This is a genomic window from Microbacterium sp., from assembly GCF_044340635.1.
Classification (GTDB): domain Bacteria; phylum Actinomycetota; class Actinomycetes; order Actinomycetales; family Microbacteriaceae; genus Microbacterium.
The window spans coordinates 56,087-112,569 of sequence record NZ_JBIITF010000010.1; the positions used below are offsets into that span (position 1 = coordinate 56,087).

The 56,483-nt window shown below is 68.8% G+C and carries 50 protein-coding genes, 2 tRNA genes and 1 pseudogene (2 of these 53 running past the window's edge); 38 read left to right on the forward strand and 15 right to left on the reverse strand.

The features are described 5' to 3' along the window. From ACIQ0W_RS10235 to serA, 7 genes are all read left to right on the forward strand, one after another. On the forward strand, positions 1 to 175 hold the final stretch of the coding sequence (locus ACIQ0W_RS10235; protein WP_396642708.1) for an acetolactate synthase large subunit. Its footprint begins 1,628 nt before the window's first position; 175 of the gene's 1,803 nt are visible here — the last part of the coding sequence; its start codon lies off the left edge, out of view; it ends in the stop codon at positions 173 to 175. 2 nt (positions 176 to 177) lie between these two features. Beyond that, positions 178 to 687, forward strand: coding sequence for an acetolactate synthase small subunit (ilvN, locus tag ACIQ0W_RS10240; RefSeq protein WP_396642709.1), 510 nt, complete (start codon positions 178 to 180; stop codon positions 685 to 687). A 220-nt stretch (positions 688 to 907) separates the two neighbouring features. After that, the gene (ilvC, locus tag ACIQ0W_RS10245) at positions 908 to 1,933 is read left to right on the forward strand and encodes a ketol-acid reductoisomerase (protein WP_396642710.1); all 1,026 of its coding nucleotides are present in this window, start codon (positions 908 to 910) and stop codon (positions 1,931 to 1,933) included. 341 nt (positions 1,934 to 2,274) lie between these two features. Further along, positions 2,275 to 5,586 (forward strand): lamin tail domain-containing protein, encoded by a 3,312-nt coding sequence (locus ACIQ0W_RS10250; protein ID WP_396642712.1) that lies wholly within the window; start codon positions 2,275 to 2,277, stop codon positions 5,584 to 5,586. 63 nt (positions 5,587 to 5,649) lie between these two features. Beyond that, complete coding sequence (locus ACIQ0W_RS10255; RefSeq protein WP_396642713.1) at positions 5,650 to 6,273, forward strand: DNA polymerase III subunit gamma/tau; 624 nt, start codon at positions 5,650 to 5,652, stop codon at positions 6,271 to 6,273. Continuing rightward, entirely contained in the window at positions 6,270 to 6,605 is a 336-nt protein-coding gene (locus ACIQ0W_RS10260) for a bacitracin resistance protein (RefSeq protein WP_396642714.1), read from the forward strand. The genes ACIQ0W_RS10255 and ACIQ0W_RS10260 overlap by 4 nt, the downstream gene beginning before the upstream one ends. A gap of 223 nt (positions 6,606 to 6,828) precedes the next feature. Further along, complete coding sequence (gene serA, locus ACIQ0W_RS10265; RefSeq protein ID WP_396642715.1) at positions 6,829 to 8,418, forward strand: phosphoglycerate dehydrogenase; 1,590 nt, start codon at positions 6,829 to 6,831, stop codon at positions 8,416 to 8,418. Positions 8,419 to 8,420: 2 nt separating this feature from the next. Here serA and ACIQ0W_RS10270 read toward each other — a convergent pair whose 3' ends face one another. After that, complete coding sequence (locus tag ACIQ0W_RS10270) at positions 8,421 to 8,966, reverse strand: TetR/AcrR family transcriptional regulator (protein ID WP_396642716.1); 546 nt, start codon at positions 8,964 to 8,966, stop codon at positions 8,421 to 8,423. Positions 8,967 to 9,054: 88 nt separating this feature from the next. Here ACIQ0W_RS10270 and ACIQ0W_RS10275 point away from each other — a divergent pair, with 88 nt between their 5' ends. The 7 genes from ACIQ0W_RS10275 to ACIQ0W_RS10305 all read left to right on the forward strand — a co-directional run bounded on the left by ACIQ0W_RS10275 (position 9,055) and on the right by ACIQ0W_RS10305 (position 17,179). Then, a complete protein-coding gene (locus tag ACIQ0W_RS10275) occupies positions 9,055 to 10,674 on the forward strand; it encodes an MFS transporter (protein ID WP_396642718.1) in 1,620 nt (539 codons plus the stop codon). Beyond that, complete coding sequence (locus tag ACIQ0W_RS10280; RefSeq protein WP_396642719.1) at positions 10,637 to 11,683, forward strand: 3-isopropylmalate dehydrogenase; 1,047 nt, start codon at positions 10,637 to 10,639, stop codon at positions 11,681 to 11,683. The genes ACIQ0W_RS10275 and ACIQ0W_RS10280 overlap by 38 nt, the downstream gene beginning before the upstream one ends. A gap of 86 nt (positions 11,684 to 11,769) precedes the next feature. Next, positions 11,770 to 12,891, forward strand: coding sequence for a branched-chain amino acid aminotransferase (locus tag ACIQ0W_RS10285; RefSeq protein WP_051512817.1), 1,122 nt, complete (start codon positions 11,770 to 11,772; stop codon positions 12,889 to 12,891). A 425-nt stretch (positions 12,892 to 13,316) separates the two neighbouring features. Further along, on the forward strand, positions 13,317 to 14,081 hold the full coding sequence (locus ACIQ0W_RS10290) for a fumarylacetoacetate hydrolase family protein (RefSeq protein ID WP_036294138.1): 765 nt from the start codon (positions 13,317 to 13,319) through the stop codon (positions 14,079 to 14,081). 6 nt (positions 14,082 to 14,087) lie between these two features. Beyond that, on the forward strand, positions 14,088 to 15,335 hold the full coding sequence (locus tag ACIQ0W_RS10295) for an MFS transporter (protein WP_036294135.1): 1,248 nt from the start codon (positions 14,088 to 14,090) through the stop codon (positions 15,333 to 15,335). 182 nt (positions 15,336 to 15,517) lie between these two features. After that, the gene (gltX, locus tag ACIQ0W_RS10300; protein ID WP_100813845.1) at positions 15,518 to 17,041 is read left to right on the forward strand and encodes a glutamate--tRNA ligase; all 1,524 of its coding nucleotides are present in this window, start codon (positions 15,518 to 15,520) and stop codon (positions 17,039 to 17,041) included. A gap of 66 nt (positions 17,042 to 17,107) precedes the next feature. Then, a tRNA-Gln gene (locus ACIQ0W_RS10305) sits at positions 17,108 to 17,179 on the forward strand. Positions 17,180 to 17,536: 357 nt separating this feature from the next. On the opposite strand, the gene ACIQ0W_RS10310 is transcribed toward ACIQ0W_RS10305, so the two are convergent. Further along, complete coding sequence (locus ACIQ0W_RS10310) at positions 17,537 to 18,115, reverse strand: TetR/AcrR family transcriptional regulator (protein ID WP_396642720.1); 579 nt, start codon at positions 18,113 to 18,115, stop codon at positions 17,537 to 17,539. Positions 18,116 to 18,223: 108 nt separating this feature from the next. Here ACIQ0W_RS10310 and ACIQ0W_RS10315 point away from each other — a divergent pair, with 108 nt between their 5' ends. Further along, entirely contained in the window at positions 18,224 to 20,740 is a 2,517-nt protein-coding gene (locus ACIQ0W_RS10315) for an MMPL family transporter (protein WP_396642721.1), read from the forward strand. Between the two features lie 162 nt (positions 20,741 to 20,902). Here the strand turns inward: ACIQ0W_RS10315 and ACIQ0W_RS10320 are convergent, their stop codons facing one another. Continuing rightward, positions 20,903 to 22,525 (reverse strand): ABC-F family ATP-binding cassette domain-containing protein, encoded by a 1,623-nt coding sequence (locus tag ACIQ0W_RS10320; RefSeq protein WP_396642722.1) that lies wholly within the window; start codon positions 22,523 to 22,525, stop codon positions 20,903 to 20,905. Positions 22,526 to 22,797: 272 nt separating this feature from the next. On the opposite strand from ACIQ0W_RS10320, the gene ACIQ0W_RS10325 reads away from it, so the two are divergent. Beyond that, positions 22,798 to 22,953 (forward strand): hypothetical protein, encoded by a 156-nt coding sequence (locus ACIQ0W_RS10325; RefSeq protein WP_157811262.1) that lies wholly within the window; start codon positions 22,798 to 22,800, stop codon positions 22,951 to 22,953. A 169-nt stretch (positions 22,954 to 23,122) separates the two neighbouring features. Here ACIQ0W_RS10325 and ACIQ0W_RS10330 read toward each other — a convergent pair whose 3' ends face one another. Further along, positions 23,123 to 25,189: a DUF262 domain-containing protein gene (locus ACIQ0W_RS10330; RefSeq protein ID WP_396642723.1), complete on the reverse strand. Its 2,067-nt coding sequence runs from the start codon at positions 25,187 to 25,189 to the stop codon at positions 23,123 to 23,125. A gap of 191 nt (positions 25,190 to 25,380) precedes the next feature. On the opposite strand from ACIQ0W_RS10330, the gene ACIQ0W_RS10335 reads away from it, so the two are divergent. After that, on the forward strand, positions 25,381 to 26,154 hold the full coding sequence (locus ACIQ0W_RS10335; protein WP_396642724.1) for a hypothetical protein: 774 nt from the start codon (positions 25,381 to 25,383) through the stop codon (positions 26,152 to 26,154). A gap of 170 nt (positions 26,155 to 26,324) precedes the next feature. Here the strand turns inward: ACIQ0W_RS10335 and ACIQ0W_RS10340 are convergent, their stop codons facing one another. Next, entirely contained in the window at positions 26,325 to 27,623 is a 1,299-nt protein-coding gene (locus tag ACIQ0W_RS10340) for an ABC transporter permease (protein WP_396642725.1), read from the reverse strand. Then, positions 27,620 to 28,315, reverse strand: a complete 696-nt coding sequence (locus tag ACIQ0W_RS10345) for an ABC transporter ATP-binding protein (RefSeq protein ID WP_396642726.1) — start codon at positions 28,313 to 28,315, stop codon at positions 27,620 to 27,622. Before ACIQ0W_RS10345 ends, ACIQ0W_RS10340 begins: the two co-directional genes overlap by 4 nt. Positions 28,316 to 28,474: 159 nt before the next feature. On the opposite strand from ACIQ0W_RS10345, the gene ACIQ0W_RS10350 reads away from it, so the two are divergent. The 6 genes from ACIQ0W_RS10350 (at position 28,475) to ACIQ0W_RS10375 (ending at position 35,560) form a co-directional block, all read left to right on the forward strand. Next, positions 28,475 to 29,680, forward strand: coding sequence for a sensor histidine kinase (locus ACIQ0W_RS10350; protein WP_396642727.1), 1,206 nt, complete (start codon positions 28,475 to 28,477; stop codon positions 29,678 to 29,680). After that, on the forward strand, positions 29,677 to 30,348 hold the full coding sequence (locus ACIQ0W_RS10355) for a response regulator (protein WP_396642728.1): 672 nt from the start codon (positions 29,677 to 29,679) through the stop codon (positions 30,346 to 30,348). Before ACIQ0W_RS10350 ends, ACIQ0W_RS10355 begins: the two co-directional genes overlap by 4 nt. Before the next feature lie 206 nt (positions 30,349 to 30,554). Next, a complete protein-coding gene (locus tag ACIQ0W_RS10360; protein ID WP_396642729.1) occupies positions 30,555 to 31,427 on the forward strand; it encodes a hypothetical protein in 873 nt (290 codons plus the stop codon). A 226-nt stretch (positions 31,428 to 31,653) separates the two neighbouring features. Beyond that, entirely contained in the window at positions 31,654 to 32,439 is a 786-nt protein-coding gene (locus ACIQ0W_RS10365) for a DeoR/GlpR family DNA-binding transcription regulator (RefSeq protein WP_396642730.1), read from the forward strand. Then, positions 32,436 to 33,446, forward strand: a complete 1,011-nt coding sequence (locus ACIQ0W_RS10370) for a 1-phosphofructokinase family hexose kinase (RefSeq protein ID WP_396642731.1) — start codon at positions 32,436 to 32,438, stop codon at positions 33,444 to 33,446. Before ACIQ0W_RS10365 ends, ACIQ0W_RS10370 begins: the two co-directional genes overlap by 4 nt. Positions 33,447 to 33,457: 11 nt before the next feature. Beyond that, positions 33,458 to 35,560: a fructose-specific PTS transporter subunit EIIC gene (locus ACIQ0W_RS10375; RefSeq protein ID WP_396642732.1), complete on the forward strand. Its 2,103-nt coding sequence runs from the start codon at positions 33,458 to 33,460 to the stop codon at positions 35,558 to 35,560. A gap of 95 nt (positions 35,561 to 35,655) precedes the next feature. Here ACIQ0W_RS10375 and ACIQ0W_RS10380 read toward each other — a convergent pair whose 3' ends face one another. The 3 genes from ACIQ0W_RS10380 to ACIQ0W_RS10390 all read right to left on the reverse strand — a co-directional run bounded on the left by ACIQ0W_RS10380 (position 35,656) and on the right by ACIQ0W_RS10390 (position 37,465). Then, a complete protein-coding gene (locus tag ACIQ0W_RS10380; RefSeq protein WP_396642733.1) occupies positions 35,656 to 36,285 on the reverse strand; it encodes a TMEM175 family protein in 630 nt (209 codons plus the stop codon). A 118-nt stretch (positions 36,286 to 36,403) separates the two neighbouring features. Next, the gene (locus ACIQ0W_RS10385) at positions 36,404 to 36,817 is read right to left on the reverse strand and encodes a hypothetical protein (RefSeq protein WP_396642734.1); all 414 of its coding nucleotides are present in this window, start codon (positions 36,815 to 36,817) and stop codon (positions 36,404 to 36,406) included. A gap of 9 nt (positions 36,818 to 36,826) precedes the next feature. Further along, on the reverse strand, positions 36,827 to 37,465 hold the full coding sequence (locus ACIQ0W_RS10390; protein ID WP_396642735.1) for an MBL fold metallo-hydrolase: 639 nt from the start codon (positions 37,463 to 37,465) through the stop codon (positions 36,827 to 36,829). Between the two features lie 109 nt (positions 37,466 to 37,574). On the opposite strand from ACIQ0W_RS10390, the gene ACIQ0W_RS10395 reads away from it, so the two are divergent. After that, positions 37,575 to 37,650, forward strand: a tRNA-Glu gene (locus ACIQ0W_RS10395). 61 nt (positions 37,651 to 37,711) lie between these two features. Here the strand turns inward: ACIQ0W_RS10395 and ACIQ0W_RS10400 are convergent. Then, positions 37,712 to 38,839 (reverse strand): site-specific integrase, encoded by a 1,128-nt coding sequence (locus tag ACIQ0W_RS10400; protein ID WP_195691679.1) that lies wholly within the window; start codon positions 38,837 to 38,839, stop codon positions 37,712 to 37,714. Between the two features lie 9 nt (positions 38,840 to 38,848). After that, positions 38,849 to 39,061 (reverse strand): AlpA family transcriptional regulator, encoded by a 213-nt coding sequence (locus tag ACIQ0W_RS10405; RefSeq protein WP_195691678.1) that lies wholly within the window; start codon positions 39,059 to 39,061, stop codon positions 38,849 to 38,851. A gap of 120 nt (positions 39,062 to 39,181) precedes the next feature. Between ACIQ0W_RS10405 and ACIQ0W_RS10410 the strand changes: the two genes are divergently transcribed. After that, a complete protein-coding gene (locus tag ACIQ0W_RS10410) occupies positions 39,182 to 39,883 on the forward strand; it encodes a hypothetical protein (RefSeq protein ID WP_195691677.1) in 702 nt (233 codons plus the stop codon). A gap of 40 nt (positions 39,884 to 39,923) precedes the next feature. Here the strand turns inward: ACIQ0W_RS10410 and mobF are convergent, their stop codons facing one another. Continuing rightward, a complete protein-coding gene (gene mobF / locus ACIQ0W_RS10415) occupies positions 39,924 to 43,343 on the reverse strand; it encodes a MobF family relaxase (RefSeq protein WP_228178104.1) in 3,420 nt (1,139 codons plus the stop codon). Positions 43,344 to 43,644: 301 nt separating this feature from the next. Between mobF and ACIQ0W_RS10420 the strand changes: the two genes are divergently transcribed. Both ACIQ0W_RS10420 and ACIQ0W_RS10425 read left to right on the forward strand, forming a co-directional pair. Then, positions 43,645 to 44,607: an IS481 family transposase gene (locus ACIQ0W_RS10420; protein WP_195691676.1), complete on the forward strand. Its 963-nt coding sequence runs from the start codon at positions 43,645 to 43,647 to the stop codon at positions 44,605 to 44,607. Between the two features lie 10 nt (positions 44,608 to 44,617). Then, positions 44,618 to 44,935 (forward strand): hypothetical protein, encoded by a 318-nt coding sequence (locus tag ACIQ0W_RS10425; protein WP_195691675.1) that lies wholly within the window; start codon positions 44,618 to 44,620, stop codon positions 44,933 to 44,935. On the opposite strand, the pseudogene ACIQ0W_RS10430 reads toward ACIQ0W_RS10425, so the two are convergent. The 3 genes and pseudogenes from ACIQ0W_RS10430 to ACIQ0W_RS10440 form a co-directional block, all read right to left on the reverse strand. Beyond that, a pseudogene (locus ACIQ0W_RS10430) lies at positions 44,932 to 45,093 on the reverse strand (gamma carbonic anhydrase family protein); the annotation flags it as partial. The gene ACIQ0W_RS10425 and the pseudogene ACIQ0W_RS10430 sit on opposite strands and share 4 nt — an antisense overlap. After that, positions 45,026 to 45,547 (reverse strand): histidine phosphatase family protein, encoded by a 522-nt coding sequence (locus ACIQ0W_RS10435; RefSeq protein ID WP_374198017.1) that lies wholly within the window; start codon positions 45,545 to 45,547, stop codon positions 45,026 to 45,028. The gene ACIQ0W_RS10435 and the pseudogene ACIQ0W_RS10430, both read right to left, overlap by 68 nt. Then, on the reverse strand, positions 45,433 to 45,816 hold the full coding sequence (locus ACIQ0W_RS10440) for a histidine phosphatase family protein (protein WP_267189647.1): 384 nt from the start codon (positions 45,814 to 45,816) through the stop codon (positions 45,433 to 45,435). Before ACIQ0W_RS10440 ends, ACIQ0W_RS10435 begins: the two co-directional genes overlap by 115 nt. 114 nt (positions 45,817 to 45,930) lie before the next feature. Between ACIQ0W_RS10440 and ACIQ0W_RS10445 the strand changes: the two genes are divergently transcribed. The 11 genes from ACIQ0W_RS10445 to atzF form a co-directional block, all read left to right on the forward strand. Next, positions 45,931 to 46,977, forward strand: a complete 1,047-nt coding sequence (locus ACIQ0W_RS10445) for an ABC transporter substrate-binding protein (protein WP_195691674.1) — start codon at positions 45,931 to 45,933, stop codon at positions 46,975 to 46,977. Further along, positions 46,974 to 47,756, forward strand: a complete 783-nt coding sequence (locus tag ACIQ0W_RS10450; protein ID WP_195691673.1) for an ABC transporter permease — start codon at positions 46,974 to 46,976, stop codon at positions 47,754 to 47,756. Before ACIQ0W_RS10445 ends, ACIQ0W_RS10450 begins: the two co-directional genes overlap by 4 nt. Next, entirely contained in the window at positions 47,753 to 48,544 is a 792-nt protein-coding gene (locus ACIQ0W_RS10455; RefSeq protein WP_195691672.1) for an ABC transporter permease, read from the forward strand. The genes ACIQ0W_RS10450 and ACIQ0W_RS10455 overlap by 4 nt, the downstream gene beginning before the upstream one ends. Positions 48,545 to 48,546: 2 nt before the next feature. After that, positions 48,547 to 49,575: an adenosine deaminase gene (gene add / locus ACIQ0W_RS10460; RefSeq protein ID WP_228178106.1), complete on the forward strand. Its 1,029-nt coding sequence runs from the start codon at positions 48,547 to 48,549 to the stop codon at positions 49,573 to 49,575. Continuing rightward, positions 49,572 to 50,984 carry an amidohydrolase family protein gene (locus ACIQ0W_RS10465; protein ID WP_195691670.1) on the forward strand — a complete coding sequence of 471 codons (1,413 nt, stop codon included), beginning with the start codon at positions 49,572 to 49,574 and terminating at the stop codon, positions 50,982 to 50,984. Before add ends, ACIQ0W_RS10465 begins: the two co-directional genes overlap by 4 nt. Continuing rightward, the gene (locus tag ACIQ0W_RS10470; protein WP_228178107.1) at positions 50,981 to 51,796 is read left to right on the forward strand and encodes an ABC transporter ATP-binding protein; all 816 of its coding nucleotides are present in this window, start codon (positions 50,981 to 50,983) and stop codon (positions 51,794 to 51,796) included. Before ACIQ0W_RS10465 ends, ACIQ0W_RS10470 begins: the two co-directional genes overlap by 4 nt. Positions 51,797 to 51,845: 49 nt before the next feature. After that, positions 51,846 to 52,487 carry a GntR family transcriptional regulator gene (locus tag ACIQ0W_RS10475; protein ID WP_195691669.1) on the forward strand — a complete coding sequence of 214 codons (642 nt, stop codon included), beginning with the start codon at positions 51,846 to 51,848 and terminating at the stop codon, positions 52,485 to 52,487. Positions 52,488 to 52,566: 79 nt separating this feature from the next. Next, complete coding sequence (locus ACIQ0W_RS10480; protein ID WP_195691668.1) at positions 52,567 to 53,292, forward strand: cysteine hydrolase family protein; 726 nt, start codon at positions 52,567 to 52,569, stop codon at positions 53,290 to 53,292. After that, on the forward strand, positions 53,292 to 54,311 hold the full coding sequence (locus tag ACIQ0W_RS10485) for a ring-opening amidohydrolase (protein WP_195691667.1): 1,020 nt from the start codon (positions 53,292 to 53,294) through the stop codon (positions 54,309 to 54,311). Before ACIQ0W_RS10480 ends, ACIQ0W_RS10485 begins: the two co-directional genes overlap by 1 nt. Then, positions 54,308 to 55,012, forward strand: a complete 705-nt coding sequence (locus tag ACIQ0W_RS10490; protein WP_228178108.1) for a cysteine hydrolase family protein — start codon at positions 54,308 to 54,310, stop codon at positions 55,010 to 55,012. Before ACIQ0W_RS10485 ends, ACIQ0W_RS10490 begins: the two co-directional genes overlap by 4 nt. Next, positions 55,009 to 56,483, forward strand: the 5' portion of a protein-coding gene (gene atzF, locus ACIQ0W_RS10495; RefSeq protein ID WP_286932984.1) for an allophanate hydrolase. 292 nt of this gene lie beyond the right edge of the window; 1,475 of the gene's 1,767 nt are visible here — the first part of the coding sequence; the start codon lies at positions 55,009 to 55,011; its stop codon lies off the right edge, out of view. Before ACIQ0W_RS10490 ends, atzF begins: the two co-directional genes overlap by 4 nt.

Sequence of the window (56,483 nt, forward strand, 5' to 3'; positions counted from 1 at the left end):
AGAAGACGTCGACGCGGCCATCAAGCTGGCGCTCGAGACCAACGACCGCCCCGTCGTGATCGACTTCGTCGTGAGCGCCGATTCCATGGTCTGGCCGATGGTGCCGCAGGGCGTCAGCAACAGCTTCGTCCAGTACGCGCGAGAGCACTCGCCGGCGTTCGGACAGGAGGACTGACCGTGAGCAAGCACGTTCTGAGCCTCCTGGTGGAGGACAAGCCCGGTCTTCTGACACGCGTCGCGGGCCTCTTCGCGCGCCGAGGCTTCAACATCGAGTCCCTCGCCGTGGGTGTCACCGAGGTGCCGGGTCTCTCGCGCATCACGGTCGTCGTCGACGTCGACGAGCTTCCGCTCGAGCAGGTCACCAAGCAGCTCAACAAGCTGATCAACGTGATCAAGATCGTCGAGCTCGACTACTCGACATCCGTGCAGCGCGAGCACATGCTCGTCAAGGTGCGCGCTGACAACGCGACCCGCTCGAACGTGATCGAGGTCGTCAACCTCTTCCGCGCCTCAGTCGTGGACTACGCGACCGACGCGCTCGTGATCGAAGTGACCGGTGACCACGGCAAGATCGACGCGTTCCTGCGCGCCGTCGAGCCGTTCGGCGTGAAGGAGCTGGCGCAGTCAGGCCTGCTCGCGATCGGTCGCGGCGGTAAGAGCATCACCGAGCGCGTCCTGCGCGGCTGACCCACCTTCACGGTCGCTGAGCTTGTCGAAGCGACACGAACCACACGGTCGCTGAGCTCGTCGAAGCGACCAGCACGAGACCATACGGTCGCTGAGCTCGTCGAAGCGACCAGCACCAGACCATACGGTTGCTGAGCTTGTCGAAGCGACCAGCACGAGACCAGGATCCCTTCGACAGGCTCAGGGACCGAGCACCCCAAACAAGGAGAAACACATCACCATGGCCGAGATCTTCTACGACTCCGACGCCGACCTCGCGCTCATCCAGGGCAAGAAGGTCGCGATCGTCGGCTACGGCTCGCAGGGACACGCGCACGCCCAGAACCTGCGCGACTCCGGTGTCGAGGTCGTCATCGCCCTCAAGGAGGGCTCGAAGTCGGCCCCCAAGGCCGAAGAGGACGGCTTCCCCGTCAAGTCCGTCGCCGAGGCCGCCGAGTGGGCCGACCTCATCATGATCCTGGCTCCCGACCAGCACCAGCGTGGCATCTACAAGAACGAGATCGCCCCGCACCTGACCGAGGGCAAGACCCTCGCGTTCGCGCACGGCTTCAACATCCGCTTCGGCTACATCGACGCCCCCGAGGGCGTCGACGTGATCCTCGTCGCGCCGAAGGCGCCGGGTCACACGGTCCGTCGTGAGTTCGTCGCGGGACGCGGCATTCCCGACATCATCGCGGTCGAGCAGGATGCCTCGGGCCAGGCCTGGGACATCGCCAAGTCGTACGCCAAGGCCATCGGCGGCACCCGCGCCGGCGTCATCAAGACGACCTTCACGGAAGAGACCGAGACCGACTTGTTCGGTGAGCAGGCCGTGCTCTGCGGTGGCGTCTCGCAGCTCGTCCAGTACGGTTTCGAGACCCTGACCGAGGCGGGCTACCAGCCGCAGATCGCGTACTTCGAGGTGCTCCACGAGCTCAAGCTCATCGTCGACCTCATGTGGGAGGGTGGCATCGCCAAGCAGCGCTGGTCGGTCTCCGACACCGCCGAGTACGGCGACTACGTCTCGGGCCCCCGCGTCATCGACCCGCACGTCAAGGAGAACATGCAGGCCGTTCTCGGCGACATCCAGTCCGGCGCGTTCGCCGAGCGCTTCATCGGCGACCAGGATGCCGGAGCCCCCGAGTTCCTCGAACTCCGCGAAAAGGGCGCCCAGCACCCGATCGAAGAGGTCGGCCGCGAGCTCCGCGCCCTCTTCGCGTGGAAGCAGCAGGACGCCGACTACACCGAGGGTTCCGCTGCGCGCTGACCTTGGCGCAGAAACCCGCGCCCAATTGTGATCGCTCTCGCGATCACGGAGGGCAGCGCTGCGCGCTGACCCTTCGTTCCAGACCAGTCGTCCCACCAGGCTCGGCTGAGCCCGGCCGTCACGCCCCCGCAACCCGGGGCGGGGCGGCCGGGCCTTTTTGTGTTCACGCAGCGTGGGCACTGCTGGTCGCTTCGACAGGCTCAGCGACCGTGGTGGCCTTCGCTCCCTGAGCCTGTCGAAGGGAGCACCGGAGCCTCGGCAACCGGAACCCGCAACGTGCTGTTCATCCACGAGTACCGGGCCGACGCAACGCGTTCAGTCGGCCCCGCAACGCTCAGGCCGTGCACCGCCTGGCGATACGCCGCTCCGCCCATCTGTCCGCTTTCGCTCTCGCGATCCTGACCGTGACCACGGGGATGGTGGCTCCCGCGGCGTCCGCGGAGGAGGCACCCACCGCCCCGGCATCCGCGTCGTCCGAAGGCCGGATCGTGATCTCGGAGGTCGCAGCGGGTTCGTCGCGTTCCGATGCCGACAGCTTCTTCGAGCTGCAGAACATCGACGACCACGCGGTCGACCTCACCGGATGGCAGGTGTTCCGGTGTTCGGCGCAGGGCCTGCGCGCGAACTTCTCGCGGCCCGAGTCCGAGCTGCGGGGCGTCGTCCTCGAGCCCGGCGAGATCGCGGTCGTCGCGCGCATCGGTGTCGAAACCGGGGGAGTTCAGCCCGACGGTCTGTTCACACAGCAGTACGCCCCGAGCGGGTTCGGGCTGATCCTCGCGGATGCCTCGGGTGCGACCGCCGACGCCATCGGCGTGTACCCGACCCAACCGTGGCCGACCGAGAGCGAATGCAGCGAAAACGGCAACGTCCCCGCATCCCTCGCCTTCGCCCTCGACGAGTCCTGGCAGCGGGTGCGCGACACCGGCGACGCGGCCGTCGACTTCGTCCGAGGCCGCGCCACACCCGGCACGGCGGACCTCGGCCGCGTGACGACCCCGAGCGGCGTCGTGGTGATCGACGAGATCGCGGCGGCCGGACCGGCGGGCCCGAACGACGACCTGATCGAGCTCCGCAACCCCGGTAGCGACACAGTCGATCTGTCCGGCTGGACGCTCTACCGCTGCGCACGCGATGGAACACTCTCGGTCGCGACCGCGCAGGTCACGTTCCCCTCGCGAACCGATCTCGGGGCGGGGGAGCGCCTCGTCGTCGGCAGCGGTGGAAAGGGAATCTCGGCTCCGGACTTCACCTCCGCGACCTCGCTCGCGGACACGGTCTCGGGAGCGTTGCTCGTGGATGCCGCGGGGCGGCGCGTCGACGGCGTCTCGGTCTCGAATCATCCCGACACCGCGTGCCAGACGGGTGACGAGAAGCTCGCGTCGGTGCTGGACTACCGCGGCGGCGAGAGCTGGCAGCGCAGCCCCGAAACGGGGGAGTGGGTGATCGCGGAGCGCACGGCGGGGCGTGCGAACGCGGTCGACGACACGCGCCTCGCGGACGACGCGCTGACGTACCCCTCGCGCCCCGGTGTGGCGATCAGCGAGGTCGCCACGGACCCCGCGATCGACGGCGGGGCGGTGGACGCGGAGCGACACCACTTCGTCGAGATCGGCAATTACGGCGAACGGCCGATCGACATCGGCGGGTGGCGTGTCGTGGCGTGCGGCTCAGACGGCTTTCGCGAACCCGCCGACCTCGCCGTGATCGAACCGGGTACGCGGATCGAACCCGGCGGCACGTGGGTCGCGGCGCTCGAGGACACGGATGCCGCGGCCGCGGCCCAGGCCCGGTTCGACACAGAGCTCGACTTCCGGGGTGCGGGCGTCTGGATCGAGGATGCGTCGGGCGAGCGCGTCGACAGCGTCGGGATCTTCCACGCCAACGAGATGGACCACTCGATCGAGCGGTACAGCCCGTGCACCAAGGGCATGTCGCTGTCGACGTTCGCGGTCGATCGTCTGGCCGGTGAGACGTGGCAGCGAGCCCGCTTCACGGGGACCGACTCCGAGGATTTCGTGCACGCAGGGGCGACGCCCGGCACCCTCGACGAGCGTCGGTGGATCGAGACGGGTGAGCTCACGCCCGCCGCCGCCGGGCGGATCGCCGCGGTGCGGACCGAGGCCCGGATCGAGTCCGCCTCGGCCCGCGCCGCGGACCGCGTCGACCCGAGCTCGCTCACCGGCGACCCGGTGACGATCCTCGAGGCGTTCGCCGGATCGAGTGAGGGCGGCCCGCTGACGCAGCGGAGCGCGCCGAACGAGCAGCGCGTCGCCGACGCGGCACTCGCGGCCGGGCGCGACGACTCCTGGGCCTATCCGTATGTGCGTCTGCGCGTGGCGGTGCCCCAGGCATCCGCCGTCGTCTCATGGGCGGGTTCCGTCACGGGGGCGGCGCCCGTGCGTATGTCGGTGTGGGCGCCGCAGACGGGAGCCTGGCGGAGCGTCGAGGAGGCCGAGGCGGCGCCGGAGGGCGGAACGCACGAGATCGTGCTGTCGGGCGACGTGCGGCCCGGTGAGGTGTCCGCCGGCATCGTCGAACTCCTCGTGCAGGCCGTGCCGGCGCCCGCGGCGGCGGATCGCGTCGGGTTCGCCGATCCGGGCGACTACGACCTGTCCGTCACCCACATCACCGACACGCAGTACCTGTCGGAGTCGTACCCCGAGGTCTACGCGGAGCAGCTCGCGTGGGTTCGCGCATCGCAGGAGGCGCGCAAGATCTCGTTCGTCGCGCACACGGGCGACCTGATCCAGAACTGGGTCGATCCCGACCAGGAGCCCGCGCGGGCTCGGCACGAGTTCGAGGTCGCATCCGAGACGCAGGCGTTGCTGGATGACGCGGGCGTCGCAAACAGCGTGCTGCCCGGCAACCACGACAACAAGCGCGGCGTGACGAACGACTTGTTCAACGAGTACTTCGGACCCGGCCGTTATGCCGGTGCGCCCTGGTACGGCGGATCGATCGCCCCCGACGACAACAGCGCCAACTACACGCTCTTCGAGCGTGCCGGCGCTCGGTTCCTCGTGCTCTCGCTGCCCTACGCCTACGCGGAGCGCGAGCTCGCGTGGGCCGAGGACGTCGTGGCGCAGCATCCGGATCGCAACGTGATCGTGGCGACCCACGAGCACCTGTCGGCGACGGGCGAGTTCAACCCGCCGGCGCGCTCGAGCAGTTCGAGGTGGCTGTCCCGAGCCGACGAACTGTGGGCGCGGGTCGTCGCGCCCCACCGCAACGTCGTGCTCGTGCTCGCGGGGCACTTCCACGGACTCTCCCGCATCGATACGACGGATGCCGGGGGCATCCCGGGCCACGCGGTCACCGAACTCCTCGCCGACTATCAGGAGTTCCGCACGCACACGGGTGAGCGTGCGACGGGGTTCCAACGCCTGCTGCAGATCGACCTGGCGGGCGGAACCGTGCAGGTCGACACCTTCTCGGCCACGCTCGGCGAGCACGCGAGCTTCCCCTACGACTACGAACAGGCCGTGGCCGACAACGGCCACGACACCTCCGGGTCGAACGCCCGACCGTGGCGGATCCTCGACCACGGCCTGCAGGACCGGTACACCGCCGCGGACGACGACTTCTCGGTGCGCCTGTCGTTCCAGTTCGACAAGGCGGTTCAGACCTCGGCGGTGACGACGTCCGCAGGCTGAATCCTCCGGACCTCGTAGCTCCCGATCGCCGGGGGAATGGACTCTGCGGGTTACTCTGGGGGCATGCCGCGATGCGACGAGGATGCCCTGAGCTGGGACGGCGACGACGACCCCACGCTCGACACCGGGACGGCCGCCGCCACGGACGAGTCGGCCTCCGATCCGGCGTCGCTGCCCGACGGGTGGACACCGGTCGGCCGGGGGAGCGCGAGCGTGTCGCACAGCGCGCCAGCCGGCCACACCCCTCCGCCTCTACCGGCACCCGACACGGATGGCGTCGCCACCGGCACGGCGGCACGCACCTCCCAAACGGATACGAGTGCTGCCGAGGAAGCGCCACCCGAGGCCTCCGAAAACCGCACCCCGAGCGGCGATGAGCCGGAACCCGCGGGTCTCGGCACCGCGGCACTCGTCTCGATCGGCGTGCTCGGCGGCGTTTACCTGCTGTTCGCGATCGGCTGGCTCGTCGGCGGACTGCGCCTGCAGGGCCGGTACCAGGTGCTCGTGACCGACTCGATGTACCAGGGCGCGCTCTGGCTCGCCACCGCCGCGCCGCTGATCTGGTTCGCCACGACGCTCTTCGCCACGCGCAAGACGCGCTCGTGGGTGCGCTGGTTGTGGCTCGCGTTCGGCGTGCTGCTCCTCATCCCCTGGCCGTTTCTCATGATCGGAGCAGTGGGACGATGACGGATGTCTCAGCCCGCCCCGCGCGGACGCCTACCTGGATCCTGGTCGCCGTCGGCGGCTTCTTCGCGCTGTTCCACGCGTACGCACTGTGGCAGGCGGTCGGCAACACGATCCAGGCCGCTCAGATCGGGCTCAACGGGCTCGGCTGGTTCATCTGGATCTTCGCGATCCTCTTCCCCGTGATCGCGTTCGCGGTGTCGTTCGCGCTCAGCTACCGGCGCGGGGTCGCAGTGTACGCCCTGGTGCTGCTGAGTGGGCTCGGGCTCGTCGCGGTGTTCTGGCTCAACGTGATCGCCTACACGAGCCTGAACACGTCGGCCGTCGTCGCCTGAGGCATCCGCCTCATCCCACGCTGCCCGTCAACGCGCGTAACGCGCACGAGACGCGCGTCCGGAGCCGATAGGCTTTTTCTCGCCTCGCCCCGTTGTATCGCAGGCGTGCGGCGCGGCCCACAAGACTCCCGCGCGCCGAGCACGGGGTCGCAGAACCGCAATGCGCCGCGCGCAGACAACACCGCGTGCGAGCGCGCTACACAGCGCAACACGAAGGAACACCGTGACGAAGCCCGTCGTCCTGCTCGCCGAAGAACTTTCGCCCGCCACCATCGACGCGCTCGGTCCGGAGTTCGACGTCCGCCGCGTCGACGGCACCGACCGGCCCGCACTGCTCGCCGCCCTCGCCGACGCGAGCGCCGTGCTCATCCGCTCGGCGACGCAGATCGACGCAGAGGCCCTCGCCGCGGCGCCCGTGCTGAAGGTCGTCGCGCGGGCCGGTGTCGGGCTCGACAACGTCGACATCAAGGCCGCTACGACCGCCGGTGTCATGGTCGTCAACGCGCCGACCTCCAACATCGTGTCGGCGGCGGAGCTGACGGTCGGACACATCCTGAGCCTTGCCCGCAACATCCCGGCGGCGCACGCGTCGCTCGCCGAGGGACAGTGGAAGCGCAGCAGCTTCACCGGGACCGAGCTGTATGAGAAGACCGTCGGCATCATCGGTCTCGGTCGCATCGGTGCGCTGATCGCCGCCCGCCTGCAGGCGTTCGACATGCGCGTCGTCGCGTACGACCCGTATGTCACGCCGGCGCGCGCCCAGCAGCTGCACGTCGAGTTGCTGCCGTTCGAAGAGCTGCTGCGCACGAGCGACTTCATCACCATCCACATGCCGAAGACGCCCGAGACGACGGGCATGATCGGCGATGCCGAGCTGGCCCTGATGAAGGACACGGCGTACGTCGTGAACGTCGCCCGCGGAGGCCTGATCGACGAGGACGCCCTGTTCCGGGCGCTCTCGGCGGGCATCATCGCCGGTGCGGGACTCGACGTGTTCGTCGAGGAGCCGCCGAAGAACTCCCCGCTGCTCGCGCTGCCGAACGTCGTCGTTACGCCGCACCTCGGTGCCTCGACCGACGAGGCGCAGGAGAAGGCGGGGGTCTCGGTCGCACGTTCGGTCAAGCTCGCGCTCGAGGGCGACCTGGTTCCGGATGCGGTCAACGTGGCCGGTGGCGTGATCGATCCGTTCGTCCGGCCCGGTATCGCGCTCGTCGAGAAGCTCGGCCAGGTGTTCAGCGGCATGTCGCACGCGGCCCTCACGAACCTCGACATCGAGGTGCGCGGCGAGCTCGCGGCCTACGACGTGAGTGTCTACAAGCTCGCCGCGCTCAAGGGCATCTTCACGAGCATCGTGAGCGAGAACGTCTCGTACGTCAACGCCCCCCTGTTCGCCGAGCAGCGCGGTATCGAGACCCGGCTGATCGTCGACCCGGTCAGCGAGGACTACCGCAACCTCACGACGCTGCGCGGAACGCTCGCGGACGGCACGGTTCTGACGGTCTCAGGCACCCTCTCGGGCACCCGCATGGTCGAGAAGATCGTCGGGTTCAACGAGTACGAGATCGAGGTGCCGATCGCTCAGCACCACATCGTCATGCTGTACACCGATCGGCCGGGGATCGTCGCGATCTACGGTCAGAAGTTCGGGGACGCCGGCATCAACATCGCGGGGCTGCAGGTCGCGCGCAGCCAGCGCGGAGCTCAGCTGTCGGTGCTCACCGTGGACTCACGGGTGCCCGAGGAGCTGCTCGACGAGGTCCGCGAGGCGATCCAGGCGGACCTGCTGGTGCAGCTGGAGATCACGGAGGCCTGAACTCAGGCGCGGGCGGATGCCTCGACCAGAGCGATGAGCGCGTCCATCTCGGCGCCGCGGGGGACCGGGCCGGGGATGTTGCCGCCCTCGAGTGCGTTGTTGAAGTAGAGGCCGTCGCTCACGAGCATCACGAGGTCGAGGGATGCCGCGTCCTTCGTGTGCGGCCGAAGCGCGTCGCCCCACCGCTCGCGGACGGCCCGCAGGGCGGCGCTGGCCGAGGCGTTGCCGCCCTGCGCGAGGCGTGAAGTGGCGAGGATCGCGCGGTCGAGGGGATCGTTCTCCATCACGGACGTCCTGAGGAAGTAGGCGATCGGGCCCTCGTCGGCCGACATCATGGCGGCGATGTCATCCGTGACCAGGGCGTCGAGGCGCTCGATGACTCCGGACTCGAGCGCTTCCTTCGAGGCGAAGTGGTACAGCAGCCCACCCTTCGAGACGCCGGCGGCGCGCGATGTGGCGTCCATCGTCGCGGCCCGTTCGCCATCGTCGATGAGGATCGCCTCGAACGCGTCGAGCACGCTTTCTCGGGCGCGTGGGGGTCGACTCATGCGCTTGATCGTACCCAGTGCTTGCTCAGCGAAAATCCGTGCATCCCTGTTACTATACCGGCTGGACGGTTTACTTATGGAACGGATCATGGCTACACAGATTTCGACGCGGCAGAGTTCAGCGCGGCAGAGTTCGGCGGCGCCGCGGACAGCGAGCGAGAAGGCGGGCCCCCGCGCGTGGGCCGCGCTCGCTGTGCTGATGCTGCCGGTGCTGCTCGTCTCGGTCGACAACACGGTGCTGAGCTTCGCCCTGCCGCAGATCGCGCTCGACCTCGAACCGACGAGCGCGCAGCAGCTGTGGATCGTGGACGCCTACCCGCTCGTCCTCGCCGGGCTGCTCGTCACCATGGGGTCGCTCGGCGATCGCTTCGGGCGTCGACGACTGCTGCTGATCGGTGCGACCGGGTTCGGCCTGCTCTCGATCGCCGCCGCGTTCGCACCCTCGGCTGAACTGCTCATTGCGGCACGCGCCGGTATCGGATTCTTCGGGGCCATGCTCATGCCCGCGACGCTGTCGCTGCTGCGCACGATCTTCCGCGATCGCGAACAGCGTCGCCTCGCGATCGCGGTCTGGGCGTCCGGATTCAGCGCCGGAATGGCTCTCGGCCCGATCGTCGGAGGGTTCCTGCTCGAGCACTTCGCGTGGGGTTCCGTGTTCCTGCTCGCCGTGCCGGTGCTGCTGCCCCTGCTGGTCCTCGCCCCACTTCTCGTGCCCGAGAGCCGGGACCCGAACCCGGGTCGTATCGACATCCTGAGCATCGTGCTCTCGCTCGGTGCCATGGTGCCGTTCGTCGCGGCGATCAAGTCGCTCGCGGTCGAGGGTTTCGCGGGTCCGGCCCTACCCCTCGCCGGCGTCGGCCTGATCCTCGCCGTGATTTTCGTGCGCCGACAGCTGCGGCTCGAGAGCCCCCTGCTCGACATGTCTCTGTTCCGGCGCGGCGGCTTCAGCGGTGCGATCCTCGTCAACCTGCTGAGCGTGATCGGCCTGGTCGGGTTCCTCTACTTCGTCGCGCAGCACCTTCAGCTGGTGCTGGGCCTGAGCCCCATGGATGCGGGCATCGCCCTGCTTCCGGGCCTCGCGGTCATGGTGGTCGCCGGTCTCGGCGTCGTTCCCCTCGCGCGGCGGATGGCGCCGCGGGTGCTGGTTCCCGCCGCCCTCGGCCTTTCCGTCCTGGGCTACCTGATCGTCGCCCTCACCGCGGGCGACGGCTCGCTCGCGATGCTCACCGTGGCGTTCATGTCGCTCGGCGCGGGTATCGGCATGGCCGAGACGGTCTCGAACGAGCTGATCCTCTGGAACGCGCCCCCGGCCAAGGCGGGTGCGGCATCCGCCGTGTCCGAGACGGCCTACGAGCTCGGCGCGGTGCTCGGCACGGCGATCATGGGAGGCATCCTGACCGCGTACTACCGCGCGAACCTGCTGCTGCCCCCGGGCCTTACGCAGGACGCCGCGGATGCCTCGCGCGAGACGCTCGCGGGCGCCATGGCCTCGGCCGAGGGACTGCCCGAGCCGATCGCCGACGGCCTGCGCACCGCGGCCGCGCACGCGTTCGACGGCGGTGTCGTCATCACCTCGCTCATCGGCGCGCTCCTGATCGTGATCGCCGCGGTGATCGCGGCCACTACCCTGGGAGGGTCCCGACCCACCGCACCCCAGGAGCATTTGAGCAATGACGCGCGTCGTGAAGCTGGCACTCATACCCGGTGACGGGATCGGACCCGAGGTCGTCGGCGAGGCCGAGAAGGTCCTCGACGCGGCCGTCGCGGGAACGGACGTCTCGTTCGAGAAGACGCATTTCTCGCTGGGCGCCGCGCGGTTCCTCGAGACCGGCGACACCCTGACCGACGACGACCTGGGCAGCATCGCGGCGCACGACGCGATCCTGTTGGGCGCCGTCGGGGGAGTGCCCGGCGACCCGCGCCTGAAGAACGCCAACATCGAGCGCGGGTTGTTGCTCAAGCTCCGGTTCGAGCTCGACCACTACGTCAACCTGCGTCCGTCGAAGTTCTACCCGAGCGTTCCCGGACCGCTGGCGGATGCCGGTGGGATCGACTTCGTCGTCGTGCGCGAGGGTACCGAGGGGCCCTACGTCGGCAACGGTGGGTCGCTGCGCACCGGAACGCCGCACGAGGTCGCGACCGAGGTATCCGTCAACACGGCGTTCGGCATCGAGCGGGTGGTGCGGTACGCGTTCGATCTGGCCGAGAAGCGGTCGAAGAAGGTCACCTGGGTGCACAAGACGAATGTGCTCGTTTATGCCGGGTCGATCTGGCAGCGGGTCGTCGCGGCGGTTGCGGCGGAGCATCCGGATGTCGCCGTAGACTACCTGCACGTCGACGCGGCAACGATCTTTCTGGTCACAAACCCGTCCCGCTTCGATGTGATCGTCACCGACAACCTCTTCGGCGACATTCTGACCGACCTGGCCGGTGCGATCACCGGAGGGATTGGTCTCGCCGCCTCCGGGAACATCAACCCGGATGGCGCGTTCCCGTCGATGTTCGAGCCCGTCCACGGATCGGCGCCCGACATCGCGGGGCAGCAGAAGGCCGACCCGACGGCGGCGATCCTCTCGGTGGCCCTGCTGCTCGAACACCTCGGACTCTCCGAGGCGGCCGACCGCGTGACCCGCGCGGTCGAGGCCGACATCGCGGACCGCGACGGCGGACCCCGCACCACGAGCGCCATCGGCGACGCGATCGCAGCTCGCCTGTAGCCTGAGAGCTTCGGGATACCCGGCCCGCTCTCGCGATCTTCTCTCGGTGATCACGCGCCGCCCCATCTTCGATCGGCAGGACTGACATGACCCTTATCGACAACCCCGGCACGGGCGCCGACCGCGACGCCGGACTCGCGCCCCTGCAGTTCTTGGTTCAGCGGAACCTCCAGGCCAAGAACGACGCCCAGCGCGCGCAGATTCTCGAGAACCCCGGCTTCGGTACGCACTTCACCGACCACATGGTCGACGTGTGCTGGTCGGTCGGCGGAGGCTGGCACCGCCCGCGCGTCCAGCCCTACGGCCCGATCAGCCTCGACCCGGCAGCCGCCGTGCTGCACTACGGGCAAGAGATCTTCGAGGGCATCAAGGCATACCGGCACGCGGATGGCTCGATCCACACGTTCCGACCCGACCAGAACGGTCGGCGGCTGCAGCGGTCGGCGCGCCGCCTCGCTCTGCCCGAGCTGCCTGTCTCGTACTTCATCCAGTCGCTGCAGGAGCTGATCAAGGTCGACGGTGCGTGGGTTCCGGATGCCGCAGACCAGAGCCTGTATCTCCGGCCCTTCATGTTCGCGAAAGAGGCGTTCCTCGGCGTTCGCCCCGCCAACAAGGTCAACTACTACGTCATCGCCTCGCCGGCGGGCGCGTACTTCTCGGGCGGTGTGAAGCCGGTCACGATCTGGCTGTCGGAGGACTACGCGCGCGCGGGCAAGGGCGGTACGGGCGCGGCCAAGACCGGTGGCAACTACGCCGCGAGCCTGCTGCCGCAGGCCGAGGCGTACGAGAACGGCTGCGACCAGGTCGTGTTCCTCGACCAAGACGGCAACGTCGAAGAGCTCGGGGGCATGAACGTCGTCTTCGTCTACAAGGACGGCACGGTCGTGACGCCCATGTCGGACTCGATCCTCGAGGGCATCACGCGCGACTCGATCCTGCAGCTCGCGGAAGACCGGGGCCACAAGGTTCAGGGTCGTGCGGTGTCGCTCGCCGAGTGGCGTGAGGGCGTGGCATCCGGCGACATCGTCGAGGTGTTCGCCTGCGGCACGGCCGCCGTCGTCACCCCGATCGGTGGGCTCAAGGGTCGCACCTTCTTCGACGAGCAGCCGACCGGATCGCTCGCGCTGTCGCTGCGCGAAGAGCTCACCGACATCCAGTACGGCCGTCGCGAGGACAAGCACGGCTGGATGCTGCGCCTCGACGCCTGACCCGTCGGTCGGGTTCGTTCGAATACAGGAGAACGTGCGGAGACAGGACGGTTCGTCGCGGATTCTCCTGTTCTCGCGCGTTTTCCTGTTTTGGCGCGTTCAGGGGACGGTCACTGCGTCTGCCGGTTGTTGAGCCTGTCGAAACGACCTGCGTGTGCCGGTCGTTGAGCTTGTCGAAACGACCTGCGTGTGCCGGTCGTTGAGCTTGTCGAAACGACTTGCGTGTTCCGGTCGTTGAGCTTGTCGAAACGACCTGCGCATGGCGGTCGTTGAGCTTGTCGAAACGACCTGCGTGTTCCGGTCGTTGAGCTTGTCGAAACGACCTGTGCGTGGCTGCTCCCTTCGACAGGCTCAGGGAGCGCGGGCGGGGGCTCAGGGAGCGGCGGAGCGGACGGCGATGAATCGGTCGACAGTAGGCTGAACCGGTGAAGATCGTACGGTTCAGCCACGAAGAGTCCATCCGCTACGGCATCGTCGACGGGACCGATCTGGTCGTGCTCGAGGGCGACCCCATGTTCGCCGGCTTCGGCACGACGGGGGAGCGCGTACCGCTCGGCGAGGTGTCACTGCTCGCGCCGGTGATTCCGCGGTCCAAGGTCGTGTGCGTCGGCAAGAACTACCATGACCACGCCGCCGAGATGGGCGGCGAGGCTCCGGCCGAACCCCTGCTTTTCCTGAAGCCCAACACCGCCGTGGTCGGACCGGGCGACGCCATCGTGCGCCCGCCGCAGTCGACCCGAACGGACTTCGAGGGTGAACTCGCCGTCGTGATCGGGCGTATCGCGAAGAATGTGCCCGCGGCATCCGCTCTCGACTACGTCTTCGGGTACACGCTCGGCAACGACGTGACCGCCCGCGACCTCCAGAAGAGCGACGGGCAGTGGACACGCGCCAAGGGTTTCGACACGTTCTGCCCGCTCGGCCCCGCGATCGAGACGGACTTCGACGCGGCCGCCGCCACGCTGCAGACGCGCGTGAACGGCGAGATCAAGCAGTCGGCGCCCCTGACCGACATGATCCACTCGGTGCCGGACATCATCGCCTACGCCTCTGCCGTGTTCACTCTGCTTCCGGGTGACGTCATCCTCACGGGCACGCCCGCCGGCATCGGCCCGGTCGTCGCGGGTGATGTCGTCGAGGTCGAGATCTCGGGGCTCGGCGTGCTGCGCAACCCCGTGCGCGACGCGTAGGTCGACATGACAGCCGCGGCCGCGCTTCCCACCGACATCGGGGCGGTTCAGCGCCGCACCGTGCTGGTGCTGGCGTCGGGACAGGTGCTCGGCGGCCTCGCCCTCGGCGCGACGATCTCGCTCGGGGCGCTACTCGCTGCGGACATCTCGGGCGATGACTCGCTCTCGGGTCTCGCGACCGCGTCGCTGACGCTCGGGTCCGCCGCCCTCGCCGTGCCCATGGCGGCTCTCGCGCGGCGTCGCGGCCGTCGCATCTCGCTGTCGGCGGGCATGCTCATCGCGCTGGCAGGCGTTGCGGTCGTCATCACCGCGGCGGGACTTCGGATGTTTCCGCTGCTGCTGGTCGGATTCGTGCTGGTGGGTTCGGGAACCGCGGCGAACCTCCAGTCGCGGTTCGCGGCCGCCGACCTCGCCACGGACGCCACGCGTGGCCGCGACCTGTCGCTCGTGGTGTGGGCGACGACGATCGGTGCGGTGCTCGGGCCGAACCTCGTCGGGCCCGGAGAGTCGATCGGGGCAGCGCTCGGCATGCCGCCGCTGACCGGGCCCTACGTCTTCACGATCGGGGCACAGCTGCTCGCGATCGCGCTGTATCTGCTGGCCCTCCGGCCGGACCCGCTCCTCCTCGCCGCACGGCTCCGGGATGCCCTGACCGGCGATGCGCGCACCCGGGCCGTGATGCATCCGGATCGTCCTGTGCTGGCGCGCTTCGCGATCTTCGCGGTTGCGGCGAGTCACGGCGTGATGGTCGCGGTCATGGCGATGACTCCCGTGCACCTGCTGCACCACGGCGCGACGCTGACGGTGATCGGTCTGACGATCAGCCTGCACATTGCGGGGATGTATGCGTTGAGCCCGGTATTCGGCATCCTCGCCGACAGGCTCGGACGCCTGCCGACGATCGCGATCGGGCAGGCGCTGCTCTTGGCATCGCTGCTCACGGCGTGGCTCTGGTCCGAGGTTTCCGTCGCGGTAACAGTGTCGCTGATCCTGCTCGGCCTCGGCTGGAGTGCCTCGACCGTCTCCGGCTCGGCGCTGCTGACCGAGGCGACCGCCGAGCCCCTGCGCACGCGCCGGCAGGGCCGGAGCGACCTGGCGATGAACCTCGTCGGGGCTGCGGGCGCCGTCGGTGCGGGTGTCGTGCTCGGCTGGATCGGCTACAGCGGGCTCGCACTCGTCGCCATCGTCGCGGTCGCGGCCGTCGTGGTCGGGCTTGTTCTGGTGTGGCGGGAGCCGCGGCGCCACCCGGCCTGAGGCATCCGCGCGTTCGTAATTCAGTCTTTTGGGTCGTCTGGCTCGAGATTTTCCGCGGAAATTTGGGCGACGGGCCTTGAGCGCAGCGCGCAGAGACTGAATACCGAACACAAGACGGCGCCGAGTCGGAGGCGCTTGACCGGGAGGGGCTACGGCCGCCCCCCGAGTAGGCTGGGGTCGCCATGTCTGACGCCACCGCTTCCGCCCTGTATCCCACCACGACCGCTACGGGAGCAGACGTGCGCGTGCGCTTCTGCCCCTCACCGACGGGCCTGCCGCACGTCGGTCTGGTCCGCACCGCGCTGTTCAACTGGGGCTACGCGCGCCACCACGGCGGCAAGATGATCTTCCGCATCGAAGACACGGATGCCGCGCGCGACAGCGAAGAGAGCTACGCACAGCTGCTCGACGCGCTGCGGTGGCTGAAGATCGACTGGGACGAGGGCGTCGAGGTCGGGGGACCGCACGCGCCCTACCGTCAGTCGCAGCGGCACGAGCTCTACCGCGAGGTGCTCGACAAGCTGATCGCTGCGGGCGCCGTGTACGAAAGTTTCTCGAACGCCGAAGAGATCGACGCGCGGAATGAGGCCAACGGCCGCGCCAAGCAACTCGGCTACGACAACTACGACCGGAACCTCACGGACGAGCAGAAGGCCGCGTTCCGTGCCGAGGGTCGCGAGCCCGCCTGGCGCCTGCGCGTGCCCGACGCGGACGTCACCTACGAGGACCTGATCCGCGGCGAGGTCACCTTCCCGGCCGGGTCGTTCCCGGACTTCGTGATCGTCCGTGCCGGAGGCATCCCGCTCTACACGTTCGTAAACCCGGTCGACGACGCACTCATGGGCATCACGCACGTGCTGCGCGGCGAAGACCTGATGCCCTCGACGGCGCGTCAGCTCTCGCTCTACCGTGCGCTGATCGATGCCGGCGTGACGACGTTCATCCCGCGCTTCGGGCACATGCCGCTCGTGCTGGGCGACGGCAACAAGAAGCTCTCCAAGCGCGACCCCCGCGCCGACCTGTTCCTGCAGCGCGAGAAGGGGTTCATCCCCGAGGGACTTCTGAACTACCTGGCGCTCCTCGGTTGGTCGATCGCCCACGATCGCGACATCTTCTCGCTCGACGAGTTCGTCGCCGCGTTCGACATCGTGAACGTCAACCCGAACCCGGCCCGGTTCGATCAGAAGAAGGCCGAGTCGATCAACGGCGACCACATCCGGATGCTCGAGCCCGCCGATTTCGCGGAGCGCATCCTGCCCTACCTGGCGTCGGCGGGACTCATCTCGACGCCACCCACGGCCCGCGAGCAGGAGCTGATCGAGGCATCCGCTCCTCTCGTGCAGGAGCGGATCCCGCTGCTCGGCGACGTGCCCGGGATGCTCGGGTTCCTGTTCGTCGACGAGGTCGCGTACGACGACGATGCGCTCGCGGGTCTGCCCGAGAACGCGAACGAGGTGCTGGTCGCGTCGGTCGGGGCTCTGGAGCTCGTGCCGGAATCGGAGTTCCGGGCCGCCGCCATCCAGGAGGCACTCAATTCCGCTCTCGTCGAGGGACTCGGCCTCAAGCCGCGCGTCGCCTTCGGCCCGCCCCGTGTGGCTCTGACGGGGCGTCGCGTGTCGCCGCCGCTGTTCGAATCGATGGAGATGCTCGGCAAGGCCGAGTCGATCCGCCGCCTCGGCGGGCTCGTGGAGCACCGCACGAGCTAGGGCGGTTTGGAAGGGCCCTCGCGGTCGTCTAGACTGGATCGTCGGCACGGTTTCGATCGTGACCGGTGGGGTATGGTGTAATTGGCAACACGGCGGTTTCTGGTTCCGTTGTTCTTGGTTCGAGTCCAGGTACCCCAGCAAGTAAGACCCTCGATTTTCGGGGGTCTTTTTTGTTGCCGCCATGCGGTCGCTGAGCTCGTCGAAGCGACCCGGGCGATGTCTCGTGTTCCGGTGCTCCCTTCGACAGGCTCAGGGAGCGGGCGCGGGCCCGGCGGAGCCGCGAACGGTCGCGACATGCCGTGTCGAGGAGTGACGGACGGCGTGTCGCGACCTTTCGCGGAGGTCGGTCGGCCACCGAGCTCGCTGGGGCGAGGCGCAGGCCCGGAGCGAGGCGTAGACCCGGAGCGAGGCAGACCCCGGAGCGAGCCCCAGCCCCGGAGCGAGGCGCAGACCCGGAGCAAGCCCCAGACCCGGAGCGAGAGTCCCGCCCGCGCGTCAGCGCGCCGTACCGAGCACCGCGTCGAGCAGGCGCTCCGCATCGCCCGGCTCGATCGGGGCGCGGCTCAGGGCCCGCAGCAGCACGGCGCCGATCAGGGTCTCGGCGAGTTGCTCGACGGGAGCGCCCTCGGGCAGGTTGGGAACGGTGCCGATGGCGCGTGACAGGCGACCCGAGAGTGACTCGGACCCCGAGAGACTGTCACGCAGTCGGCGCCCGATCTCTGCGTGTTCCGCCGCCGCCGCGATCAGGGAGCGCAGGATGCTCTCGCCCTGGGGCGTCTCGAGCAACGCGAAGATCTCGCTGAGCCACGCGGTCAGATCGCGGCGGATGTCTCCGGTGTCGGGCAGCTGCAGCCGACCATCCAGCAGCTTGCCCTCCAAGAGGCACTCCGCAACCACCGCGCCCTTCGAGGGCCACCAGCGATAGATGGTCTGTTTGCCGACGCCTGCATTGGCGGCGATGCCTTCCATCGTGAGGTGGTCGTATCCGCGCTCGGCCAGGAGCCCGGCGGCCGCGTCGAGGATCGCGAGGCGCGCGGCTTCGCTGCGGACAGGTCCGCTGCGGGGAAGCGTCATGTTCGATCCTCAGATTAGACGAGACGGTCCGTGTTATCTTAGCCGTGCTGATCGATGTGGAGCCGGCCTCATCGATGGGGCACGTCTTCGCCAATCTGAGGGAGAGTCGTGGCCGAACTGCTGCACCGTCTGGGATCGTTTGCCGCACGCCGGGCCTGGACCGTGATCGTGAGCTGGTTCGTCATCCTCGGCATCGCCGTCGGCGGCTTCCTCGTCGGGTTCGCGGGGCTGAGTTCCAGCTTCGACATCCCCGGAACGGCGTCGGGCGACGTCATCGCCGAGCTCGAGGAACAGCTGCCTGCTTTCAGCGGCGCCTCGGGCATCGTCGTCTTCCACACCGAGGACGGCGCCGCATTCACCGACGAGCAGCGCGCCGACATCGCGGAGCTCGCGGAATCGGGCCGCGACCTCCCCGACGTGTCGGACGTGATCGACCCCTTCGCGACCGATCAGCAGCTCGCCGACCAGCGCCAGCAGGTCGAGGACGGCCGGACGCAGCTCACGGATGCGCGAGAGCAGGCGGAAGCGGGTCAGGAACAGCTCGAAGCCGGTCAGACGCAGCTCGACGCGGGACAGACGCAGCTCGATGCAGCGCGGGCTCAACTCGAGGACGCGGGATTGCCGACGACCGCGCTCGACGCTCAGCAGGCCGAACTGGACGCGCAGCAGAGCATCATCGATGACCAGCGTCAGAAGCTGACGGACGGCCTGGCCACGATCGATGAGAACGAGGCCGAGCTCGAACGCGGTGCCGAACTGCTCTCGTTCGCCGACGGCATCCGCGTCGTCTCGGAAGACGGAGCCACCGCGATTGTCAACGTGCAGTTCTCCGAGCCGCGGCTCGAACTCGCACAGGAGTCGAAGGATGCCGTGATCGAGCACTTCGAGTCCGAGCCGATCGAGGGTGTCGAGGTGGCCTTCTCGACCGACATCTCGCAGGGTGTGCCCGAGATCCTGGGTGTGGGCGAAGTCGTCGGCGTCGCCGTTGCCGCGATCGTCCTGGTCGTGGTGCTCGGATCACTCCTCGCCGCCGCATTCCCGATCGTGACCGCGCTGGTCGGCGTGGCGATCGGTGCCATGGCAACGCTGGCATTCTCAGGCGTCGTGCAGATGGCATCCGTGACCCCGATCCTCGGCGTGATGCTCGGGCTTGCGGTGGGCATCGACTACTCGCTCTTCATCATCTATCGACACAGGCGGCAGCTGCTCGAGGGCGCAGACGTCCACGAGTCGATCGGACTGGCCAACGGCACCGCCGGCAACGCCGTCGTGTTCGCGGGGGCGACCGTCATCGTCGCGCTGCTGGCGCTCAACATCACGGGTGTTCCTTTCCTCGGTGTCATGGGAACCGCGGGCGCCGTGAGCGTCGCGGTGGCCGTGCTCATCGCGGTGTCGCTGACCCCTGCGCTGTTGGGGCTCGCGAAGTACCGGATCCTGAGCAAGCGGGCTGTGGCGCGTGCGCGCGCGGCGAATCCGGATGCTGTGGCCGAACGATCCCGGTCCGTCCGGCCCATGTCGACGCTGCGTGCCGTGCTCACCGTCGTCGTCGCGACCATCGCTCTGCTCGTCGTTGCGATTCCGGCGCTGTCGATGCGTCTCGGCCTGCCCGACGGTGGGTCGGAGGCGGCGGACTCGTCGGCCTACCGCGCCTTCACGCTCACCGACGAAGCTTTCGGGGCCGGTGCCAACGGTCCGTTGCTGGTCACGGCATCCCTCCCGGCCGGGCTCGACGATGCCGGGGCCCTCGATGCGCAGTTGCTCGTGGCCCGCGAACTCGCCGCGCAAGAGGACGTCGTTTCGGTCGCGCCCGTCGCGCTGTCGGACGACAACCGCCTCACCGCCTTCCAGGTCATTCCCGCCGAGGGGCCGAGCAGCGTCTCGACCGAGACGCTCGTGCGTGAGTTGCGCGACCTCCCCACGATCGACGGCGACATCACTCTCGGCGTCGCCGGGCAGGCCGCGATCAACATCGACATCTCGGAGGGCCTGGCGGACGTCCTTCCGCTCTACCTGCTCGTGGTGGTCGGCCTCTCGTTCCTGATCATGATGATGGTGTTCCGCTCGCTCCTCGTGCCGCTGATCGCGACCGCTGGATTCGTGCTGTCCCTCTTCGCCACGTATGGCGCCGTGACCGCGGTCTTCCAATGGGGATGGCTCGGCGAGCTTCTCGGGGTTCATAACCCGGGACCCATCCTGAGCTTCCTCCCCGTGATCCTCGTCGGCATCCTGTTCGGCCTCGCGATGGACTATCAGCTCTTCCTCGCATCCGGCATGCGCGAGGCCTGGGCGCACGGGGCCCCCGCGCGGCTCGCGGTGGCACAGGGGTTCCGCGCCGGGCGGACGGTCGTGACGGCGGCGGCCCTCATCATGGTCGCGGTGTTCTCGGGCTTCATCACCTCGGAGTCGGTCATCATCAAATCGATGGGCCTGGGGCTTGCCCTCGGCGTGCTGTTCGACGCGTTCATCGTGCGGATGCTGCTGATGCCCGCGCTCATGCACCTGCTCGGTCAGTCGGCCTGGTGGTTGCCGCGCTGGCTCGATCGCATCGTGCCGAACGTCGATGTGGAGGGCTCGGCCCTCGAGCGCAGGCATCCGGTGCATCACGCGGCTGACGCCGGTCACTGAGCCCTCGGCCGCTGGGCCCACCCGGCCGCTGGGCCCACCCGGCCGCTGAGCCCGGTCGGTCGCGACCTGTTGTGCCAACGCGAGCGGACGCAACACGCCGTGTGTCGTCGAATGGTGCGGCGTGTTGCGTCCGTTCGCGGGCATCAAGCCGTCGAGCCGCCGCTAACGCAGGACTCCGTCCGCATCCAGCCGCAGCTTGGCCGTCAGGTCGAGGCCCTCGAGGAACGCGCGGTCGTGGCTCACCACGATCAGCGCCCCGCGATAGGCGGACAGCGCCTGCGTCAGCTGACCGACGCTCGGGATGTCGAGGTTGTTGGTCGGCTCGTCGAGCACCAGCAGCTGCGGGGGAGGCGTGGTGAGCAGGACTGTCGCGAGTGCCGCGCGGAACCGCTCGCCGCCCGAGAGTGAGCCGACGGGGCGGTCGGCCGCTGGCCCTCGCAGGAGCAGTCGGGCGAGCTGGTTGCGCAGCTCGCCGGCGGGCACACCGGGGGCGGCGGTCTGGACGTTCTCGAGCGCGCTCCGAGCATCGTCCAACCCGTCGAGGCGTTGGGAGAGGTACCCGACGCGTTCAACGAGCGCCTCGGCACGCGCCCGCGCGACGTGAGAGGGAGCGTGTGCGGACGGATGGCCCGAAGCATCCGTTCCGCGCAACAGGCCCCGCAGCAGCGTGGTCTTACCGACGCCGTTCGGGCCCGTCAGGGCGATGCGCTCGGGGCCTTGCACGAGCACCTCACGCCCGTCGCCGCCGACGAGACGGGCGATGCGCCGCGTGCGCGGCACGCCGGGGTCGGGCAGCTGGATCGAGATGCGGTCGTCCTCGCGTACCCGCGAGCCCGCCGCATCGACCGCCTCGCGCGCGCTCTGAATCTTGTAATCGAGGATGCCGCGCCGGTTGCCCTGCGCCTTCTCGGCGGAGTTGCGGCGGTCGTTCACGACTGCCTTAACATACTTGCGGTTCGAGGCATCCTTCCGGCCCTGCCGCTCGCTGTGCGCGATCTTCTCCTCGGCTTGCACGCGCTGCCGCTTCTCGGTCTTGAGGGTCTGCTCGGCCGCTCGGAGGGCGCGCTCGGCCGCCTCCTGCTCGGCCTCGACGTGCTCCCGATAGGCGCTGTAGGGGCCCCCGTAGACCGAGAGGGACCCGGCGCGCAGTTCGGCCGTGCTGTCCATGAGCTCGAGCAGGGCTGTGTCGTGGCTCACGACGATGAGGGTGCCGCGCCATCCGCTGACCAGCTCGTACGCGCGCTCGCGCGCTTCGCCGTCGAGATTGTTGGTCGGCTCGTCGAGCAGGGCGATGTCGGCGCGGCGCAGTGAGACGTCGACGAGCGCAGTCAGCATCGTCTCTCCGCCCGACAGTGTGTTGGCGGCACGGTCGAGGTCTTCGACGTTGATCCCCGCGGCAGCGAGTGCCGCGATCGATCGTGCCTCGACATCCCAATCGTCGCCGACCAGATCGAACAGGTGCTGCTCGATCGTGCCGCCCTCGATCGCGCGGATAGCATCGCGGGTGTCTCGCACACCCAGCAGGTCGGCGACGGTGTTGTGCGGTCTGAGTGTCAGGTTCTGCGGCAGATAGTCGACGACGCCGTTGGCGGTGACGCTACCGCCCGTCGGCGAGAGGTCTCCCGCGATGATGCGCAGGAGCGTGGACTTGCCGACACCGTTCAGGCCGACGAGGCCCGTGCGGCCGCGGTCGAAGGCGCCCGAGACGTGATCGATGGCGGGGGAACCATCGGGCCAGGCGAAGGTGAGGTCGTGAAGCACGACGGAAGGACGAAAAGCGGGCATGCGGATCTCCGGGTTGTGTCAGGGGTGCTGACACGAGAGACGCAAGGGTGCGCGAGTCGGTCAGCGATGTACGCCGGAACCGATACCCGCCATGACCCGTCCTTCGATTCGCTCCTTCTCACACGCGGCCGGAGTGCCGCAGGAGCGCGGCAGCCAGTCTGCCACACCTCGTCGCGGTCCGGACGCGGGCAACGGATGCCGCAGGTCCCACCCGCGATACCGTCGCCGTCAAGCCCCTCGCGTGAGGGCACGGTCAGAGCGAAGGTGAACACATGAACACTCAGGATGACAAGTTCGACGGACCCGCCGGTAAGCCGAGCCAGGCCGAGGGCGCTGATCCCGACCGGCCCGAAGGGTCGCAAGCATCGGAGCCGCTGCCGGCCGAGGGGCATCCCTCTCCCGCAGACGGCGGCGAACTCGACGAATAAGGTCGGGGTTCCGGCCCGCGCCGACGCTCGAACGGACGCAACACGCCGTGCCGCTCCGCGCGAGACGGCGTGTTGCGTCCGTTCGAGGCGAGGGGAAACCGGATGTGCGGCGTTGCGTCGAGGTGAGGGGAAACCGGATGCGCGGCGCTGCGTCGGGGGTGGACCCCGGCTACATCGCGGCGCCGGTGTAGGAGTACTTCACGAAGACCTCCGACGCGATGCCGGCTTCGTCGAGCACGCCCTGTACGGCCGTCAGCATGTACCTCGAGTCCCACCCCATGTACAAGAACGTCGACTGGTCGAGCGCATCCCACTGCCCGTTCCACGCCTGCTCGGGATAGAGCGGGCCACCGCGTCGGGCGCTGAAGGCAACGACGTGCTCGCGACCGTCGGCCCAGAGGCGCTTGAAGATGCGGTTGAAGAGGTACTTGATGTCGTAGACCTCCCAGTGCTCGCCGCGGTACTCGACGTACTCGAACTCGCGCTCCCACCCGCGCGGCCAGCCGCGGCGGCGCACCGCGTCGAGGATCGGCGTGAGCCCGTCATCGTCGATAGCGATCACCTGCGGTCGCGCCCAGATGTCGACGAACGCCTCGGTCAGCGCCGCGGTGCGGGCGGTGATCGCGGCGGTACCCCACGCGGGTGTGTCCGCGATCGCCGTCGTGAGCGCCAGACGGCTCTTCGGATAGAGCACGTCGCGCTTTTCGGGGAAGGATGCGTCGAACCCGCGCTCGGCGAGGCCCGTCTCGATCAGCGTCAGGTTGCCGAGGGTCGGGGCGAGGGCGCGGTGGCTGTTCTGCTCGTCCTCGGTGTAGTCGGCCCAGGCGCGCTCGCCGTCGCCCGTCCAGGTATCGGCGGGGGCGAGAGGGAAGACATGCTCGATCTCCAGCCCGTCGCCGTCGAGCCCACCCGCGCTCTCGACACCCGCCAGTCGCCCGAGGACGTAGGCGGCGTGGGGGAGAGCGCCGTACTTGAGTTCAACACGAACGCGCTCGTTCGACGGCATGATGCGCGCGATGGCCCGGACCAGGGCATCCGGTCCATCCTCACGCGCACGGCAGAGGCGGGCGACCAGTCGGTCGTTCGACAGACCCGAGATCGTCCGCCGCAGCAGCAGCGACTGGATGCTCTCGAGTGTCGCGATCAGTTCGGCGCGGTCGGTCACGCCGAGCGCGTAGTCGCGGTACGCGCGCATGACGAGCGGATACATGCCGCGCCCGAAGGTGTTGACATATCCCAGCTGGCGGCCGATTTCGGCATCCGGTTCCTGCGACGGATCGAGCAGGATGCGATAGATGTCGGAGTAGTCGCGCCACTCTGCGGCATCCGTCCGGAGTGTGTCGAGGTCCATGCGGGGGAAGCGTTGACGGAAGGCGTCGTACACGCTCCGCTCGCCCGCGACGGCGACCTCTCGGCCCGTCGTCATGACGAGCAAGTGGCGCCAGAAGCTCGCGATCGCCTCACCCGTGTTGCGCTCGATCGGGACCCAGTAGGCATCCTCGATCTCGCTCTGTTGGGCGTGTGAGAGGCCCATGAGCACGTAGTTGTGGATCAGCTCGTGGTCGCGCAGCGGCTCGCCCGTGGAGTTCAGGCTCTCGAAGATCTGCTGCGCGTTCGCGCCCGACCCGAGCGTGATGGCGACGTGCTCGAGCTTTTGGAGTCCGCGCCAGATGCGGGGAACCTCGTCGCGGCGGACCTGGCTGCGGAAGAACGCGTAGTTGTCGTCGAATCGCGACTCGCGGTACGCGTCCTCGGTCTCGGGATGCTCGGTTCCGCCACGGTCGAGAACGACGCTCTCGAACACGCGGGCCCACGCGCTGTGCGGACGCAGCTTGGTGCGGGTGGGCTGGGTGTGGTCGGGGTCATCCGCCCGCACGAGCACGCGCTCGAGCTCGGCCGCGAGGGCGGGGTCGTCGTCCTTGACGGTGTGGTGCAGGGCCGCGACGAGCAGCATGAGCGTCGTGATGCGCTGCTGTCCGTCGATCAGCACGAGCTCGCCCGCGGTGCCGGAGGCATCAGGATCCGCGGCTGCGGTCGAGAGGATGGAGCCGATGAAGTGCATGCTGCGGTCGTCGAGGTCGGCGACGGCACGGATGTCGCCGAGCAGCTGCTCGCACCCGCCGATGTCCCAGCGGTACCGGCGCTGGTAGACGGGGACGACGATCGTGGTGTCGGGCGCCGACAGCCAGGCGACCGTGTTGACCGCGACCGCGTCGACGTTGGTGGCACTGCCCATGTCTTGCTTCGCCCCCTGATGCCTCGGAACCGCGGGGGCGAACCACCCGCGCGGTCCAGTCTAGGCATCCGTTCCACCCGCTCCGTTATTCACGGCCGGGGCTCCGGAGCGCGTTCAGGAGCCGGAGGTAGGCTTGCCTAAGTTGGGCCTGTTAAAACGTGCTGGCCCTCTGACGAAAGGCATGTCACCTTATGGGTTACATCAAATCCGCAGCGCTCGAAGAGACCGGCTATGTGGTGCTCGATTCCTACAACCAGGAGCTCGACCCCAAAGAGTGGCTCGACATCGAGTACAACGACTGGAAGTCCTCGGGCGACACGCGCTTCGCGCCCCTGGCCAGCGCCTTCGGCGACATCGAGTGCAACGGCTTCTGGAACCACAAGCCGCCGCGCACCGACAAGGACGGCGTCTGGATCGACTCGCAGACCAAGAAGGCGCCCAACCTCACGCGTCGCGCCATGGAGCCGGGCGCGAACGTCGGCCGCTGCCGCGTGATCGAGCTGCAGCCGAACACCTACGCCGACTGCCTCTACAACCTGCACCAGGACGACAACAACCGTCTGAACCCGGATGGCACGGGCTGGGTCGTCCGCGGATTCTTCAACCTCACCGACGACAAGACGAGCTACTTCGTGCTGCGCGACAACCGCACCGACCCCGAGGGTGAGGTGCGCATCGCCCTGCCTGCCGGCGCTCAGCTGATCGTCGACACGCAGCGTCTGTGGCACGCCGCCACCCACCCGGGCACTGAGCCGCGCTACTGCCTGATCACCTCGTGGACGTCGGGCCCCGAGCTCGACGCCTACATCGAGAAGTACAACGGCAAGCCGCACGTGCCGAACTTCGAGGTTCCGCAGGACGAGCTCGACGCCGGCCAGGCCGAGCAGACCCGCCGCCTCGCGGCGCGCGCCGCGTTCTACGCCGCGAAGGGTCAGGCCGAGAAGGTCGCGATGAGCGAGGCCTGAGCTCCGCGCATCCGTTCTGCCGCGCCGAAACACCCCACGCGCGACGAAACACCCCTCGGCATCGGGTTTCTCGATGCACGAGGGGTGTTTCGCTGTGCGGGACCGGACCGGGCCGGGCCGGACCGGGGCGGCGGGTTGCGGCGGACGGGACCGGATGCCCGAGCCCGGGCCTACTCGTAGCGGAGGGACTCGACCGGGTCGGCGCTCGCGGCGCGAGCCGCGGGCAGGGTGCCGGCCAAGAACGCGATGCCCATCACGATCAGGATGACCGTCGCGATCGAGATCGGGTCGAACGCCAAGAGCGTCAGGCCCGGCAGATCGGCGAGGAGCGTGTCGGCCAGAGCCGAACTCAGCGCCGTGCCGACGATGATCGCGACGGCGGCTCCGATCGCGCTTCCCAGGAAGCCCAGGAACACGGCTTCGAGGCTGAACAGGCTGAACACGCGGCCCGACCCCATGCCCATGGCCTTCATGAGTCCGATCTCGCGCGTGCGTTCCTGCACCGACATGTAGAGCGTGTTGACGATGCCGAAGCTCGCCGCGAGCAGCGCGATGATCGCGAACGCGTTCAGCACCAGCACGATGCCGTCGATGATCGCGGTGAAGGTGCCGAGCTGGTCCGCGACGGTCGTGCCCGTGTAGCCCTCATCCGCGAGACGATCTTTCAGCGCGTCGATCTCTTCGATCGTGGCGTTCGGGTCGAAGAAGACGCTGGCCTGCGCGAAGCGCTCCTGCTCGGCGGCGGGCACCCCGATGTTCTGGAACTCGACGAGCGCGTCCGTGAGCGCCTGGTTGGGGGTCACGGTCGTGGTCGGACCCGCGAACGCCTGTTCGGAAACTCCCGTGACGGTGGCTTCGACCGTGTGCGACCGGCGTTCGGCATCCGTGATCCCGAACGTCACGGTCTGCCCGATCGCCGACTCGGCATCGTGGAACCCGAGCGGCTCGACCAGCGACAGGGGGAGGGTGACCTCGGGGGTGCCCGAGGAGTCATCCGGTTCCGATCCGGCGGCCAGCTGGATGGTCTGGCCCGCCACCAAGCGACCGACGCCCGTCACGTACGGCGTGCCGTCGTCGAACTGCACGTAATCGGCATTCACCGAGATGGTCGGTTCGACGCGCAGAACGCCGTCGATCGCGGCCAGCGCGTCGAGGTCGGTCTGGTCGAGGGCGACGACGGTGCTGCCGGGCGGGGCGGTGGGGCCTGCGGCGATCGCGTCGGGGTTGTATTCGATCGGCCCGCCGCCGGCTGCCACACCCGCCCCCGAGGGTTGCGTGACCGTCATCACATCCGTCGCGCCGATCGAGCTGACGGTGTCGTCGATGTAGCGGTTGATGCCGGTGCCGAGCCCGTTCGTCAGCACGAGGGTGAACGCTCCGACGAAGATCGCGAGGATCGTGAGGGTCGTCCGGACCTTCGATCGGAAGGTCTGCGAGATGGCCGTGGTGATGAGGTCCGAGGTGTTCATGCCGCCACCGCCTCGTCCGCGACGATCAGGCCGTCTCGGATCAGGATGCGCCGGTCACAGCGCGCCGCCAGGTCTTCGTCGTGGGTGACGACGATCAGCGTGATGCCGTGCTCGCGGTTGAGCCCGAACAGGATGTCTTCGACGACCGCGCCGGTGGCGGTGTCGAGGTTTCCGGTCGGTTCGTCGGCGAAGATGACGCGCGGGTTGTTGACGAGAGCGCGCGCGATGACGGTGCGCTGCTTCTGGCCACCCGAGAGGTCGAGGGCCTTGTTGCGGGCCTTGTCGTCGAGCTCCAGCTGAGCGAGGGCGGCGAGCCCCCGGCGCTTGCGCTCGCGACGGCCGACCCCGGCGATCTTCATCGGCAGCATGACGTTGTCGAGCACGGTCGTGCCGGACGTGAGGAAGAACTGCTGGAACACGAACCCGAACGTGCGGTTGCGGGTGCGGTTGAGGGCCCGTCCCCGGAGGGTCCGGGTGTCGGTGCCCTCGAGGTCGATGCGTCCGCTCGTCGGCTGGTCGAGGAGCGCGAGCAGGTGCATGAGGGTCGATTTGCCCGACCCGCTCTTGCCGACGATCGCGACGCTCTCGCCCGCACGAATGTCGAGGCTGACACCGCGGAGGGCATCGAAGCGGTTGGCGCCGCGTCCGTAGGACTTGTGGACGTCGGTGACCGAAATCAGTGGGGCGGTCATGTGTGTGCCCTTCGGGTGTGGGGAGTCATATACCCAGAGTCATCGGCGGCCGTCGCTTGCGCGTCCTCCGAGCGGATGCATCCGTCTACCGCGTTCGCGGTACGGGACCTGCCACGAGGGGACGACGCGTGCGGCCCATGCGCGCGGCACACTGGTGTGATGAGACCCATGGAGTACGACGGGGCGTGGGCGATGCCGCATCACCACCCACCCGCGTGGGTTGGCGATCTCATCGCGGCCGCATTGATCGTGGTGGCTGCGCTCGTGCCGTTTCCTGCTCACGAGTTCCGCGCCGACAGCCCGCTCGTGGTGGTCGTCGCGCTGCTCCCCGCGGTGCTGCTGCCGCTGCGGCGGCGTTGGCCGTTGTCGATCCTCGCCGCCTGCCTGGGGTGCTTCGGCATCGCGGCGCTGCTCGGCACCATCGGTCCGGGTCTCGTACTCGCCGCCGCGATCGCCATGTTCGGCGTCGCGAACCGCTCGACCCGGCGGCGGACGCTCATCACGATGGCGGTTGCGGTCCCCGGCATCGTTCTGCTGAGCGCACTCGCCGCGATCGGCGACGTTTTCGACCCCCGCACCGTCCAGTTCGCTTTCGTGGTGGCGTTCGCGGCCGCGGCGGGGGATGCGACCCGCTCGCGGCGCGAGTACATCAGCGAGATGACGGAGCGGGCTCTGCGCGCCGAGAAGACGCGTGAGGTCGAGGCGCAGCGTCAGATCACCGAGGAGCGCTTGCGCATCGCGCGCGACCTGCACGATGCCGTTGCGCATCAGATCTCGGTCATCAGCCTGAACGCGGGCGTGGCATCGACATCGCTCGAGACACGTCCCGAGAAGACGCGCGAGGCGCTCGCCAGCATCCGACGCGCCTCACGCGCGGTCTTGGCAGAGATCGGCGATCTGCTCGAGATGCTGCGGGCCGATGAAGGCGGCGAGGACGGGACATCCGTTCGTCCTCCTCAACCGGGACTCGAGCGGCTGGACGACCTGGTCGCGCGGTTTCAGGACACCGGCCTCGAGGTGGGGGTGCGCCGAGAGGGCGACCTGACGGCCGTGCCGGTGCCGCTCCAGCGGATCGCATACCGCGTTGTGCAGGAAGGGCTGACGAATGCTCATAAGCACGGGGCTCTGCACCGCGCCCACGTCCTGCTCGAGGCGGGGCCCGACGCGTTGCTGGTCGTCGTGACGAACCCCGTCCGGGATGACCAGGCCGCGGATCCCGAATCACGGGCCGGCCATGGGCTCACCGGTCTGCGCGAGCGCGTGGCGGCGGTCCGCGGTTCTGTCCGGGCGGGCTCGACCCCCGGCGGGTACCGACTTGCGGCAAGCCTGCCCCTGACGAAACCCGCGGAGAACGGCGCGACATGACAAGGGTTTTGATCGTGGACGACCAGTCCCTCATCCGTTCGGCGGTGCGCGACCTGCTCGAGAACGCCGACGACATGATCGTCCTCGGCGAGGCCGCCGACGGCGCCGTGGCCATCACGATGTCTACCGAGCTGAAGCCTGACGTGGTGTTGATGGACATTCGGATGCCTCAGGTCGATGGCATCGCGGCCACCGAGGCGATCTGCTCCGACCCGACGCTCGCCGAGACCCGCGTGCTCATCCTCACGACGTTCGAGGAGGACGAATACCTCGTCGCGGCGTTGCGAGCGGGGGCGAGCGGGTTCATCGGCAAGGGTGCCGAGCCCGAAGAGATCGTGCGGGCCGTCCGCGCCGTGCACGCGGGGGATGCCCTGCTCTCGCCGACCGCGACCCGAGCCCTGATCACCCGCTACGTGCTGCCCTCGCGTCAGCCCGCGGCGGTGGGCGTCGTGCCGCCCGAGCTGGCGCACCTGACCGAGCGGGAGCGCGAGGTTCTGCTGCTGGTCGCGCGGGGTCGCTCGAATCAGGACATTGCGGACGAGCTGTTCATATCGCCACACACCGCGAAGACGCACGTCAACCGCATCATGACCAAGCTCTACGCCCACGACCGAGCGCAACTCGTGATCGTGGCCTACGAGAGCGGGCTGCTCGCCCCGGGAGCGTGAGGCCGTCCCCCTCAGCGAAACACCCCTCGCGCGTCGAAACACCCTGTGGCATGTGGTGTCTCGACGCACGAGAGGTGTCTCGCTGTACGGGTGGGGCGGGGCGGGATGGAGCGGGGCGGGATAGGGCGGGACGGGCGGGGCGGGATCGGGAGGGACGGATAGGGCGAGACGGGCCCGTCCGCCGCGGGGGCGCCGATAATGGAGACATGACGCCCAGGGCGCCGGGCGGCGACGATGCCGACCCCGACGAGCGCGATGCCGACCTCAGCGCCCGCGATGCGGAGCTGCGGGAGTTGCGACTGCGGGCCTACGGTCCCGACGCCGACATCGACTCGGATCCCGTCGCGGTCGCGCGGCTGCGTGAACTCGAGGGCATGCGTCGCCAAGCGCCCTCGCCATCCTCCGTGGGTTGGATCGCCGTGCCACCCGTTCCGCCACGCCCGCCGCTGCCGGTGCCGCGATTCGCGGACGGCGACGCTGCACCGAGTGCTAGCGATCCCCATAAGCCGGATGCTTCGGCCCCCGCATCCGCCGCCCCCGCATCCACCGCGCCCGCCGCACCGCCCGCACGGTCGTGGGCACGGCGCCTCGGGCGGTGGTCGCGCAACCCGCGCGCCCTCGCCATCGCCGCCGTCGGGCTCGTCGTGGTGCTCGTCCTCGCGATCGTGCCGGGCCTGTTCACCGATCGCGCGGATGCATCTCTGCGGGTCGATCCTCAGTACGCCGATGAGCAGCTCAGCACCGACTACCGCCTCTTCCTGCGTCAGATCGGCGCCGACATGGAGGACTTCACCCGGTTCGAGGACTTCGCGGGGCTGCAGGTGTGGGGTACCACGGACGCACCGGTGCGGTGCGTTCTGGTGTCGGACGGCCCCCAAGACGTCCGCGCGCTCAGCTGCGTTCCGAGGGGACTCGATCCGGTCGCCGACATGATGGTCTACCCCGGATCGCCCGTCCCCGGCGACGTGGAGGAGCGCTACCCGGACGCGGGTGACGGCACAGCGGTGCGCTTCACCCTGCGTGGGGACAGCGTCGAGGTCCGTGTGGTTCTGGCCGACTCGGAGTTCGAACTCTCCTAGGTCCATCGCGGACGCACCCGCGCGTGGATTCGGGGGGTCTTCGGGCGCGACCCGTGGACAACACTCCGGAGGGATCGCCGCGCCGGGCCCGATTTACGTCGCCAGAGGCACCCCGGGCAACATTCGACCGGAGTTGTGTCCAGTCGGCCGCGACCCCGTTGCGAATCACTCTTGTTTTATGTTGTTTTGAGTTGTATTGTGTGGGAAACGCCAACGGGGGTTAGTTATGTACGCAACGGAGCGCCAGATCGCGATTGAGCGCCGGCTCTCGTCTGAAGGCCGTGTTTCCGTCGTCGACCTCGCCCGCACGTTCGACGTCACCACCGAGACCGTTCGGCGCGACCTCGACGCCCTCGAACGCGCCGGAGCTCTCCGGCGCGTGCACGGGGGAGCGGTGGCGCTGGATCGTTCGAGCACGGTGGAGATCGCCGTCGCCGAGCGCGGTCTGCAGCGCGGCGACGAGAAGGCTGACATCGCCACGCGCGCCCTCGCCGCCATACCCACCGGGTTTCGCGGTTCGGTGTTCGTCGACGCCGGCACGACGACCGCGGCTTTCGCCCGCGCGCTCGGCGATCACCTGCGTGCTGTCGGCGCGACGGCCGAGGTCGTCACGCACTCCGTCCCCATCGCGGCCGAACTCGGTGCGCGCGGAGACCTCGCGCTCTCCGTCATCGGCGGACGCGTCCGCGGGCTGACCGCCGCGGCAGTCGGTTCGTCGACCGTCCGCGCGATCGAGTCCCTGCGCCCCGACGTCGCGATCATCGGCACCAACGGGCTCGCGGCGCCGTTCGGCCTCAGCACACCCGACCCCGAAGAAGCCGCGGTCAAGCAGGCCATCGTCGAATCGGCCCGCCGGGTGATCGTGCTCGCCGACTCGAGCAAGGCCGGACAGGAGTACCTCGTGCGTTTCGCCCGACTGGACGACATCGATGTGGTCGTGACAGATGCCCCGCTGCCGGCCGACCTCGCCGACGCCCTGGCTGTTGCGGGCGCGGAGGTGTGGCTGCCGTGATCGTCACCCTGACCGCCCACCCCGCCCTCGACCGTTCGATTGCCCTCGAGGCCGCGCTCCGGCCGGGCGATGTGCAGCCCGGAACACCAGGGCGTGAGGATGCCGGGGGCAAGGGCATCAACGTCGCCCGGGCCATAAAGGCCGCCGGTCACGAGGCACTGGCCGTGCTGCCGCTCGCGTCCGAAGACCCGTATGCGGCGATCCTCGCGGCCACCGGCACCTGCGCGTATGTCGTGCCGATCGAGGGTCACGCCCGCGTCAACCTCACTCTGACCGACCCGACGGGTGAGACGACGAAGATCAATATGCCGGGCGCCGTGCTCTCACCCGCCGAGGCTGCGCAGATGGTCCAGACCGTCGCCGCCGCGTGCGACGGGGCCGAGTGGCTCGTGCTGGCGGGCTCGCTTCCGCCGGGTGTGGAGGATGACTTCTACGTCGACGTGATCGACGCCGTCCGGGAGCGCTGGGGTGCGCATGCTCCGCGCATCGCGGTCGACACGTCCGGCCCGGCCCTCGCGGCGGTGGTCGAGCGGGGCCACCCCGACCTGATCAAGCCGAACGAGGACGAACTCGCCGAGCTCGCCGCCGTGACGCTCGAGACCACAGCCGACTCATCCGACCTGATTCACCGCGTCGTCGAGCTGGCGCGCTCGTTCGTGCCGGATCGAGTCGGGTCCGCTTTGGTCACGCTCGGTGGTGATGGCGCGGTGCTGATCGACGCCGACGGCGCCTGGGCGGGCACCCCGCCTCCCATCACGCTCGTCAGCACGGTCGGCGCGGGCGACAGCTCGCTCGCCGGGTTCGTGCTGGGCGACGTCGACGGGCTCGATGCGCCGGGGCGGTTGCGCCGGGCGATCCAGTACGGAGCGGCCGCGGCATCCCTTCCCGGCTCTCAAGCCCCCACACCCGCAGATCTTCCCCCGGGACACGTCGACATTGCTCGAATCAATGTCGTCGCGTGGTGTCCGGATCCCCCTGAACAGCACTCTTCGTACTACCGGCCATAGGAGGTCACGCAATGTCAGAAGCAGGCACACCACAGCCAGCGACCATCACCCCCGAGCTCGTCAGCCTCGACGTCGCTCTCGGGCTCGACAAGGCCGCGGTCATCCGCGCCCTGGCCGAGCGCGTCGCCGCGCAGGGCCGCGCGACCGACGCAGGCGCGTTGTTCGACGCCGCCTGGGCGCGCGAGCAGACCGACGAGACCGGCCTGCCGGGCGGGATCGCGATCCCGCACGCCAAGACCGCGGCCGTCACCGTCCCCTCGCTCGCCTTCGCGCGGTTGACGCCCGGCGTCGACTTCGGGGCCGAGGACGGACCCGCCGACCTCGTCTTTCTGATCGCCGCTCCCGCGGACGCCGCCGAGGCACACCTCGCGGTGCTCTCGAAGCTCGCGCGCAACCTCATGCAGGACGACTTCACGTCGGCGCTGCGCGCGGCGAAGTCCGACGCCGAGGTCGTTTCGATCGTCCGCGTCGCGATCGGCGAAGAGGATGTCCCGGCCCCGGCTGTTGCGCCCGCTGCAACCGATGCGGCCCCGATCGCCGAGCCCGCGGTCGTCGCTCCCGTCACGCCCGAGCACGGTTCCCGCCCGCGCATCGTCGCGGTCACGGCCTGTGCGACCGGCATCGCCCACACCTACATGGCCGCCGACGCCCTCGCGGCCGCGGGTCAGAAGGCCGATGTCGACGTGATCGTCGAGCCTCAGGGCTCGAGCGGCTACAAGGCCATCGACCCGGCGATCATCGCCTCGGCCGACGCCGTGATCTTCGCGGTGGACGTCGACGTGCGCGAGCCCCAGCGGTTCGCCGGCAAGCCGGTCATCCGCACGACGGTCAAGCGCGGAATCGACCACGCCGACGCGCTCGTCGCCGAGGCGGTGGCCGCGGCATCCGATCCGACCGCCGACCGTGTGCCGGCCTCGAACGCCGACGGCTCGGCCGCGACGGCGAGCACCAACACCGCGAACGAGTCGGTCGGGGCGCGCATCAAGCGCTGGCTGCTCACCGGTGTCAGCTACATGATCCCGTTCGTCGCGGGTGGCGGTCTGCTCATCGCGCTCGGTTTCCTGCTCGCCGGGTACGAGGTCACCGACTTCGCGGCGACCGTCATCATCGACAACTCGCTCGTCGATCTGCCCGAGGGTGGGCTGGGGCAGTACCTCGGCTCGGTCGCCTTCATGATCGGTGCGACATCGATGGGCTTCCTCGTGCCGGTGCTCGCGGGCTTCATCGCCTTCGCGATCGCCGACCGGCCGGGTATCGCACCCGGTTTCGTCGCGGGGGCCGTGGCCGGCCTCATGGGAGCCGGCTTCATCGGCGGCATGGTCGGTGGCGTGCTCGCCGGATTCATCGCCTGGTGGATCGGACGCATCCCCGCCCCGCGGTGGCTGCGCGGCCTGATGCCCGTCGTCATCATCCCGCTGGTCGGGTCGATCTTCGCCTCGGGCCTCATGGTGCTGCTGCTCGGTCGCCCGATCGCCCAGCTCGTGATCTGGCTCTCGGACTGGCTGAACAGCCTCACCGGTGCCTCGGCGATCGGCCTCGGCATCATCCTGGGACTCATGATGTGCTTCGACCTGGGTGGCCCGGTCAACAAGGTCGCGTACACGTTCGCGACCGCAGGGCTCGCCGCGGCATCGACCAGCGACATCTACTCGGCTCCGTACCTCATCATGGGTGCCGTCATGTGCGCCGGCATGGTGCCCCCGCTCGCGATGGCGCTCGCCTCGACCGTGCTCGCCCGTCGCCGGTTCTCGCAGGTCGAGCGTGAGAACGGCAAGGCGGCCTGGCTGCTCGGTGCCGCGTTCATCTCGGAAGGTGCGATCCCGTTCGCCGCGGTCGACCCGCTGCGCGTCATCCCGGCCTCGATGCTCGGTGGCGCGGTCACGGGTGCGCTGAGCATGGCGTTTGGCGTCTCGTCGCTCGCCCCGCACGGTGGCATCTTCGTCTTCTTCGCCATCAACCCGATCTGGGGCTTCCTCATCGCCCTGATCGCCGGTGCGGTCGTCGCCGCGTTCGCGGTCGTCGGTCTGAAGACGTGGGTCCGCAAGCGCGAGCCGGTGGCCGAGGTCGCCCCGGCCGGCGCGGTTCCCGTCGCCGCCTTCCAGCCCGCCGCCTGACGCGGCCAGCCGCCCGGACCCGCCCCGTTGCGTCCCACCTTTTCACCCTTCCGCCCGTCGGTTGTGTGAAGGGGTGGGACGCGGCGAGGGCGGGTTCAGTCGTGGTCGCGGCGGTGCACGAGCGAGCTGATCGGCTGCGCGAGGATGAGCAGCAGGAGCGGGTACAGGCTCGTGGCGGGGAAGACGATCGCGATGACGAGCGCGAGTACCCCGAGCGGAACCGACAACCAGTCGGTCCACGAGGTGCGTACGGGGGGAGCATCCGGCCCCCGAAGGCCCCGGCGCACGATGATCTCTTTCTGCAGGCGGATGGCGACGATCGTCGCGAGGATCGTGGCGATGTAGATCGCGGAGCCGAGCGCGGTGTTGTCGGCGGTCTCGACGACCATCACTGTCGGTAGCGGGAGGAATGCGATGGCGGCGACCCAGAGCAGGTTCGCGTTGATGAGAGCGGGCGTGGTGGCGATCACGTCGATGTAGACGCGGTGGTGCATCTTCCAGAACGATGCGATCAGCACGAAGCTGAGCGCGGCCGCGAGCAGGCTCAGGGCGTTGTCGTGGAAGAACGCGGCCGCGGTCTTGGTGTGGTACTCCTGTGCCGCGTCGATGAGCGGCAGGACGATCAGGGTGATGGCGATCGCCACGACGGCGTCGGTGAAGGTGACGAGGCGTTCGACGCCGCGCTCGCGTGATCGGGCGGTCTTCGTGGCGCTGGGCGTATCCATGCCCACATTCTTGCGGCTCCCGCGCCCCAGCCCCGTGCACCACGGGCGCGAGACTTCGCCTCTGTTTCGTTTTCGGGTCGGATACGTGAGAGCGGTGAAGTCTCGCGGATGGCGGGGGTCAGTCCTCGAACGTGACGTCGACCGTGTAGCCGGCCAGGTCTTGGTCGACCGGCAGCTCGAAGGTGGTCGGGCCGAGGTCGGCCGTGCAGGGGCCCTCGGTCTCGCTCGAGATCGACAGCGACACCGTGTCGTCCGTGATGTCGTCGATCTCGGGGATGTTCGGGCAGCTGCCCGAGCCGAGGGTCGTCACGACGAGGTATCCGTCGGTCGCCCAGGCTCGCACCGCGGGTCCCATCCCATCCGTTGACTCTTCGATGCCGGTGACGACGAGTGCCTGGCCGGTGAGGGTGGGTTCGCCACGCACGCCGCCGTGGTCGGGCTCGGACGGTCCGCACGCGCTGAGCGCGAGTGCCGCGACCGCGAGTCCGACCGCGACCAGGGTCGTCCGTCGGATGCGTGCGTGGCGAGGCATCCGATTGCCTTAGATATCGATCGATTCGCCGGGTTCGATGAGCAGGAATTCGCCGTCGTTCTGGGCGGTGGCCCACTGCAGGCGGGCGCGGTGCATGTCGCGTCCGACGACCGAGAGGGTCATGTCGTGGGTGCCGAAGGCGCGGCGGGGCTTGACGGCGAGGACGAAGTCGATGGCGTCGGAGATCTTGAGCCAGGGGGCGCCGAGGGGTGCGGCGAGCACCTTGACGTCGACGCCTTCGGGTACGGCGTAGGAGTCGCCCGGGTAGTAGAGGGCGTCGTTGACGAGTACGCCGACGTTCTGGATCTGGGGGATGGAGCTGTGGATGATCTCGTGTGCGCCGCCGAAGAAGCGGAGGGTGAAGGGTTCGATGACGACGGTGTCGCCGGGTCCGATGACGGTGATGTCGTAGTCGGATGCTGCGGCCGCGACGCCTTCGGGTCCGTAGATGGGGACGCCGGGGGAGGCCTTGCGGATGCGGTCGAGTTGTTCGGGCGTCCAGTGGTCGGGGTGTTCGTGGGTGAGGACGACAGCGACGACTCCCGTGAGGTCCGTGAAGGGGGTGCTGAGCGAGCCCGGGTCGATGATGAGCGAGCGCCCGGCTTCTTCGAGGAGGAGGGCGGCGTGTTCGTTCTTGGTGAGGCGCATCCTTGAAGTCAACCGCTATTGCGAGGCCCTGGGCAAGCGTCGCGCCCCGGCGCGCTCCTGATTTGTCGCCCTCGTTCTGCCGTGGCATACTTGTACGGTTGTCTTGTGAGGCCCCATCGTATAGCGGCCTAGTACGCCGCCCTCTCACGGCGGTAACGCGGGTTCGAATCCCGCTGGGGTCACCAACAAGAAGACCCCCGGTCAGCCGGGGGTTTTCTTGTTCCTGCCGAAAGGCTCGAACGGGCGCTATGCCGCTTTTGGCAACAGATTGGCAACATCTGATTGCATGGCCGCGAGGTTCAGCGCCGTGGCAACACCGTCCAGGTCGTCATCGAACAGGTCGGCGTACACGTCGAGGGTCACCGCGGCCGAGGCGTGCCCGAGCATCCGCTGGACGGCCTTCACGTTCGCGCCGGCGCTGACGGCGAGCGAGGCAGCGGTGTGCCGCAGCTCGTGCGGGGTGAGGCCCTTGATCCCGACCGCCTCGGCCGCGGTGTCGAACCAGCCGACCCGGTAGACGTGGTTGCGAAGCCAGGTGCCGGTGCGGATGCCGTAGAACACCGGGGCGTAGGCCGGGCGCCCGGCGATCTGCGCGCGGAGCAGCCCGACGAGGAACGCCGGGATCGGGATACTGCGGTGCTCGTAGTCCTTCGGCGGCTCGATGCGCTGGTAGCCCTTGTCGGCCACGACGGTCTGCTCGACGGTGAGGCGCGGGTGCTTCGCGTCGAGGTCGAGGTCACGGATGCGGAGCCCGGACAGCTCGCCCCAGCGCAGGCCGCAGTAGGCGAGCACGAGGACGACGAGGCCGTAGCCGTACTCGCGCCCATCCTTCATCTCGTCAATGGCCTGGGCGAGCGCGGCGACCTGATTGTGGGACAGATACCGCTTGCGGGACTTGGTGGGCTTGGGGAGTTTGAGCCGGGCGGCGGGGTTGGACGGCAGGCGCTCGTCCTCGACCGCGAATCGGAGCGAACCGGAGAGGACGTTGACGATCTTGCGGACGGTCGCCGGGGCACCGGGGAGGGCCGAGGCCCACTCCTGCACCCGCAGGCGGGTGAGGTCGCCGATCGGGATCTTCCCCAACTCGGGGACGATGTGCTTGGCGATGATGTTCTCGACCCGGCTGCGGGTCGTCGCCCGGAGGTCGCCGCGGGCGGCGATCCAGGTCTGGAGCCATTCGGCCACGGTCACCCGCGCACGCGACGGGTCGAGGTAGCGGCCCTGGGCGATGTCGACCTCCGTGGTCGCCAGGAACAGCTCGGCGGCCTTCTTGGTGGTGAAGCCGCGCTTCTGCGTCTGCTTCTTGTCCGGGCGTCGGTAGAGCGCCCGGTAGCGACGGCCCTTGGCCGTGTCGTAGGACTCGATGCTTCCCATGACTGGCTCCTACTGCTCCAGCCCCGCGAGGCGCTGCACGTCGATGCGGCGGTAGACGCGCTTGTGCCGGGTGAGCCGAATCGGCTCCACCGGGGCCTGGCCCTCCAGGGCGAGGGTGCGCAGGGTCGTGCGGTGGATGCCGAGCAGCGCCGCTGTCTCCTCCTCGGAGTAGAACAGGCGCTCGGGCTCCCGAGCGTCGAGGGGCGATGCGCTCTGACCCATCACGGCCTCCTTCGCATCTACGATCACAGCCGCGATTGCTGCTGTCGTCTTAGATTAGACCACAACACGCCAATCACAGCAAGAGTTTTAGTTGCTCGTGTCGCTCGGTACACTCGGGATGTGACCGCAGCCCCGCGCAGACCCGGCGATCAGTCCTATGACGGCCTGATCGTCTCGGCCGACCTGCCGGACGGCTGGCATCTGCCGAGCCGGTTCCCCGGCGAGCGCGACGACGACGCCAGCGCGCAGATCGACGCGATCCTGGGCTACAACGATCAGGTGACGACCGAGGCCGACCGGCAGGCGCAGCTCGACTCGGAGCAGAACGAGACGATCGACGGCCGCTGGCGCTACATCGAGCACACAGCCACGGCGACCCGCGTGTTCATCCGGCTCCAGCGCCAGCAGTTCGCCGTGCCCGAGGAGGTGCGCATCACCGGCGTCGTCTACCTCCCGTGGCGGCCGGGCGATCCCGTGTCCAGCCAAGACCTCCGCACCCTGCCGACCGCGCGCATCGAGGCGGCGATCAACGAGCGCCTGTTCGCCATGAAGCGCACGGTGACCATCACCGGCGGGAAGATCGTGCTGCCCTCCGGCCGGAAGATCAGCGAGCGGGATCTGCTCAAGCCGCTCGGGAACCCGAAGCGCACGCCCGACTTCTACGAGCTGGTCGCCCTCCAGTACGGCAAGCTCTCGGCGCAGGGGGACGCGGCGCCTGCTGTCACGATGGCGAAGATCAACGGCGTCGCCCACGCCACCGCGCAGGGCTGGCTCGTGCGCACCCGCTCGCGCGGACTGCTCCCGCCGGGCCGCCGCGGGTAGTCGTCGGGGGAGCGGCGCGCACTTGCCCCCGAGCGCGTCGCTACAGGCTCGGCCCGAAGTCGGGTCCGCTGCTCGGGCTCGGACGGTGCTGGTCGCGGGTGAAGTCGTGCAGCTCTGCGGCACGCCGCGCCAGGGCCTCGGCTGCGACGCGCTCGGCCTCGGCTCGGGCCTCGACCTGGGCTGCGGCCTCGGCGACCGGCAGGGCTTCCAGCTCCGCGAGCTGGCGTCGCAGCGCCTCGGCCTGCTGCTGGGCGCTCTCGGCCTGGCGGCGCGGGCTGCCGGTGCTGTACGGCTTGCTGAACAGCCGCGTGTGCAGCATGGCCCGCTGCCGCTCCTGCCGGTCCCCGGCACGGCGCTGCTCCTGCCGGGCCTGCGCGTGCGTGCGCATGGCGTCGGCCAGCCGCGGGTCGGCCTCGGCCTGTTGCTCGGCCGCCGCCTGCGCCCACGCCGGCGCCTGCTCCGGCGTACGCGGGATCGAGCCCCACCGCTGCCGGGTCAGGTGCTCGGCCTCGTGGCGCTGGCGCTCGGCCTCGGTCAGCGCCCGGTCGGCGCTCCGACGCCTCAGCGCCCCGGCACGGCTCCTGGCGGCGATCGCCGTCTCGTGGCGCTCCCTGACCGCGAGGACCGCGGCGGCGTCCGTGCCGGCCTGCTCGACCAGCGGCGGGACGGCCTCGGCCCGTGCCGCCTCGACCTGCTGGGCGGCGGCCTCGACCTCGGCCAGCAGCGCCTCGGCCTCGACGCGGTGCGCGGCCGACTGGCGCTCCATCGCCTCGGCCGCCTCCGCCCACCGTGCCGCCTGGCGCTCGGCCTGCTCGATGCTCTGCCGCAGTCGGGTGCGCTCGGCGTTCACGACGCGCACCGGCCCGTCCGCGACGATGCCCGCGACGGCGGCCTGCGCCCGCTCGGTGGCCTCGCGCAGTCCGCGGTCGGCGCGGTCCCGCTCGAGCGCGGCCTGGAACTGCTCGCGCGCGTCCCCGAGGTCCGCGGCGACGACGTGCAGCCTGTTCTCCTCCTGCCCGCGGGTGAGGCCGACGTAGACGCCGGCCGCGTCGAGCGCGTCCGACAGGACGGTGTGCGACGCGGGGGCAGTCATGCCCTGGACGCCGTAGGCGGTCGCGGCGTAGGCCAGGTGCGCGTGCTCGGCGACGTACTCGGCGGGCAGATGCACGGTGCGCTGCTGCTTCCGCTGGCTCGCGGCGTCCCGCACCCACAGGCTGCCGTCGCCGCTGACGTGCTGGACGATCCAGGTCTGCCGGTTCGCCACGCCCATCTCCGAGTCGTTGCGGCGGGTCTGGATGAGGTCGCCGGCGCCGATGCTCAGGCCGTCCGCGCCGTCGATGGTGCGGGCGTCGTCGACCGCGCCCGCGCGCACCCGGTCCTCTCGGATCAGAGTGTTCAGTTCGCGCGCCTCGTCGTTGGTCGCCGCGGTGATCGCGGCTCCGTCGATCCGCTCGGCGGCGACCGCGGCGCGCAGCGCCTCGGTGTCCTCGTGGAGCCGCACGAGTCCGAGCGCGTGGAGCCGGTCGAACAACTCGGCCGGGTCGCGGCCGGTCCGCAGGGCGAGGGTGAGCTGCGCGTAGTCGGGGTCCGCGAAGCGGTGCAGGCTCGTCAGCGAGTAGACGCGGGGGACGAGCGCGGCCGCGATGTCGAGCACCCCGCCGCGCCCCACGGCGGGGAGCTGCGCCCGGTCCCCGACGAGTGCGAGCGTCGCGCCGGCCTCGTCCGCGACGGTCAGCAGGGCGAGGGCGGTGTCCTGGTCGAGCATCCCCGCCTCGTCCACCACAACCCGCTCGGCGGCGGCCAGTCGGTTCTCCTTCGCCGGGCCGCGGTAGGTCGCGCCCGTCACCGGGTCCGTGTCGCCCACGGCCAGCCGGGTCCAGACACCATCGGCGTTCCACCGGAACCCGTGGTCGTAGACGAGTGCCGCTACCGAGTCGGTCGGCACGCCCAGCTCGGCGGCGGCGACGTCGGCGGCCTTCTTCGTCGGGGTCACCACCCGCACCGAACGACCCTCCTGTCCGGCGGCGCGGATCGCAGCACCGAGCATGGTCGTCTTGCCCGCGCCCGCCGCGCCCTCGACCACGACGAGCGGCCGGGTGGAGGCGAGCGCGGCGGCGGCGCGCGCCTGGTCCGCATCCAGCCCCGGCTCCTGCACGCGCGGGGTTGCGCCGTGCACCGGCCGGGTGGCGCGTGCAGCCAGTCGGTCGCGCAGCTCCGTCTCGACGGCCACTACGTGCAGCGTCGTGAGGTGCGCAACATGCTCCAGCCGTGGCGCATCCGGCGGCAGGATCGAGAGGCAGTCGTCCGCCGCGAGCCGGGTCGTGATGGTGATGAACTCGCGCAGCTCCTCGCGGGTGGCGCGCACACCGGCCTCGGTGACGATGTGCGCCACCTGCTCCTGCACGTCATGCACGGTCCATGCGGATGCAGCAGCCGCGCAGCGGTCGAGCGCACGGGAGGCGACCTGTTGCACGGCCAGCTCGTCCAGCGTGCGCAGGGGTTGCACGGTGGCGCGCGGCAGGTCCGGGGTGTAGCCAGCCTCCTGCAACTCGCGCAACCAGCCGGCCTCGGAGCCGAGCACGCTGGGCTTCTTGCTCGGCCGCTCATGATCCCACGCCTTCGCGTGCAACCTGGCGCGCACCACCGGCCCCGTCTCCTGGCCGGGATGCGCGGCCTCCCACTCGGCCTCGAACTTGGCGAGGTTGCGCGCCACCTGCTGCCCGCGCTTGGACATGACCGCTTTCCACGGCACCAGCTCCGCGACCTCCCCGGTCACCGGGTCAAGGGTGAGACCGTGCGCGTCGAGCACCGCGGCGAGCTGCGGGTGCGCGGCGATGACCGCCGTGCCGAGGGCGCGGATCGCGCCCTGCTGCCGGAACAGCGCCGCGGTGTAGAGCCCGCGCCAGCGACCGGCCGCCCACACGCGCGTCCCGATCTGGAAGTGGATATGCCGGTGCGGGTCGCCCGCACGGGAGGTCTTGTGCGACACGGCCACGGTTTCGAGCTGCTCGATCGGCACGACCTCCTGCTTCCCGCGCGCGCCGACGCGGGTGACCGAGTGCTGGCCGAGCCAGGACCGGATCTCCGCAACCGCGTCCCGCTGGGCGGCGTCCAGGGCCTCGGACACCTCCGGGTGCAGGCCGGCGGCGACCGACAGGGACTTCGGGACGTTCACGACCATCTCCATGAACCGGGGCGACCCCCGGCCACCCTCGCCCCGCAGCCGGGGTCGGCCCATCGACTCCCCGGTGAGCGGGTTGATCCAGCCAACCCACTGGCGGTACTCCTCGGCGGTCAGCCCGAGCTCGCCGATCACTCGGCCCTCGGCGTCGACCGCCGTGAACTCGGCCAGGGCGGTCCCCGCCTCCAGGTAATACTCGTCCGCCCGCGCGCGGTCGGACTCCAGATAGCGCAGGGCATCCGAGCCTGTGCCCCGGAACGGGATCACGCCACCTTTCATGCCTTCGCCTCCTACCTAAGATAACAGCTACCATATCAGGTAGGATACGTCCATTCTTGTGAAGAAGTCAGAAATGAGCGAGTCCGGGGTCCGGTTGGCGGATCAGCGAACGTCAGAGGGTCAAGAGTTGGGGAGAGTGGACAGTGGTGAGGATCTCAGAGAGATGTGCCTGCATGCGGTGATAACTGCTGGGCCGCGACCTAGGTGTAGCGACCCGGGACGTTGTGTGCGTCGCGGGTAGGTGAAGACCTCCGGGACGATGTGGGTATCTGACAACTCGCATCGGTGACCGGAGGTCTTCGTGGTTCACGCTAATGCTCATTTGACGCCGAGGGGGCGGCTTCGGCTTGCTCGTGCGGTCGTTGTCGGCGGCTGGTCGCTCGCCCGGGCTGGGGAACGGTTCCAGTGTTCGCAGGCGACGGCGAAGAAGTGGGCCGATCGATACCGGGCGGGTCAGCCGATGACTGATCGCAGTTCCCGTCCGTATCGATCGCCGACCCAGCTTGACCGTCGCACGGAGCGGCGGATCGTCGCGATCCGCTTCAACCGGCGGTGGGGTGCTCGGCGGATCGCCTGGCATCTGGGGTTGAACCCGGCGACCGTGGGTCGGGTGCTTGCCCGCTATCGGATGCCGCGGCTGTCGCATCTGGACCGCAACACCGGGCTGCCCGTTCGGAAGCCGAAACCGATCCGGTACGAGGCGGCCGCGCCGGGCGATATCGTGCATGTCGATATCAAGAAACTGGGTCGGATCCCTGACGGTGGCGGCCACCGGATGCTCGGCCGTCACGCCGGACGCCGCAACCGCCGCGCCGGGACCGGCTACTCGTTCCTGCACCACGCGGTCGATGACTGCACCCGCCTGGCCTACTCCGAAGAGCTCGACGACGAACAGAAGGACACCGCCGCCGGGTTCTGGATCCGCGCCCGCGCTCACTTCGCCGAAGCCGGCCTCACCGTCAAAGCCGTCATGACCGACAACGGCTCCTGCTACCGCTCCCACGACTTCGCCGCGGCCCTCGGCGAGGGAGTCCGGCACATCCGCACCCGCCCCTACCGGCCACAGACGAACGGGAAAGTGGAGAGATTCAACCGCACCCTCGCCGCCGAGTGGGCCTACGCATCGACCTACCTCTCGAACGCGGCAAGATCAGCCACCTACGCCGACTGGCTCGAGGAATACAATCACCGACGACCCCACACCGCCCTCGGAGGCCACACCCCCACCTGCCGCCTTCACAACCTCACGGGTCGCTACACCTAGGGTGGTCGCCATGAGTGACAGCGACGTCTACGTCAGCCCCACCCGCGTCCCTGCCGGCATCGCCCTCCTGCTCGCCGTGCTTGGCACCGCCGCCATGTACGCCGGCTTCGTGCTCGGGGTTCCCGCCGCCCTCGACGGCAGCGGCAGCGGAGCGGGTGGATTCATCGTGCTGTTCCTCGCCGGAGCCGCGCTCGTGCTGGCGGCGCTGGTGATCTCGATCGTCTGCCTCGTGCGCGGTCTCGCGCGCGGCATCGCGATCCTGGCGCTGGTCGTCGCGCTGGTGCCGGTCGTCGGCGTCGTGATCCTGCGGATCGCGGCGGTGTCCTAACCCGCGGCGTCCTGACCCTCCGCCGCCTTGTACACCTTCGACCGCGGCACATAGCGCGCGGAGTTGCCGAGCAACCCCGCGACCTCCTCGTCAGTGAGCTCGCGGCGCACCTTGCCCGGGATGCCCGCGACGAGCGACTGCGGCGGCACGATCGTGCCCCTCGAGCACCACCACCTCGCGTGCCGTGGCAGACCACGAGCACCGCCTTGCCGGGAAGTCGGTGGCGATGCGGGTCAGGGCCACGACCCCGTGCACAGCGACGGAGTCGAGCGACGCTGCGCCCGGATACTCCCGGTCGGGCCAGCGCGCGATCGCGGCGGCGGCCGAGGTGCCCTCCAGCTCGCCGTAGTCGCGTTCGGCGAGCTTCGGATACGCGGTGCCGAACGGGGTGTTCAGCCCTTCCGCGATGATGCGGGCCGTCTCGCGGGCGCGCAGGAGCGGGAAGTTCACGACCGCATCCACGGCAGTGAGCGCAGGGTCATCGGGGTATCCGCCACCTATCGGTGTCCGGTGTTGTTGAGCCGGATGTCGCTCGATCCCTGGATGAGTCCCTCGGCGTTCCAGTCGGCCTGACAATGCCGGATGAACGCGACGATCATGACGTGAAGGCACCGATCACGCCGACCACGGGTCCAGACCGCCCCGGAGCCCACGACGACGAGCCTCACGGGCGCCACCAGCAGGAGGAACCGCGCCCGGTGGGCGAGGCGCCACGGCAGCACGCCCAGGTATCGCCGCGCGAATTCCCGGATCGCGGGGGTCGTCGATCGTCGGCGTTGTGATCCTGAGGATCGCAGCGACCGCCTGACTTCGGGGTGCTCGCCGAACGCTTCAGTGCCGGGAACGGCGCCGGTGACCCGCCCCTGCGGGCGGCGCAGCATCTTTTACACGCTGGAAATGTTCAGGCCATGCCCGCGCAACGACAGCCAGCGAGCATGGATCGTATACAAAACGCGAGAGATCGCGTCATGATTGCCGCGAGAATTGAGAGGCTTATGAAGACTTCAAGCCACCGCGATAGGCGTCTCGCCTGGGCGGGTGCGACCATGGTGGGGATGCTGACGATCGCCGGTTGTGCGGCGGAGCCATCGACCGAGGAAGAGTCCCTTCCGGTCGTGGCGACACAGCTGAACTGGGTCACCAACGTGGAGTTCGCCGGAATGTGGATCGCCGAGAGCGAGGGCTACTACGCGGAGGAGGGCATCGTCGCCGAATGGCTGCCGGGCGGCCCCAACGTCTCCAACACCGTTCAGATCGTCGCATCCGGTGACGCACCGATCGGACTCGATACGAACTTCACCTCGTTCATCGACGCCGTGTCGGAGGGAGCCGACGTGGTGCTCGTCGGTGCTGTCTACCAGGAGAGCCCATTGGCAATCCTGTCGCTCTCCGAGAACCCGATCAACTCGGTCGAGGACATGATCGGCAAGCGCATCGGAAGCCCCCAGGGGCAGCAGCGTGAACTGGATGCCATCTTCACCATCAACGGGCTAGAGCCGGATTACGAGTTCGTGCCGATCGGCTACGACGTGCAAGCGCTCGTGAACGGAGACGTCGACGGGATCACCGCCTTCGCCACCAACCAGGGACTCATCCTCGAAGAGCAGGGTGTGGACTACACCAGCGTGTCGTGGCAGGACCTGGGTCTGGATGTCTACTCCAACATGATCTTCGTCGACCGCACCTACCTGGAAGAGAACCGCGACCTGGTTGTCGCCTGGTTGCGGGCTACCGTGAAGGGCTGGGAGAAGAACGCCGACGACCCCGAAGTGGCCGCGCAGCTCGCGGTCGACGTGTGGGGAGCCGACCTGGGACTCTCGCTGAGCCAGCAGATCAAGGAGAACATCAATCAGATCCCGATGACGACGAGCGATCTCACCGCGGAGTCGGGTCTGTTGCGGATCTCGGCGGAGGACATCGAGCAGAAGATGTACCCGATCCTGCGGGCTGCGGGCATGACCGATCTTCCTGATGTCGCGACTTACGTTGACGAATCGCTGCTCGACGAGGTCTTCGGCGGATCGGCAACCCTGCTCCGATGACTGTGCAGGACCTCGGTCCGGTCGGCACGGCGACGCGGTCCCGAAAGACCATCGAGATCGTGATCGGCGTGCTCCTCTTCGCCTCGGCGTGGGAGATCATCGGCCGGACCGGGGTCCTCTCCACCTCCTGGCCACCCCTCACCGACGTGTTGTGGGTGATCGTCGATCCCGCGCGTGCGCCGAGGTTGTGGGGGGCGCTCGGGGTGACCGTCCAGGAGGGGCTTCTCGGCGGCGTGATCGGAATCAGCGCCGCGGTGGCGACCGCGGTGCTCTCCCGCCTGATGCCGGTCACGCGTCGCCCGGCGGAGCGCTTCGCGGTTCTCGTCGAGGCGGTTCCGGTCGTCGCCCTCGGCCCGCTGCTCATGGTCCTTCTGCCCCGCGCCGTCGTGCCCGCGGCGCTGGCGGCGACAGCGGCCTACTTCGCTGCCTTTGTCGTCATCTGCTCCGCGCTGTGGACCCGACGGGCGGCGCAGGAGGACCTGTTTGCCGTACTGGGTGCCCGGCGGATCGCGGTGCTCGCGCAGCTGGAAGCGCCCGCGGCGCTCCCAGCGGTGTTCGCGGCTCTTCAGCTGGCGATTCCCGCGGCCCTGTTGGGGGCGGTGATCGGCGAGTGGTTCGGCTCCGCCCGGGGCATCGGGCCCCTGCTGATCAACTCGATGCAGAACTACGACATCCCGTTGCTGTGGGCGGCGGGGGTCCTGACCGCAGTGCCCGCCAGCATCGTCTACGGCGGCGCTGCGTCACTCGCCCGGCGGAGCGCGGCGAGGTTCGGGCTGTGAACGCGCGCGTGACGGCTATCGGGCGAGCGGTCGCCCGGTTCGCCTGGGACAACGTGGCGGTCGTGGCGATCGTCGCCGCGTGGGCGCTGTGGGTCGTGATCGGGCAGGTCAACCGGGTCGTCATGCCCTCCCCGGCGAGTGTTCTCGCCGACCTGGTCGGACATCCGGATGCGTATCTTCCCGACCTCACGGTGAGCGCCGGGCTGGCCGCGACGGGTCTCGTCCTGGGACAACTGCTTGGCATCGGACTCGCCATCGCGGCCCATCTCTCAGGAGTCGTGCGTGCGGCGGTGCGGCCCGCGGTGCTGATCGTCCGCGCTGTTCCCATGGTGGCGATGGTTCCGATCTTCGCGCGGATTGTCGGTTACGGAACGCCGACCGTGCTGGTCGTCGCCACACTGGTCGCGTATTTTCCAGCGTTCGTCCTGGTGTCGCGCGGTCTGGCCTCCGCCTCGCGCAGCAAGCAGGACCTGCTGACGGTGCTGGGAGCCTCGAGATGGACGAGGTTCCGGCGGCTCGATCTCCCGGCCGCGGTCCCTTCGCTCTTGGAGGCGTTCCGGCTCTCTGCGGTCGGGTCGGTGGTCGGGGTGCTGCTCGCCGAGTTCGTCGTCGGGTCGTCGGGTCTCGGGCAGCTCTTCGTGGTGTCGCGGGTCTCCTACGACATGTCGCGATCCTGGGGTGCCGCCATCGTCGCCACAGTGCTCTCTCTCGCATTCTTCGGGCTGGCTTCGGCCGTGACGCGGTGGCTCGAAGCGGCTTATCACGACGGCAGTAATGGGAAGGGATGATCGTGAACGACAACATCGACGAGGCTTGGGTACGGACGGTACCCAAAGCCGAGGTCCACGTGCACCTGGACGGATGCATCGACCGGGAGGAGCTGATGCGACTGGCCGGCAAGTACGGGGTGCCCCTTCGCCGACCGGCCGAGCAGCTCTTCGATTTCGACGGACTCACCGAATTTCTCCAGTTCCTCGACTGGGGTGCGTCGCTGGTCAGGACCGCCGACGACGCGGCATCCGTCGCCTATCGGTTCGCCCAGAGGCAGGCGGCCAGCGGCATCCGCTACACCGACGTGATCATCAACCCGACCCACTGGGAGGCCTGGCGCGGAAATATCGCGGGACTCGTCGACGCCCTCGACGCCGGATGGCGAGAGGCGGAACAGGACGGACTCCCGTCGACTGGCCTGTGCCTGAGCTTGTTGCGCCAGCAATCCGCCGCTGAGGCCGATGAACTGCTGGATTGGATGCTGGAGCGGGACCATCCGCGGGTGGTCGCCCTGTCGATCGACGGCGACGAAGCGGTTGCCGGGCGTGTGTCCGCAAGGTTCGCCGACACTTTCCGCCGCGCGGCATCCCGTGGCATTTACCGGACCGTTCACGCAGGGGAGTCCAGTGGTCCCGAGGGTGTCCGCGATGCGATCGACCTCCTGATGGCCGATCGTATCGATCACGGCTTCCGCGCGATCGAGGAACCGGCGCTGGTCGCCGAGATCGCCGACCGAGGCATCCCGCTCGGCATCTGCCCGGGGTCGAACGTCGCTCTTGGATTTACCGAGAGCCGGGCCGCGCATCCAGTCGAGGAGTTGCGGCAAGCCGGGGTGCGGATCAGCCTCAACACCGACGACGGCACTGCCCTGGGATCGATTCTCGACCAGGAGTACGCCGCGACCGCGCGGGCGTTCGGCTGGCAGCGCGATGACCTTCTCGCCATCGCGCGAACATCGATCGAGTCGGCCTTCTGCGACGATGACCGTCGTAGCGCGCTGCTCGCGGAGCTCGATGCGGTGGCAGCCGGCGAGGAGGCGCGGGCATGAGCGCGGTGGCGATCGTTGACGCGCGAGTGCTGACGATGGACGATGAGCGCCGCGACCTCGAGCGGGCGACCGTGTTGGTCGAGGACGGCGAGATCGTCGCAGTGGGATCGAACGTCGAGATTCCCGTCGGCTCGCGGGTGATCGAGGCGGCGGGGCGCGCGGTGATCCCGGGACTCGTGAACGCGCACACCCATGTGCCGCAGATCCTGCTTCGCGGCGGCTACTCCCACGATCGGCCACTCTACGAGTGGCTCTACAACGTGCTGTACCCGGGCCTGAGCGTGTACGAGAACGACGACATCCGGTGCGCGACCTTGCTGTTCGCGACGGAGGCGTTGATGAACGGTGTGACGACGATCGTTGACAACGAGGATGCTGGAACGCGTTCCATGGTCTCCACCGCGGCGAGCACTGTCGAGGCCCTCGTCGAGAGCGGCATCCGCGCTGTATACGCTCGCATGTTCGCCGACCAGCCTGCGCCGGGTTTCGAGGATTATCTCGGCGCGGTCCGTGCGAAGGCCCCGGACGTTCCGGACAGCGACATCTTCGTCGACACCGATCGCGTCTTGGCCGACCTCGATGAGATCGTGCGGAGGTACGACAGGGCCGGTGAGGGTCGGATCCGAGTGTGGCCGTCGCCGGCGATCCCCGGAATCGTCTCCCGACGCGCCCTGCAGCGGAGCCGACAGATCGCGCGCGAGCGCGGAACCATGTGGACGATGCACGTCGCCGAGGACGAGCGGGAGCGCGTGCAGCACATGATGGGCGCGGTCGAGTATCTCGACAGCGTCGGTGCGCTCGATGAGAGGTTGCTCGCGGCGCACTGCATCGACGTCTCCGATCGTGAGATCCGGTTGCTCGCAGAATCGGGCACCCGGGTATCGACGCAGCCGGCGAGCAACGCCTTTCTAGGCGCCGGGGTCGCGCCGGTTCCGCGAATGCTCCGGGCGGGCATCCCGATGGGGATCGGCACGGACGATGCGAACTGCTCGGATGCGGTCGATCTCTTCGGTTCGATGAAGCTCCTGGCGCTCCTGCACCGCGCGGTGAGTCGTGACCCGGGGGCGATCAGTCCGCAGCGGGTCGTGGAAATGGCAACGATCGAGGGAGCGCGGGTTCTGGGTATGGATGACCTGATCGGATCGATCGAGGTCGGCAAGCGCGCCGACCTCGTCATCCTTGATCTGGAGGAGCCGCGGATGACGCCCGCGGCCGACTTGTACGCGGCGCTCGTATTCTTGCAACCCACGGTCGCGGTACGTACCGTGATAGTCGACGGTCGGGTCGTCGTCGAACGCGGCGTTCCTACCTTCCTTGGCGCTGACGGCGACCTCGCGGCCCTGGTGCGGGAGGCCTCGGAGCGTTCCCGCGGCATCGCGGACCGCGCACGACTCCAGGTGGGCCGATGAACGCCGGCGCGCCTCTCGGGCGCAGCGTGCGGGTCGAGGCGGTCTCGAAGTCGTTCCGGCTGAAGCGCGGAGCGTCGGTCCAGGCGATCAAGCGGGTAGACCTGGAGATCGCCGAGGGGGAGTTCGTCGCGCTCATCGGCCCGTCGGGCTCGGGGAAGTCGACGATCTTGCGGATGATTGCCGGACTTGACGAGCCGACTTCGGGGTCCGTGACGATCGCCGGTGAGCATCCGCGAGTCCTCGCGCGCGATCATCGCCTGGGTGTCGCGTTCCAGGACCACGCACTGCTGCCGTGGTTGACGGTGCGCAAGAACATTGAGCTCCCTTTCCGAGTCGCGGGCCGTGACGTCGATCGGCACCAGGTAGATGATCTGATCGACTTGGTCGGACTCCGGGGCTTCGCCGATGCGCGCCCGTCCCAGCTTTCCGGCGGGATGCGTCAACGAGTCTCGATCGCGCGGGCTCTGGCTCTGGATCCCTCCGTTCTGCTTCTGGACGAGCCGTTCGGAGCGCTCGACGCGGTGACGCGACGACGACTCAATGTGGAGCTGCAGGCGGTGTGGACGCGGTTGCGCATCACGACGCTCCTCGTCACGCACAGCGTCGAGGAGGCGGTGTTCCTCGCCGACCGAGTCGTCGTGCTGAGCGCCAGACCGGCGCAGGTCGCCGATGTCGTCGAAGTGGGGTTCGAGCGACCCCGTGAGCCGGATCTGCTGCGGGATGATCGCTTGCATCGCATCGTCGACGGGCTGAACGCGCGACTGGACGCGACGGAGGCGGAATCGTCCGCAAGCGGGGGAGCATCCAGCTGAGGCGACCGGAACTCGGCATCTGGCGGGGTTGGTCCCTAGAGTGAGGAGCATGGCTTCTCGTGCTGGGCTTCCCCTGCGCGACGTGATTGCCGCCGCGATCCGGGGACGGATCATCGATGGCTCGTACGTTCCCGGCAGCCGGCTTCGCGAGGAGGAGATTGCTTCCGATTTCGACGTCTCCCGAGTACCCGTGCGCGAGGCCTTTCAGGTGCTGGAGCAGCAGCGCTTTCTCGAGTTGCGCAAATACAAGGGTGCAATAGTCGCCCAGCCCGAGTCATCGGGCACCCGCGAGCTCATCGCGATCCGCGCCGAACTCGAGGCGATGGCGGCGCGGCTTGCCGCGGCTGCCCACGGAGGGGCGATGGCACGCGAACTTCGATCTCTTACAGAAGAGGGCAGCACCCTCGACCCGGTGACCGAACCCGAGCGCCATTCGGAGCTGGTGGAGCGATTCCACGACACGGTGGCGATTGCTTCCGGAAATCGAGAACTCGTCGAGATGCTGAGGACGCTGCGCAGCCGCCTCAGTTGGATATTCGGAGCGGAGCTGGCTGCGCGCGCTGCCGGGTCGTGGGATGAGCATCGCGACATCTGCGCGTCGATTCTCGGCGGCGAGGAGGCCGCGGCTCATCTCATGCGCGAGCACGTCCTCGGCGACCTTGCGTTCTTCGACGAGCTCATCCGTCGCTGAGGTTTAACACGGCGGTAACACTCCGACGCCGGCCCTCTCCGGTAGGTCGTATACGATCGAGGTGAGCAAGGGAGTCATAGTGACCACGACAACACCGCAGGCGATCCAGGCGGATCCCTATGCCTGGCCGTGGCACGGTCAACTCGATCTCACGCGCACGGCTCTGCTCTGCATCGACTGGCAGGTCGACTTCTGCGGCAGCGGTGGATTCATTGATTCGCTGGGCTATGACATCAGCCTGACCCGTGCGGCGATAGAACCCACCCAAAGAGTGCTTGGGCGGGCGCGCGAACTCGGGCTGACGGTGATCCACACGCGAGAAGGGCACCGCCCCGATCTCTCTGATCTGCCCGACACCAAGAGGTGGCGTTCCGCCAGTCAGGGGGTCGAGATCGGGTCCGTCGGGCCTCTGGGACGCGTGCTGATTCGAGGCGAGGCTGGGTGGGAGATCATCCCCGAGTTGGCCCCGCTTGCGGGTGAGACGGTCATCGACAAGCCCGGCAAAGGTGCGTTCTACGCCACCGACCTCGAGCACATTCTGCGCATGGCGGGGATTACCGATCTGCTGATTACGGGGTTGACCACCGATGTCTGCGTGTCGACCACAATCAGGGAGGCCAACGATCGCGGGTTCGAGGTACTCGTGCTGTCGGATTGCACGGCCGCGACCGATCGCGCCCGGCACTTGCAGACGATCGAGATCCTCACGATGCAGGGCGGCTTGTTCGCGGCTGTCGCTTCATCGGACTCCGTCCTCGCCGCGCTGGGTGCGGAATCGCTCCCGGCCGACGACCGGACGCGCTGATGTATGTCGATCTGACGGTCGTGCCGGTTGCTGCCCCCGACGACGCCCCGGTCGACAGGGTGTTCGGGCGAAGGGTCCTTGCCGTCATCGGAAAGACGGAGGGGAACGGCGGCGTTAACGACTTCAGCCGGGCTCTCGCGACTCGCGCCTGGACCGAGGGGCTCTCGGAACCGGCGTTGACCGTCATGTCGGGCGGCACTGAGGGAGTCCTCAGCCCGCATGTCACCGTGGTTTCGGAGGGTTCGACATCAGGCAACGGGCGACTTGCGGCGGGGTTCGCGCAGACCCCTCGGTTATCTGTCGAAGGGCTCGGGCGCCGAGAGCAGGTCGACGCGGTCGCTGCGGCGACGCTCGAAGCGTGCCGCAACGGAGGCTTTGATCCACGCAACGCCCACATGGTGCTCGTGAAATGCCCTTTGCTGACGACCGAGCAGATCGTGTCAGCGAGAGGCGGGGCCGTGACGGATGATCCCTACCTATCGATGGCGCGATCCCGAGCGGCTAGCTCGCTGGGCGTCGCGCTCGCGTGCGGAGAGATCGGCGGAGTCGAAGCGGACCAAGGCCTCGCAGGCGATCCTTCTGTCTGGTCGGCGGTCGCTTCGGCTTCCGCCGGTATCGAGCTCGACCGGTGCCTCGTGCTGGCGTTCGGGTCTCGACTCGACCCCGGCGGACAGCTGAACGCTGAGACGGTGGTCATGCACGACGCGATCGACGTGGAGGAGATCGTCGCGCTCCGCGATCGCATCCGAGCCGCCGGCGGCACCATCGTGCAGGTCTTCGCGAAGGCCGAGGCGAGTCCGGACGGGCGGATCCGAGGGTTACGGCACACGATGCTCACCGACACCGACCTCTCGTCGACACGACACGCGCGCGCGGCCGTAGGAGGCCTTCTAGCGGGGGTGTTCGGGCGCACATCGATCTACGTCTCCGGAGGCGCCGAGAACCAAGGGCCACCTGGAGGAGGTCCGGTGACGGTGGTGTGGCAGGAACCCACGGGCGGAGGTGAGACGAGGCGATGACGAGCAGATTCGGGCCGGTAGCGGCCACACCGTACGCGTGGCCGTTCGACGGAACGTTCTCCGCCCAGTCGACCGCGCTCCTGTGTATCGACTGGCAGGTGGACTTCTGCGGGGTCGGTGGCTACGTCGACCGCATGGGGTACGACCTCACACTCACCCGACGCGGACTCGCGCCCACAGCGCGGATCCTCGGTTCCGCTCGCGCGGCAGGCCTCCAGGTGATCCATACTCGCGAGGGTCATCGGGCGGATCTCTCGGACTGCCCGCCCAACAAACTCTGGCGCTCGCAGCAGATCGGTGCCGAGATCGGGTCGTCAGGACCGGGAGGACGCATCCTCGTACGCGGGGAACCCGGGTGGCAGATTGTGCCCGAAGTGGCACCTCTCGTGGGCGAGATCGTCATCGACAAGCCTGGCAAGGGGGCGTTCTACGGAACCGATCTCGACGTGATCTTGCGCACTCGGGGGATCACTCATCTGATTCTGACGGGGATCACAACCGACGTCTGCGTGCACACGACGATGCGGGAGGCGAACGATCGCGGCTACGAGTGCCTTCTGCTCAGTGACTGCACAGGCGCCACCGATCACGGAAACTACGAGGCGGCGCTGAAGATGATCACCATGCAGGGGGGTGTTTTCGGTGCGGTCGCGGAGTCGTCGGCGCTGGATGACGCGTTCGGTAAGGGATCCGCGCGGTGATCTCTCCTCGCATGGAGATCGCCCGCCTCCACTCCGCGTACCGGCGGGGAACCTGCACACCTCGCGATGTGGCGGAGCGCACTCTGGCTGCGATCGATGCGCGAGGACGTGACGGAGTCTGGATCTCGGTCTCCGATCGACTCGTCCGAGATGCTGAAGCACTCGATCCTGCCGATCGCGATCGTCTTCCGCTCTGGGGCATCCCCTTCGCGGTCAAAGACAACATGGACGTCGAGGGGTGGGCGACGACGGCGGCGTGCCCGTCTTTCGCCTACAGCCCCCAGCAGTCGGCACCCGTGGTTCGCGACCTGATCGCGGCAGGCGCGATCCTCGTCGGCAAGACCAACCTGGACCAGTTCGCTACCGGTCTGAACGGTACCCGTTCTCCTTACGGGACGCCCTCCTCGGCCCACGATAGCTCCCTCATCTCCGGCGGGTCGTCATCAGGATCCGCGGTAGCTGTTGCGGCGGGCCTGGTTGCGTTTTCTCTGGCGACCGATACCGCGGGGTCCGGGCGCGTTCCCGCGGCGTTGAACGGGGTCGTCGGTCTCAAGCCGAGTGTGGGCCTTGTCAGCACTCGCGGTGTCGTGCCGGCGTGCCGGTCGCTCGATTGCGTTTCGGTGATGGCGAACTCGGTTGCCGACGCAGCCATCGTGGCTCAGGTGATCGCCGGCTTCGATGATCAGGACCCCTGGTCGCGCCCGCTCCCGGTTCCTTCCGCCCGGGTTGCTTCGGTCTCGCTCGCCGGAGTCCGCCTGGGCGTGCCTGAGGTTGTCGCCGGATGGGGCGAGCGTGGCGAGGAGGACGCGTGGAGTCGGGTCCGTGCCGACCTCGTCCGAGCCGGAGCCGAACTGGTTGAGATCGACTACACCCCGCTTCTCGAGGCAGGTCGTCACCTGTATGGCGGTGCGTGGCTTGCTGAGCGCGCGACCGCCGTCTCGGTCGCGCTCGAGGAGGACCGAGACGACGTCGACCCGGTCGTGCGCCAGATCTTGGCGGGCGCCGGTGCGATGTCGGCCGCACAGGTCTGGTCGAGTATGCACCGCGTGTGGGAGTTGCGGCGGGAGGCGGATGACATCCTCCGTTCGGTCGATGCTCTGCTCACTCCCACGGTGACGAAGACCTACACGGTCGAGCAGATGCGCGCTGACCCCGTCGAACTCAACGCGCAATTGGGTACCTACACGACCTTTACCAACCTGCTCGACATGTGCGCCATCGCGGTCCCGGCGGGGAGTACGGCGGCGCACGTCCCCTTCGGTGTCACCCTTCATGGGCCTTCCGGTGCCGACCAGGAACTCGCAGGGCTGGCGTCGGCGCTCGCGGATGCGGTCGACCAGGACTCGCTGATGGAGGTCGCCGTCGTCGGCGCCCATCTCGAGGGGTTCGGACTTCATCACCAAATCACCGATCGCGGCGGGCTCCTGAGCCGGCGCACGATGACCGCACCCCGGTACCGGCTCTACGCGCT

Coding starts and splice junctions, on each gene's coding strand:
- ACIQ0W_RS10270 (WP_396642716.1), bottom strand. CDS start 8,966: ATGAGTCGACCCCCACGCGCCCGAGAAAGCGTGCTCGACGCGTTCGAG.
- ACIQ0W_RS10385 (WP_396642734.1), bottom strand. CDS start 36,817: ATGCCTCGCCACGCACGCATCCGACGGACGACCCTGGTCGCGGTCGGA.
- ACIQ0W_RS10375 (WP_396642732.1), top strand. CDS start 33,458: ATGTCAGAAGCAGGCACACCACAGCCAGCGACCATCACCCCCGAGCTC.
- ACIQ0W_RS10355 (WP_396642728.1), top strand. CDS start 29,677: ATGACAAGGGTTTTGATCGTGGACGACCAGTCCCTCATCCGTTCGGCG.
- ACIQ0W_RS10325 (WP_157811262.1), top strand. CDS start 22,798: ATGAACACTCAGGATGACAAGTTCGACGGACCCGCCGGTAAGCCGAGC.
- ACIQ0W_RS10340 (WP_396642725.1), bottom strand. CDS start 27,623: ATGAACACCTCGGACCTCATCACCACGGCCATCTCGCAGACCTTCCGA.
- ACIQ0W_RS10425 (WP_195691675.1), top strand. CDS start 44,618: ATGAGTGACAGCGACGTCTACGTCAGCCCCACCCGCGTCCCTGCCGGC.
- ACIQ0W_RS10295 (WP_036294135.1), top strand. CDS start 14,088: ATGACAGCCGCGGCCGCGCTTCCCACCGACATCGGGGCGGTTCAGCGC.
- ilvC (WP_396642710.1), top strand. CDS start 908: ATGGCCGAGATCTTCTACGACTCCGACGCCGACCTCGCGCTCATCCAG.
- ACIQ0W_RS10320 (WP_396642722.1), bottom strand. CDS start 22,525: ATGCCCGCTTTTCGTCCTTCCGTCGTGCTTCACGACCTCACCTTCGCC.
- mobF (WP_228178104.1), bottom strand. CDS start 43,343: ATGAAAGGTGGCGTGATCCCGTTCCGGGGCACAGGCTCGGATGCCCTG.
- ACIQ0W_RS10465 (WP_195691670.1), top strand. CDS start 49,572: ATGAGCGCGGTGGCGATCGTTGACGCGCGAGTGCTGACGATGGACGAT.
- ACIQ0W_RS10445 (WP_195691674.1), top strand. CDS start 45,931: ATGAAGACTTCAAGCCACCGCGATAGGCGTCTCGCCTGGGCGGGTGCG.
- gltX (WP_100813845.1), top strand. CDS start 15,518: ATGTCTGACGCCACCGCTTCCGCCCTGTATCCCACCACGACCGCTACG.
- ACIQ0W_RS10485 (WP_195691667.1), top strand. CDS start 53,292: ATGTATGTCGATCTGACGGTCGTGCCGGTTGCTGCCCCCGACGACGCC.
- ACIQ0W_RS10330 (WP_396642723.1), bottom strand. CDS start 25,189: ATGGGCAGTGCCACCAACGTCGACGCGGTCGCGGTCAACACGGTCGCC.
- ACIQ0W_RS10450 (WP_195691673.1), top strand. CDS start 46,974: ATGACTGTGCAGGACCTCGGTCCGGTCGGCACGGCGACGCGGTCCCGA.
- ACIQ0W_RS10260 (WP_396642714.1), top strand. CDS start 6,270: ATGACGGATGTCTCAGCCCGCCCCGCGCGGACGCCTACCTGGATCCTG.
- ACIQ0W_RS10255 (WP_396642713.1), top strand. CDS start 5,650: ATGCCGCGATGCGACGAGGATGCCCTGAGCTGGGACGGCGACGACGAC.
- ACIQ0W_RS10475 (WP_195691669.1), top strand. CDS start 51,846: ATGGCTTCTCGTGCTGGGCTTCCCCTGCGCGACGTGATTGCCGCCGCG.
- ACIQ0W_RS10365 (WP_396642730.1), top strand. CDS start 31,654: ATGTACGCAACGGAGCGCCAGATCGCGATTGAGCGCCGGCTCTCGTCT.
- ACIQ0W_RS10440 (WP_267189647.1), bottom strand. CDS start 45,816: ATGCTGCGCCGCCCGCAGGGGCGGGTCACCGGCGCCGTTCCCGGCACT.
- ACIQ0W_RS10405 (WP_195691678.1), bottom strand. CDS start 39,061: ATGGGTCAGAGCGCATCGCCCCTCGACGCTCGGGAGCCCGAGCGCCTG.
- ACIQ0W_RS10310 (WP_396642720.1), bottom strand. CDS start 18,115: ATGACGCTTCCCCGCAGCGGACCTGTCCGCAGCGAAGCCGCGCGCCTC.
- ACIQ0W_RS10280 (WP_396642719.1), top strand. CDS start 10,637: ATGACGCGCGTCGTGAAGCTGGCACTCATACCCGGTGACGGGATCGGA.
- ACIQ0W_RS10285 (WP_051512817.1), top strand. CDS start 11,770: ATGACCCTTATCGACAACCCCGGCACGGGCGCCGACCGCGACGCCGGA.
- ACIQ0W_RS10490 (WP_228178108.1), top strand. CDS start 54,308: ATGACGAGCAGATTCGGGCCGGTAGCGGCCACACCGTACGCGTGGCCG.
- ACIQ0W_RS10390 (WP_396642735.1), bottom strand. CDS start 37,465: ATGCGCCTCACCAAGAACGAACACGCCGCCCTCCTCCTCGAAGAAGCC.
- ACIQ0W_RS10335 (WP_396642724.1), top strand. CDS start 25,381: ATGGGTTACATCAAATCCGCAGCGCTCGAAGAGACCGGCTATGTGGTG.
- ACIQ0W_RS10360 (WP_396642729.1), top strand. CDS start 30,555: ATGACGCCCAGGGCGCCGGGCGGCGACGATGCCGACCCCGACGAGCGC.
- ACIQ0W_RS10275 (WP_396642718.1), top strand. CDS start 9,055: ATGGCTACACAGATTTCGACGCGGCAGAGTTCAGCGCGGCAGAGTTCG.
- ACIQ0W_RS10470 (WP_228178107.1), top strand. CDS start 50,981: ATGAACGCCGGCGCGCCTCTCGGGCGCAGCGTGCGGGTCGAGGCGGTC.
- ACIQ0W_RS10380 (WP_396642733.1), bottom strand. CDS start 36,285: ATGGATACGCCCAGCGCCACGAAGACCGCCCGATCACGCGAGCGCGGC.
- ACIQ0W_RS10400 (WP_195691679.1), bottom strand. CDS start 38,839: ATGGGAAGCATCGAGTCCTACGACACGGCCAAGGGCCGTCGCTACCGG.
- ACIQ0W_RS10345 (WP_396642726.1), bottom strand. CDS start 28,315: ATGACCGCCCCACTGATTTCGGTCACCGACGTCCACAAGTCCTACGGA.
- ACIQ0W_RS10350 (WP_396642727.1), top strand. CDS start 28,475: ATGAGACCCATGGAGTACGACGGGGCGTGGGCGATGCCGCATCACCAC.